Origin of the sequence: Streptosporangium minutum, assembly GCF_002149035.1 — a bacterium.
GTDB classification, from domain to species: Bacteria; Actinomycetota; Actinomycetes; order Streptosporangiales; family Streptosporangiaceae; genus Streptosporangium; species Streptosporangium minutum.
In genome coordinates, this window is sequence record NZ_NGFP01000028.1 from 1 (window position 1) to 52,260 (window position 52,260).

The window sequence follows — 52,260 nt, forward strand, 5'->3', positions numbered from 1 at the left end:
CTGCTGCTCCGGCCCCGCCCCGTCCTCCGGGCGGCGCTCCTGCGGCTCCGCGCCCCGGTCCGCATCCCCCGGAGCGCCGTCGTGCGCCTCCTCCGGCCCGGCGGGCTCCTCCCGCTCGGAGGCGAGGCTGTGGGCGGCGGGCAGGTCGCAGAACCTGACCGGGATGCCCGCCTCCACCGCGTGGCGGATCGCCTGCCACTCCGGTGAGAAGACCGCGAACGGCCAGAAGGCGGCCTTGGACGGCTCCCCCGGCACGTGTGCCAGCAGCGCCACCGGGGGTTCGAGACCGGGGTCCTTGGCCAGCTCGACCAGCCCGTCGGCCTCGGGCGGCCCCTCGATGAGCACGATGTCCGGCTTGAGGCGCTCCAGCTCGTCTCTGAGGGAGCGCGCCGATCCCGGTCCGTGGTGCCGGACCCCCAGCACGGAGACGCTCATGGGCGGCCTCCGGCCACCGGGCGACCTACCCGCGCGTCCGGGGACGGGCCACGACGGGCGTCACGTGGTGCGGTCACTGTGAGACGGGACGGTCCCGCTCCGGCGGCCCGCGCCTCAGCCCGCGTCACGGCAGGCCCGGTAGAAGTCGCGCCAGTCCTGGCGCTCGCGGACGACGGTCTCGAGGTATTCCCGCCAGACGACGCGGTCGGAGACCGGATCCTGGATCACGGCGCCGACGATGCCGGCGGCCACGTCGGAGGGGCGGAGCACGCCGTCGCCGAAATGGGCGGCCAGGGCGATGCCGTTGGTGAGGACCGAGATGGCCTCGGCCGTGCTGAGGGTCCCGCTGGGAGACTTGACCTTGGTCCGGCCGTCCTCGGTGACACCGGTGCGCAGCTCGCGGAAGACCGTGACCACGCGGCGGATCTCCTCCAGGCCGGTCATGGTCTGGGGCAGCTCCAGGGAGCGGCCGAGCTGGTCGACACGGCGGGAGACGATGTCGACCTCCTCCTCGGCGGTGGCGGGGACCGGCAGCACGACGGTGTTGAACCTGCGGCGCAGGGCACTGGACAGGTCGTTGACGCCCCGGTCACGGTCGTTGGCGGTGGCGATGATGTTGAAGCCGCGCGAGGCCTGGACCTCCTCGTTGAGCTCGGGGATCGGCAGCGTCTTCTCCGACAGCACCGTGATCAGCGCGTCCTGGACGTCGGAGGGCATGCGGGTCAGCTCCTCCACCCGGGCGATCCGCCCCTCGGCCATCGCGCGCATCACCGGGCTGGGCGTGAGCGCCTGCCTGGACGGCCCCTCCGACAGCAGCCGGGCGTAGTTCCAGCCGTAGCGGATGGCCTCCTCGGCGGTGCCCGCCGTCCCCTGCACGAGCAGGGTGGAGTCGCCGCTGATCGCGGCGGCCAGGTGCTCCGACAGCCAGGTCTTGGCCGTGCCCGGCACGCCGAGCAGCAGCAGCGCGCGGTCGGTGGCGAGGGTTGCCACGGCCACCTCCACGATGCGGCGGGGCCCGATGTACTTCGGGGTGATCCGGTCGCCGTCGCCCAGGATGTAGGCGGTCACCGCCCAGGGGGAGAGTTTCCAGCCCGGCGGCCGGACCCGGTCGTCGTCCTTGGCCAGGATCGCCAGCTCCTCGGCGTACTGGTCTTCGGCGTGGGCCCGCAGAACCGTTGTCACAGAAGCTCCTTCAACATGTCGTCACGGAAACGCAGGAGGGCGGCGACCTCCTGGATGGGCGGTTCGAGCGAGAGCCGTTCGGCCACGCCGTACAGGGCGGGGTCGATGCGTTCGCCGGCGAGCTTGGTCAGCTCGCCGAGGTTCCAGGGCTGGGTGCCGGAGACCTCGATGATCTTCTGCAGCACGGCCCCGGCCAGGCCCGGCCCCCAGGGCGCGGAGGCGCCGCCGAGGACCATGATGAGCTGGCCGTCCAGGCCGTGCCGCCGGACGAAGTCGGCGGCGACGCTCTCCTGCTCGGCGGGGGGCAGCGCGGCCAGCAGATCGGCGAGCGGATCCCAGGCGAACAGCTCCCTGGCCCACTCGGGGTCGCCCTGGAGCACGGTGGCCCTGACCCATCCCGCCATGACCTCGCGACCCCAGTCGACGATCTTCATCCGGACGAGCTCGCCGGGCGAGTGGCCGAGCAGGCGGGGCCAGAACCCGAGCGGGGTGCGCGCGACGGCCTGCTGCAGCCACCAGCTCCGCTCGCCCGTCCCCCTGGGCGGCTTGGCCCGGACGCCGTCGCGCTCCATCGCGGCGTCGCAGGCGGCGGGCGGGGTGACCTGGATCTCGCCGTTCTCGACGGAGAGACAGCGGGCGACCCGCCCGGCCATCCGCAGGGCCAGTCGCGAGTCCGGCAGGCGGGTCAGCAGGTCGGCGGCCTGGTGGCGGACCTCGCGGCGGCGGTCGTCGAGAGCGGCCTCCAGGAACGGCTCGTCGTCGGAGGAGAGCCGGTCGGCGAGAACCTCCAGGAAGGACGCCCTGTCGTCAGGGGTCTCCTTCTCCCAGGTCGCCGCGAGCAGCCGCCTGGCCTCCGCCGGGGCCACCGCCCGCAGCGCGGCCAGATGGGCACGGCGGTCGCCGGAGGTCCCCAGCTCCCAGACCTCCCGGGTGTCGCCGGCCCCGGCCGGGGCGGCTGCGGTGACCTCCTCCAGCAGGAAGCTCCACGCCGGGTTGAGCCCGGCCAGCCAGCGGCCCCGGTTTCCGGCGAGGACGCCGAGGTGCGGGCGGATCGACCGGTCCCTGGCCCCCTGGTCGAGAAGCTCGGGCAGCAGGTGAGGTGAGATCCGGTAGCCGCGGCCGGCCGCGGTCTCCAGCCATTCGGCGAGCAGCCTCGGCCGCTCGCCGCCGAGGATCCGGGCGAGCCGGTCGGCCGCCGCGCGCGAGACCGCGGGCTGCTCCTCGGGGGGCGCGACGCTCAGCGGCTCGCCGCCGGCCGGCCGGCGACCGGCCCGCATCCGCAGCGTGTGCACGGCGGCGCGTTCGAGAAGCTCGATCTCGCCGGCCGGCTGCCCGGGGAGGGGACGGCGGTCGGTGCCGACGAGCGCGGTGGAGACCAGGTCCTCCCATTCGGTCGAGGCGTTCACAGGACGATCACCCGGCCCTCCTCGTCCCAGGTCGTGAGGGGCCGCAGGCCCCTGGGAGTCCATTCGGCGGCGACGGTCAGCGGATGGCCGCCGGAGGCCGCGATCAACCGCCAGGGAGTGCCGGCGGACGGGTGCAGCGCGAGCCCCCCGGAGGGGCCGGCGAGCTGCCAGGAGGGGCTCCCCGCCGGGGTCACCGAGGCGACCACGACAGGCCAGGAGTCCAGCCAGGGGTCTCCCGCCAGCGCTCCGGCCACCTCCTCCAGCGCCTGTTCCAGGGTCGATCCGGGCGGGGGGCCGGCGGGGACGCCGTCGTGGCGGGTGGCGACCAGGGCCCGCAGCGGCGACGAGCCCGGATAGAACGCCAGGTCGGCGTCGATGGCGGTGCCGGTGACGAGCGAGGCGTCGAGTGCCTGGCCGGGCGGGGCGAAGGAGAGCACCAGCGCAGCCCGGCCCGTGTCCCTGCCGCGCAGCCAGACCCGGCGCGCGGTCAGCCGGTCCTGCTCCTCGTCGCGGAACCCGAGCACGTCCCACACGTCCCTGACCGTCTCCCCGGCGAGCACCTCCTCCCTGGTGACCGGGAAACCGACCCGCTCGCGGACCCGTCGCAGGAGCCCGGCGGCCGGGGGGCGCGGCGGTGCGGCCTCCGGCCGGGCGTCCGCGCCGGCCTCGGCCGCCCGCACGACCTCGGGGAGGCGGCGGTGGGCCACCGCCAGCAGGTGCAGCAGGGCGTATTCGCCCAGAAGGCGGGCGGGCCAGTCGTCGGTCGCCAGGACGGCGTTCAGCCGGGAGACGCTGCTGGCGACGCCCGGGGCCTGCGCGTCGATCAGGCGCCTGGCGAGGTCGTCCCAGTGGTCGTGGCGCCGGGATCCGGCGATGCCCTGCCTGATCTGGTCGGCGAGCCAGCGCTCCAGCTCCGACAGGCCGGCGGCCACGCGCTGCTCGCGCTGCTCGGCCCGGCGGGGGTCGCCGGACGGGCCGGTCTCCGCCGCGCCCGCCGTGCCGGCTGCGGCCGCCGTACGGGTGACCGCCCTGGCGGCGCGGTCGCGCCGCTGGTCGAGCCATTCCGCCACCCAGTCGGCGGGCTCGGCGGCGGCGGGGACACCGTCGGCCGACCACAGCAGCAGCAGGCCGAGCGCGTGTTTGCAGGGAAACTTCCGGCTGGGGCAACTGCACCGGTAGGCGGGCTCGGACAGGTCCACACACGCCCGATAGGGCTTGGAACCACTGCCCTTGCACTCGCCCCACAGCGCATCCGCCGTGACTCCGGTCCCCGACCACTTGCCGGGTGAGGAGACCCCTTGGGCCGCTTTCCGGGACGAGGCGTCGGGCGCGAGCGCGAGCACCTGATCCCGGTTCCACCGTTCGATCACGGTCCGAACCGTAGCCAACCCCGCCGACAAAACCGGCCCCGCCGGGAGGCGTCCGCCGTACCCGGCCGAGACGGCCGCCGCGCCCCACCGATCACGGCCGTCCTGCGACCGTCCCCCCATGGCCGCCGCAGGCCGCAAGCCGGCCACAAGTCGTACGGCGACCGCCGCGAGCCGCCCGCCGGGAGGCGGTCGCGCGGCGGGTGTGTCCGGCGGGCGACTCGGGCGGGCGACTCCCTAAGATCGGTTGGATGACGACTCCTTCCCGCCCCCCGCTCGCCGAGACGCTGGACCTGCTGCCGCACCCCGAGGGCGGCTGGTTCCGGGAGACCTGGAAGAGCGCCGTCGCCCTGACCCCTCCGGGGTACGAGGGGCCCCGCGCCACCGCCACCGGGATCTACTTCCTGCTGGAGCCGGGAGAGGAGTCGCGCCCGCACGTGGTCCGCTCCGACGAGGTGTGGCTCTGGCACCGGGGCGGCCCGCTGACCCTGATCCTCGGCGGGCACGACGGCCAGCCGGTGAGCACCGTGACCCTCGGCCCGCTGGTCGAGGAGGGGCAGGTCCCTCAGGCCCTGGTGCCCGGCGGGATCTGGCAGGCCGCCCGGCCCGCCGGGGACGAGGGCGTGCTGGTGAGCTGCGTCGTCTCCCCGGGGTTCGACTTCGCTGACTTCCGCATGCTCTGACCGCTTGGCGTGACGACCTCCCCGTATGTGGAGAGAATGCGATTACAGGACATACGAGGAGGTCAACGGTGACCCACGAGATCGTCTCCGTCATCGGCGGAAAGCAAGCCCCCAACGGCACGGCCTACGACTCGATCAATCCGGCCCGCGTGGACGAGGTGGTCGCACAGGTCCGGCTGGCCGACGCGGAGACGTTCTCCTCCGCGTGCCGTACGGCGGCCGAGGCGCAGAGGGAATGGGCCCGGGTGCCCGCGCCCGTCCGGGGCCGGGTGATCGCCTCGATCGGGCGGCTGGTCGAGGCCAACGCCGAGTCGCTGGCCCGCCTGGTCACCCGCGAGATCGGCAAACCCTACGCCGAGGCCCTGGGGGAGGTCCGGGAGATCGTCGACACCTGCGACTTCTTCCTCGGCGAGGGCCGGCGGCTCTACGGGCAGACGGTGCCCTCGGAGATGCCGGACAAGAACCTGTTCACCTTCCGGGTCCCGGTCGGGGTGGCCGCGGTGATCACGGCGGGCAACTTCCCGGTCGCGGTGCCGTCCTGGTATCTCGTTCCGGCGCTGCTGTCGGGCAACGCCGTCGTCTGGAAGCCCGCGGAGTACGCCGCGGCCTCGGCGCACGCGCTCTACCGGCTGTTCGCGGCGGCGGGACTGCCCGAGGGCGTGCTGAACCTCGTGCTCGCCGACGGCCCCGCGACGTCCGAAGGCCTGGAGACGGCGCTGGCCGAGGGAACGGTGCACAAGGTCGGGTTCACCGGTTCGACCGAGGTCGGCCGGCGGATCGGCGAGCTGTGCGGGCGGCACCTGCAGTCGCCCTGCCTGGAGCTGGGCGGCAAGAACCCGATGGTGGTCATGCCGGACGCCGACCTGGACCTGGCGGTGGAGGGCGCGCTGTTCGCGGGGTTCGGCACGGCGGGGCAGCGCTGCACCTCGCTCGGCACGGTGATCGTGCACGAGAGCGTCCACGCCGAGTTCCTCGGCCGCTACACGCGCGCCGTGGCGGCCGCGACGATCGGCGACCCGGCGGGGGACGTGCTGTGCGGGCCGCTGCTCGACCACAGGTTCGCCTCCCGCTACGAGGAGTATCTGAGCTGGATCCAGCCGCACCACACCGTCGTCTCCGGCCCGGCCGGCCGGATCACCGGCGACAACCCCCGCGGGGACTTCTCCGGCGACGGGGGGCTCTACTACCACCCGGTGATCGTCGACGGCGTGCGCCCCGGCGACCGGCTGTTCCTGGAGGAGACCTTCGGCCCGATCGTGGGCGTGACCACCTTCTCGACGCTGGAGGAGGCCGTCGAGCTGGCCAACCGGCCCGGTTACGGGCTCTCCTCCTCCATCTACACCACCGATCCCAAGTCGGCCTTCCGGTTCCGCGCGGGCATCGGCGCGGGCATGGTCAGCGTCAACAACTCCACCTCCGGCGCGGAGGCCCACCTGCCCTTCGGCGGGAACGGCAAGTCCGGCAACGGCAGCCGCCAGTCGGGGATGTGGGTGCTCGACCAGTTCACCCGGTGGCAGGCGATGAACTGGGACTACTCCGGCAGGCTGCAGAAGGCCCAGATGGATGTCGCCGAGATCGTCCCGGATCTGGACTTCCGGCTCTGACTTTGCCATAGGGGGAGGTTCTCCCCATCACGATCGCGGCATGCCTCTCCGTGGAGAAGATTCCGTGACGGCCGAGGTGATCCTCACGGACGGAGCGGCCGTCGCGGACGGGGCCGATCTTCTCGCGGCCGGGGCTTCCGGCCGTACGGGACCCCGGCCCCGTCACCCGTCCGCCGGCCCGCGCGCCGTACCCGAGGAGGACCGTAGGGGCCGCGCGAGGCCGCCACCCGCCCTGGAAGGCCGCAAGGCCTGCCAGGACACGTGAGGGGCCGCGTGCTGCGGCGCGGCCCCTCACGGACGAGACCATCTGGGCGCACCCATCTGAGCCCATCCAAATAATGAGATGATTTCTCTTAATATATGAGACTCCTGGTACGGTCGCCCCACCCGGACGAAGGAGCGATGCGCCATGGCGGCGAAGGATGCGGTATACACCCACGGACACCACGAGTCCGTGCTGCGGTCCCACCGGTGGCGCACCGTGGAGAACTCGGCCGCCTACCTGCTGCCGCACCTGCGGCCGGGCATGTCGCTGCTGGACGTCGGCTGCGGCCCCGGCACCATCACCGTCGAACTGGCGGAGCGGATCGCCCCCGGGACGGCCACCGCGGTCGAGGTCACCGCGGAGGCGCTCGCCCTGGCACGCGCGGAGGCGGAGCGGCACGGCCGGTCCACCATCGAGTTCGCCGTCGCCGACGCGCACGCCCTGGAGTTCCCCGACGACACCTTCGACGTCGTCCACGCCCACCAGGTGCTGCAGCACGTCGGCGACCCGGTCCAGGCGCTGAGGGAGATGCGGCGGGTCTGCAGGCCCGGCGGGATCGTCGCGGTCCGCGACAGCGACTACGCCGCGTTCGCCTGGTTCCCCGCGCTGCCCGAGCTGGACGAGTGGATGGACCTCTACCAGCGGGTGGCCCGGGCCAACGGCGGCGAGCCGGACGCCGGGCGGCGACTGCTGTCATGGGCCCGCGAGGCCGGTTTCTCCGACATCACGGCCACTTCCTCGACCTGGTGTTTCGCGACGCCGGAGGATCGCGCCTGGTGGGGCGGCATGTGGGCCGAGCGGATCCTGAAGTCCGACATGGCCCGCCAGGCGCTGGCCTCGGGCGCGGCCACCGGCGACGACCTGCGCCGCATCTCCGACGGCTGGCGGGCCTGGACCGCCGAGCGGGACGGCTGGCTGTCGCTGCTCCACGGCGAGCTGATCTGCCGGGCCTGAGCCCTGCGGCGAGCCGATCCACCCGGCGCTCCACGGACGGGAGCACGGAAGAGACGCCCCGGTGCTCCACGGACGGGAGCACGGAACGGGCGGGAGCCCGGAGGGGGCGCTCCGGGAACGGAGGGAGCGCCCCGGGAGCCCTCAGGGCTGTTGAGTGATCTTGACGTTGTCGACCCCGGCCTCGACCAGCGAGGCGCCGGAGGCGTCGGCGGCCTCGATGAGGATCCGGACGCTCTGCCCGGCGTAGGAGGAGATGTCGACGCTTGAGGCGGCCCAGGCGCCGTTGCGGTTGGTGGCCGCGCCGAGCTGCTGGAAGACCTGGGTGGTGGTGGCGCCGACGACCTTGACGCGCAGGTAGTCGGCGCTGGAGGCGTTGGAGCCGTGTGCCAGGTACCAGGAGAAGTTCAGCTTGAGCGTCCCGCCCGACGGCAGGGCGACGGCCGGTGACTGGATGGTCGTGGTGCCGCCGTCGATGTCGTGATCCCCGGCGGAGGCGCCGGCCAGCGGTCCGGTGACCAGGTCGTTGCTGCCGCTGACGGTGGTGCCGAGCTGCTTGGCGCCGCTGGAGGTGGTGGCCGCGGGGTCACCGCGCTCCCACCGGCCGAGGGTGGCGGTGTCGGTGCCGCCGGGGTTGGCGGTCCAGCCGGTCGCCGTCTCGAACTCGTCGGAGTAGACCGTCACCGGCGGGGTCCCGGTGCCGCAGTACTGCGACTCCTTGCCGGTGATCCGGTAGACGCAGTCGGAGTACTCCAGGAAGCGGAGCACGGCCTCCCGGTTGCGGGTCGTCTGCGGGACGATCTGCTCGTCGGGGGGGTAGAAACCCGGGGACCCGGTCGGATACATCTCGAAGGTGTAGCTGAAGATCTTGTGGACGCCCCACATCCAGTCGTCGATCGAGCCGTCGGTGATGTAGAGGTCGCTGGCCTGCTCGGGGGTGTAGCCGTTGGTGGAGGCCATGTTCCGGCCCAGGGCCTCGAACGCGTCGTGGTCGTCCTGGGTCAGGCCGGGAGCGGTGTCGTTGTTGGTGTAGCCGTAGGGCCACAGGATCAGCTCGCCGTAGGTGTGCCAGTCGATGTGCGACTTGATCTGCTGCACGCCGCCGACCACCCGGCCGCGCACCCAGTCGGCGACCGCCCTGACCTCGGGCGCCGACTCGCCGGCCGCGCCCCGGTAGGTGTCGCTGGAGGTGGAGCCGGAGGAGCCGCCGCAGCAGCCCCACTGGTAGGCCCAGTTGCGGTTGAGGTCGGTGCCCACGGAGGACGAGCCGGAGTTGGGCTGCCGGTTCTTGCGCCAGGAGCGGTAGGAGCCGGAGGCGATGTCGTACTCGCCGCCGTCGGGGTTGAGGTCCGGCATGATCCAGATCTCGCGCGAGTTCACCAGGCCGGTGATCCTGTCGTCGGTGCCGTAGCCGTCGGTGAGCAGGTTGAGGATGTAGAGCGCCATCTCGACGGTCAGGTGCTCCCGGGCGTGCTGGTGGTGGGTGAACAGCACCTCGGGCTCGTTCTCGTCCGTGCCGACGTTGTCGCTGATCTTGATGACGGTCAGGTCGCGCCCCTCGTAGGAGGTGCCGTAGCTGGTCTTGCGGGCGATCGCGGGGTGGTCGGCGACGATCTGGTTGATCGCGGCGGTCATCTCGGCGTAGTTGTGGTAGCCGGAGTCGGCCGGTGGGAAGTCGAAGGTCCGCAGGTCCGAGGGTGAGGGGCGGGGGATCTTCGTGACGGTGTAGCCCAGTTTCTTGATCGCGGCGACCTCGGTCTCACTCGCGGTGACCACGACCGAGGCGGAGTCCACCTGGTCGATGGCCGCGCCGGTGGCCGCGACCGCGCTGCGCTGCCGGGAGTCGCTGGGGCCCTGCACCCTGTACTGGCTGTTCGGCGGCGGCTCGGCCGATGCTCCCGCCCCGGTGATGTCGAGGCATAACAGCGCCAGGACCGCGAGTACCACGATAAGACGGCGTCTCACCTGTGCCCTCCTCAGACGCGCGATCTAGGGGGTTGTCGCGCGTCTGCACTGAGAGTCAGGCAAATATGTCGATCGGCAAAGGCCCAAAATTTCGGGCTCGTACGGCTTTCGCGCGCGGAGCGCCGAAAGTCGCACGGGTCAGAAGCAGATCTCGAACCAGACGGTCCTGGGCCCGCCGCCGTCGTCCCGGATCCCCCACCGGTCGGCGAGCAGGTCCACCAGGAACATCCCGCGCCCGCTCTCCGCGTCCGGCTCGTTGCGCACGTGCGGCGCCGACAGCCCCGACCCGGCGTCGGAGACCTCCACCAGCACGGTGCCGGAGCTCACCGCCACGGTCATCGCCACCCTCCCGCCGCCGCCTGAGCACGAGTGGACCACCGAGTTCGTCACCACCTCGCTCACCAGCAGGACGACGTCATCGGAGGCGGGATGCCCCTCCCCGAGGAGCTCCCTGACCCGGTGGCGGGCCGTCGACACCGACTCCGGCACCCCCCGCAGGGTGACGGTCGACCGAGGCGGGACGGTCCGCTGCTCGAGCGTCATGGCTGGCCTCACTCTCCGACATGCACATTCACATGCACATCGCGCTCCGAGATGGCACACTCACTCACGGTGAACTGTTCTATCAGGGACTTCAATAGCTCATATTGAAATTCCACAGTTTCCTTCCCCCGGATGGAGGTACGTGCATGGCTTCCCGGCGCAGTCCCACGGCCCGCCATCGCCGTCTGATGACGGAACTGAACCGCCTTCGGGAGGCCAGCGGGCTGACGCGGGCGGAGGTGGCCGAGCGGATCGGCTCCACCGACACCACCGTCTGGAGATACGAGACGGGGCTGACCCGTCCCAAACCCTCCGACGTGGCGGCCCTCACCGATGTGTACGGCGTGACCGGCGAGGCCCGGGACTCCCTGATCCAGATGGCCAGGGACGCCCGCAAGCGGGGCTGGTGGCACCGGCACCGGCAGGCTCTCAAACCCGGTTTCGACTCCTACATCGGGCTGGAGGCGGAGGCGTCGGTGGTGCGCTCGTACGAGCCGCTGGTCGTCCCCGGCCTGATGCAGACCGAGCCGTACGCGCGTGCCGTCATCGAGGCGACCGCCCTCACCCACGCCCCTTCAGCGGTCGATGAGAAGGTCGCCGTGCGCGTCTCGCGCCAGCAGTTGCTGCACGGCCCCGGTGACCCGATCCAACTCGTCGCCGTGCTCGACGAGGCAGTGCTCCGGCGTCAGGTCGGCGGCCCGGGAGTGATGCGCGAGCAGCTGGAACACCTGCTCGATCTCGGCAGGCTGCCCAATGTGGAGATCCGGGTGATCCCGTTCTCCGCCGGGGCGCACGCCGCGATGGACGGCAAGTTCTGCCTGCTCAGCTTCCCGGAGGCCGGCGATCCCGACCTCGTCTACCTGGAACAGGCGGCGAGCGGGCTCGTACCGGAGGACCCGGAGGAGGTGCGCCGCTACACCCTCATGTTCGGGAGCCTGTCGGCACTGGCTCTCGGCGCGGAGGCGTCGGCCACCTTCATCGCCCAGATGGCGAAGAGTTGTTCCAACCAACCACAGGAATGAGAGGAAGAGAGAGTGCGGGGGTCCACGATGGATCTGTCCAGCGTCATGTGGCGCAAGAGCAGTCGCAGCACCAACGGAGGTGACTGCGTCGAAGTGGCGATCGTGCCCGGCGACCCGGCCCTGGCCGGACACAAGGCCGACGCCGATGAGCTCTACCTCGTCCGCGACTCCAAGGATCCGGACGGCCCGGCGCTGGCGTTCACCCAACGTGAGTGGGACGCCTTCGTCGGCGGCGTGAAGGACGGCGAGTTCGGCTGAGACGTCCCCGGGGGGACCGGAGCACCGGTCCCCCCGGAGATGTCGGCGACGCCGGCACGCGGCGCGGGCCCCCTCCGGCCGCGGCGGGACACGGAGTCGCGCACGCCGTCCGGGGAGGCCGCGTCCACAGGCGGCGTGGCTAGGTCAGGCTGTCGCAGCTCCTGGCGTCGGCGTCCTTGGCCGCCTTCGGCACCCACCGGACGTTGGCGAACGACGCGGAGAACGCGCCGTCGGTGTAGACGAGGAACGGGGTGTTGACCGCCTCCAGGTCGAGGCCCGCTGCCGCGAAGCAGGCGATCGGGATCTTGACCGTCGACTTCGCTCCGGGCGTGAGCCCCTGGAACAGCGACGTCGCCGCCACCTCCGACATGCACGGATAGCCGCAGTGGACGCCGATCACGGTCCTCGACGCCGGAGCCTGGTGGACGATGGTGTCGAAGACCAGGGCCGCGTCGGCGTTGAGGTAGCCCCGCAGATCGGTCCCCTTGACCGGGTCCTGCATGTAGAACTGCGCCGGTCCGCCGCCGGTCCAGGTCACCTTCAGGCCGTCCTGCTGAACGTTGACGTCGGAGCGCACCACGCTGATCGCGGCGTGGGCCGCCTCACCGTCGACGCCGATCTCGGTACCGCCCCAGTTGTCGGCGGAGCCGATCAGGCCCTTGTACGGCGGGACGTCCGCCCGGTTGTAGATCTCCAGGTCCTCGCTCGCCTCCCCGCCGCCGCCCGGCTGGCCGCAGCCGAAGGGAGGGGCGGTCTCGTCGAGCGTCCCGACCGAGCCGCTCTGCCCGTCGCGCAGGCCGTAGCCCAGCGGGAAGAGCGGGTCGTAGCCCTCGTCGCCCGGGTTGAGCGGCGACTGGCAGGCGCTCTTCGGCCAGGAGTACGACAGCCTGCCGGTGTATCCGCCGCCCCGGTGCGAGCCCCGGACGAGCAGGTCCGCGACCCCGCCGCCCTCGGTGCCCGGCAGCCAGGCCGCGACGAAGGCGTCGGAGCGGTTGAGCTCCTTGTTGACCCAGAGCGGGCGGCCGGTGACGTAGACGGTGACCACGGGAGTGCCCTTGCCGCTGACCTTGTCCAGCACGGCGAGGTCGCCGGGGTAGAGCTTGGCCGCCTCCAACGTGCGCCGTCCGAGGTCGCCGACCCCCTCGGCGTACGGCGTCTCGCCGATCACCGCGATGACCGCGTCGTACGCCGCGGGGTCGGCGCCGTCGGCCGTCTCGCTGAAGGTGACGTTCGCCTCGCCCAGCGCCTGCCGGAGGCCGCCGAGGATCGTCGTGCCGCCCGGGAAGTCAGCGTTGGTGTTGCCGGTGCCCTGCCAGGTGAGGGTCCAGCCACCGGTCTGGTTCTGCATGCTGTCGGCGCTCTTGCCGACCACGAGCACCTTGGAGTTCCTGGCCAGCGGCAGGACCTTGCCGTTGTTCTTGAGCAGGACCTGCGACCTGCGGACGGCCTCGCGGGCGAGCTTCCCGGCCTCCAAGGCGCCGGCCGAACCGGCCAGGGCCCGTTCGGACGGCTTCGGCGCGCTGAGCACTCCGGCGCGCAGCTTCACCCGCAGGATCCGCGTGACCGCGTCGTCGATGCGCGCCATCGGGATCTCACCGGCTTCGACCTGCGCGATCGTGTTGGCGATGAACGCCTTCCAGTCGTTGGGCACCATCACGACGTCCAGGCCGGCGTTGATGGCGCGCGCGCAGCTCGCGTTGGTGCAGCCGGCGACCTGGCCGATGCCGTTCCAGTCGGAGACGACGACGCCGTCGAAGCCCATCTTCCGCTTGAGGATGTCGTCGAGGACGCGCCTGCTGCCGTGCAGCTTGCCCTCGTCGATGCCGAGGTCGGCGTTCGTCCAGCTGTTGAAGGAGGCCATCACGGTCTGGGCCCCGGCCGCGAGCGCGCCGTAGTAGCCCTGGCCGTGGATGTTGATCATCTCGGCCTCGGAGGAGGGGTTCACCCCCTGGTCGACCCCCTTGAGGGTGCCGCCGTCGCCGATGAAGTGCTTGGCGGTGGCGATGACGCCCCTGTCGCCGATGCCGCGCGGGTGCCTGCCCTGCAGGCCGTTGACCGCCTCGTAGCCGTAGGCCCGGGTGATCCGGGGGTCTTCGGAGAAGCCCTCGTAGGTGCGGCCCCACCGGTCGTCCCGGACGACGGCGAGCGTGGGCGCGAAGGCCCAGTCCTGGCCGGTCGCGCGGATCTGCTCGGCCGTGGCCGATCCGATGTCGCGGACGAGGCACGGGTCGTGCGCGGCGCCCAGTCCGATGTTGTGGGGGAAGACCGTCGCGCCGTAGACGTTGTTGTTGCCGTGGACGGCGTCGATGCCCCAGATGACCGGGATCTTCGTCCTGCTGCCGACGGACGCCTCCCAGTAGGCGTCGGCGAGGTCGAGCCAGGCCCGCGGGGCGGCGTGCTTGTCACGGCCGGGCCATGAGCCGCCGCCGTTGAGCACCGAGCCGATGGCGTACTGCCCGACCTCCGCCGGGGTGATCGCGGCGATCTCCGGCTGCGTCATCTGCCCGACCTTCTCGGCGAGGGTCATGCCGGCGAGTATCTTCGCCACCCGCTTCTCGTCGGCCGGGTTCCGCTTGATCCGGCTCTTGACCTTGGGCCAGTCGGAGAGCGTTTGCAGGCTCCTTTCGATGCGGGCGCAGCCGTCGGGACCGATGGGCGGCCGGCCGATCCCGGGCTGCCGGGTGATCTTCGCTGTCCCGGCGGCCTCCGCGGCGGCGGCTCCCCCCGCGGTCTCGGCTCCCGCTCCGGGGGCGCCGACAGTGCCTCCGACCAGGAGAGTCAGGCTCGCCAACGCCGCAAGCGCGCTCCGGCGGGCGCGTGATCGCGCGAGGGGTCCAGTCATCGGCAGTCCGTTCTCGAAAACACGGCAACGGTCACGGCGGCCTCACGGGACCGCGTTGCGCAGATCTTGACCCTGCGGGGACGGCCGGGTCAATAGTTTCGAGAGAGCGCTCTCTCGAAAGTTGAGATGTCGACCGTCCTCACCTCCCGGACCTCGTCCCGCCGCCGCCGACGGCCGGGCCGCCGCCGGATTTGGGTCTAGCCAGGGGCCGGCGGCTGAACTAGCTTCCGGAAAGGTGTCCAGCCGGAGGAGCGTCGATGCCCGGGACCGCGGAGGCGCTCATGCCCTCCCGGTGGCCTGCACCACGGAGGCGCTCTCCGGCGAGCCGAACATCACGGCGGCGCTCTCCGACGAGCCGAACATGCGGTGGAGCCGCGTGCCCGGATCGGGCGGCGCGTGCACGAGCGGACCGCCGGGGCCCGACCGGCCTCGCGGTGAGCGCGAGAACCCGTTGAGCCACCGCCCCTGGAGGTCTCCCCATGCCCACAGCCCTCTCCCATCCCGATCGGCGGCCGGTCCTGGTGACCGGGGCCTCCTCGGGCGTCGGCTCGGCCGTGGCCGTCGGGCTGGCGGCGGCCGGGTATCCGGTCGCGCTGGGGGCACGCCGTACCGCGATCTGCGAGGAGCTGGCGGAGAGGATCCGCGCCGACGGCGGGGAGGCGGTGGCGCTGGCACTGGATGTCACGTCGGACGAGTCCGTCTCTTTTTTTGTCGCCGAGGCTGAACAAGCGTTAGGTGAGGTAGAGGTGGTCGTGACGTGCGCGGGCGAGGTGACGCCGGAGAACGCCTACGAGACCGCCACTCCCGATTTCGAGGCACAGCTCCAGCTCAACCTGGTCGGCACCCAGCGGTTCGTGGCCAGGGTGGCCCCCGCGATGGCCGCGCGGCGGCGCGGCGACATCGTGTTCGTCAGCTCCGACGTCGTACGGCTGCCGCGCCCCCGGATGGGCGCCTACGTCGCCGCCAAGAACGGCGTCGAGGGCCTGGCCAGGGCGATGCAGATGGAGCTGGAGGGCACCGGGGTCCGCGCGTCGATCCTGCGGCCGGGGCCGACGCTGTCGGGGGTGGGGTCCACCTGGCCGGTGGAGGTGCTGCAGGCCGTGCTGGACGACTGGGTCAGGTTCGGGCTGGCCCGGCACGACCGCTTCCTCCAGCCTCACGACGTGGCGGCGGCCGTACTGGCCGTGATCTCCATGCCGCGCGGCGCGCACGTCACCCTGCTGGAGGTCGAGCCGGAGGCGCCCCTGCGGCCTGTAACACCCGACACTCCTTGACACGACATATTGGTACATGTCAGGACCCTTGGCGAGAAGGAGCTATCACTGGCGCTGGAACTGGAACTGGAACTGGCCAAGGATGAAGGGGGCGGACGCCCTCTCCGCACTCGCCCCGGATCGGCCGGCTGACGGACTCGGAGGGCCCCATGAACGACCACGCGGACAACGACACTCCTGACCGCCGGGCCCGTGGATTGGAGATCATGAAGCGGGTTCACGGATGGGACCACACCGGTGACGGTCCCGGCGATTTCTTTGGAATGACCGTCGAGCACCTGTTCGCCGAGGTGTGGTCCAGGGACGGGCTGAGCGTGCGGGACCGGCGGCTGCTCCTGCTCGGCCTCCTCGTCGGCCAGGGCATGGACGACGCGCTCGGGCTCCAGCTCGACGCGGCGCTGCGTACCGGGGAGCTCACCCCGGACGAGCTCCGCGAGATCGTCGTCTTCCTCACCCACTACGCGGGCTGGCCGCGTGGCGCCAGGCTCAACACCCAGGTCGAGGAGCTGATCGACCGCGTCATGAGACCGTGATCCCGCCACGCCGGACCGGTGCGCCCGTGGCCCGGCCGGCCGGTGGCGGTCCCGTCACCGGCCGGCCGGCTCAGAGACGCTCGACGTTGGGACCCCGGCAGCGGTTACGCGTGTCGAAGACGTAGGCGCCCATCTGCTCGACCAGCTCGTAGTCGAAGCAGTCGTGGTCGGTGAGGATCACGACCACGTCCGCCAGAGCCAGCTCCCGGCCCGTCGGCCTGACGATCTCGATTCCCGGCGGCAGCAGGAAGTCCTCCACGTGCGGATCGGCGGCCCGCACGTCGGCGCCCAGCTTCCACAGGGCCCGGGCCACCTCGATCGCAGGCGACTCACGGCAGTCGCCCGCGTTCTTCTTGTAGGACAGGCCCAGCAGGAGCACCCGGCTCCCCTTGATCGGCTTGCACCGCTGGTTCAGCCCCAGGATCAGCCGGTGCACGACATGGTCGGGCATGTGGTCGTTGATGTCGTTGGCCAGCTCCACGAACCGGAAGTTGTGCCCCAGGCTGCGCTTGACCTTCCACGACAGGTAGGACGGGTCGATCGGCAGGCAGTGACCGCCGACGCCGGGCCCCGGGGTGAAGCGCATGTAGCCGAACGGCTTGGTGGAGGCGGCGTCGATCGCCTCCCAGACGTCGATCCCGAGCTGCTGCGCGAAGATCGACAGCTCGTTCACCAGGGCGATGTTGACGTGCCTGAAGGTGTTCTCCAGTAGTTTGCACAGCTCGGCCACCTGCAGCGAGGAGACGGGCACGACCTCCTGCACGATCCGCCCGTAGAACGCCCGGATCTTCTCCAGGGAGACCGCGTCGATCCCGGACACGACCTTCGGCGTGTTCTCCAGGCGCCATCGGGCATTGCCCGGATCGATCCGCTCCGGGCTGTAGCCGAGGGAGAAGTCTTCGGGCGCGTGCAGCCCGGAGCCCTCCTCCAGCAGGGGACGGAGATACTCCTCGGTGGTCCCGGGGTAGGTGGTGGACTCCAGGATCACCGTCGCGCCCCGCCGTAGCAGCGGGGCGAGGGACTGGCCTGCCGAACCGATGTGGCGGAGATCGGGGACACCCTCGCGGAGCGGCGTCGGCACCGTTATCACGCAGACGTCGAACGCCTCCGCGTCGGCATAGTCGGCGCTGGCCTGGTATCGGCCCGAACGGTGAGCCGCGGCCAGCAGGTCGTCGTCGACGTCCTCGACGTAGGACTCTGCGGCGTTGAGCCGCTTGACCCGCCACTCGTCCAGGTCGATCCCCACGACGTCGAACCCCGCGTCGACCGCGCGCATCGCCAGAGGCAGGCCTACATACCCCTGGCCGACGACGACCAGCTTCTCTCCCATATCGGAACCTCCATCACCTCAAGTGGTATATGACCTGACTGTAGGAGGCGAGTGTTCTCACACCGTTGATTTGGCGTCACCCTAGGCGTGTCATCTCCATATTTCTCAAATCCTCCGCATGTCGGTTCAGAAAGACGAGAACGACGACAGTAAAGTCGACTACTCAAGTGCATATTGATTATGCATTATCAGACAATTTTTCATTATCAGACAAAGAGGTAACTTCATGATAAACAGCAGTTGCCCTCGTGCTCTGCGGCGGAACATCCGCGGCCCCTGGCTGAACGCGACTCTCGCGACCATCCTCGCGTTAGGCGCGCCTCTCGTGCTGCCGCCTGCCGCGAACGCGGACATACCGCCAGTGGATTTCGGAAGTGCCGAGGACTGCGCGGTCATGGCCGGAAACGCGGTCAACAGCACGGATCTCACCACGATCACCGGTGAGGTCATCTTGAGCCCGGGCACCGCGCTGACCGGTTTCCCGCCGGGGACGATACGCGGAGAAATACACATGAACGACGAGGAGGCGCAGGAATACAAGGTCGACATGGTCGCCGCCTACAACAACGCGGCCGGGCGGACACCCACCGCCACCATTCCCCCGGACATCGGAGGAGGAGCGACCCTGGCCCCGGGCGTCTACGACACCCCCGGAGGTGTCTTCAGGCTGGCCGGGACACTCACGCTCGACGCCAAGGGCGACCCGGACGCGGTCTTCATCTTCCAGGCCGACTCCGCCCTCAGAACGGCGAGAGTCAGCAACATCGACCTCGAGAACGGCGCACAGGAGAACAACATCGTCTGGCAGGTCGGCGACTCGGCGACCTTGGGGACATACTCCACCTTCCGGGGGAGCGTCCTGGCATTGAACGACGTCACGGTGATGGAGGGCGCGGCGGTGTACGGCCGCGCCATGGCCCTGAACGCCTCGGTCGCACTGGACGGCACGGACACCCTTCCGACCACCCGGATCACGTTGCCGGACAATCCGCCGACCACCACGGACCTGACCTCGACGCCAAACCCGTCCCGGAGAGGGGAGCCGGTCACCTTCAGCGCCAAAGTCAACGGAAACTACCAAGGGGTCAGCCCCACCAACGAGGTGCTCTTCAAGGACGGCTCCACCGTGATCGGCTCCGCCATGATCGGGGACTCTGGCGTCGCGACGTTCACCACCACGGGACTCACCAGAGGCGTGCACCCCATCACGGCCGTCTACGTGAGCGGCGGCACCGCCGTCGGTGAGGCCTGGGTCGAATTCGCGCCAAGCGAGTCATCTGTGGTGAACCAGCAGGTGCTCGATCGCGGGGGGATGTAGGTCGGCGCAATCCTCACGATTCCGGCGTTCTCCCATCAGGCGATCGAGGAATCTGGCGCCTCATCGTCCGAAAACGCCGGAGCCGTGGCACACCTCCTGATCTGATCCGCTTCTTCCATGACAACCGGATAAGAGCGTGATTTCGCACGATCACCGAATATGTCAAGGTCACGAAAGATCACGACTAAACAGACATCTTTATCTCGAGGTGTCATTTGTTTGCGCCAATCGTAACTTCGACCAGGCTTCGCCACTTCATGAGCGGGAATCTCCCGTTCGCACAGCCGTTCAATGCGGCGAATCAAAAAGTCCAGTTTTCGCCACAGGGAGAATCCCGTTGATTCCTCGCAGGAACATGACGGCCGTCGCACTGATGATGGCTTGCGGAACAGCAGGGTCACCGAATACCGGAGTGGCCGCCGCGAGCACGATCGCCCAAACAGCCGGGAGCACCGCTGTAGTCCAGCAGGCAGACGCCCAAAGTGTCCTCCGCATGACCCACGGGTACCATCGCTGGAAATCCTGCAGATGCCGGTGTGGCCGATGCGGCCACTGGCGCGACGGCTGCGTGCGCGGTCGTCGCGGGCCGAGGGGGCTGCCCGGCGAGAAAGGCCCCTGCGGGAAACAAGGACCCTCCGGAGAAAGGGGGCCGCGCGGAGAAAGGGGACTGAACGGACAGGCTGGTCCATCCGGAGCTATTTCCAGCATTGATACGACGCTTGTCTCGCTCACCTTCCCGCCATATGACACGAATTTCACCGTCTACGTCGCAGACGGCACCACCTGGATCCAGGATCCCCGGACCGCCCCGCCGCAGGCATGGCACAGTCTCGCCTCGGTACCGGGCTATCCCGACGGCGCGACCGGCGTCTCTTTGACCGAAGCCGCCGAACCCCTCAGCAGCCTTCTGATCACGGTGCTGACCTCGGACGGCACCCTCACCAAGACCAAGTGCATTCTTACCGCGCCTCCCCCGCCTCCGGGCCTGGACTGGGGAACGACCTACTGCGCCCCGTTCACCGTCATCACCCCACCGGCCGGCTAGAAGTCCGCCGACGACCTCGGTCCGGCCGCCGCAAGCGGGGAACGCCCTGCCGTCAGACGGCGATCGCCACGGGTCGCCGGCCAGGCCGCTTCTCGTCCGGCGGGCGACCCGAGGCGTCGACAGCCGGTCCGCCAGGTCAGGTCGACGGCGACAGGGTCGGACGGCGCACTCCGGCAACGCGATACGGCGACGTCGGCCGGGCAGTGGTCACCCGGCACCGGCGTGATCGCGGGTCGGCGACGAGCTCGCCGGAGCGTGGACCGCGCGGCCGGAACGCCGCCACTCCCAACGCCTCGAAAGAGGCTGATCCAGACCGGTGACGCGCCAGATCTCCAGCAGGGGCAGAGCGCCCGCCCTGGAGAGGAGCCCCCACCGGTGGATGCGGATGCGCCGCAAGAAGCAATGATCTGCACGCGGAAAACGCCCCTCGGCCTGACGTGGGCGGGGCTCTTGACATACCCGGCCTCGAACATCAGAGGCATTTTCCTCACTCAAATGACCAAATTCACCACGAAGTCCAAATTAGCACCGAAATTCCACCTAGAAAACTACTAATGGAGAGCACATATGGATATATCATATTCAATCCGCGTCGACAACGGTCTCAATGCGATTCACCGTAGACATAGATCTAAATCCACTAAAATCTTATTTTTCCATGTATGTCATGGCATCTTCCGTAGGCGCGAGGACACTCGGCCGGCGTTTCCCGCCATCGGCCCCTCCTGGCTCGCAGTGCTGCTGGCAGCCGTCCTGTCGATGGGCGCGGTCGTCGGAACGCCACACAGCGCGTACGCGGACCAGCCACCGGTGAGTCTCGGCGACGCCGCGTCCTTCGGGGTGCTGGCCGGGACCGCGGTGACGAACACGGATCTCACGGCAGTCACCGGAGATCTCGGAGTGAGTCCGGGTACCTCGGTGACCGGTTTCCCGCCCGGCACGGTGAGCGGAACCGTCTACGCGGGTAACGCCGCCGCAGCCTCCGCCAAGGCCGATTTGGTCGCCGCCTACAACGACATCGCCGGACGGACACCTGTCGTCACCGTGCCGACAGAACTCGGCGGCACGACCAGGGCCCCGGGCGTCTACAACTCCGCTAACGGCACCTTCGGTATAACCGGGACGCTGACGCTCGACGCCGAAGGCGAGCCGGACGCGGTCTTCGTCTTCAAGGCGTCCACCCTCTCCACGGCGAACGTCAGCAACATCAACCTCGTGAACGGCGCCCAGACGAAGAATGTCTTCTGGCAGGTCAGCGGCTCCGCGACGCTCGGGACCTACTCCACCTTTCGAGGGAGCGTCCTGGCGCTGACGTCGATAACGGTGAGCACCGGCGCCGCCCTCTACGGCCGCGCCTTCGCTCTCAACAACACGGTCACGCTCCAGGGCACCAACAACCAACCGAAAACCCGTATCACCGTGCCAGACGACCCGCCGACCACGACAACCCTGACCTCGTCGGCCAACCCCTCCCAGAGTGGGCAGTCGGTCACCTTCACCGCCACGGTGAGCGCCGTCACGGGCTCGATCGTCCCCCAGGGTGATGTGCTCTTCAAGGACGGCTCGACCACCATCGGCTCAGCCTGGCACAGCGACCTGGGCCCCGCCGTCTTCACGACCTCCGACCTGGCTGCAGGACAGCATCCGATCACCGCCGTCTATCTGGGCGGCGACACCTCTGCCGGTCAGGGCATCATCCATTTCGCGCCGAGCACGTCATCCGAGCTGGTCCAGACCGTGCGCACCAGCCTGTGGGACAACACGGCGGTTCCGGCCGTCCCGTCCCAGCCCGATGCCCAGGCCAGCACCGCCGGCGTGAAGTTCAAGGCGGCCACCGCCGGAACCGTCACCGGCATCCGGTTCTACAAGGGCCCGCAGAACACCGGCACCCACACCGGGAGCCTGTGGACCAGCAGCGGCCAGCTGCTCGCCAGCGCTCCCTTCACCAACGAGACCGCCTCCGGATGGCAACAGGTGAACTTCCCCACCCCGGTGAACATCGCCGCCGACACCACCTACGTCGCCTCCTACCACACCACCTCCGGCTACTACTCGGTGACACGGCCCTACTTCACCACGCAATACACCAACGGCCCGCTCACCGCACTCGCCAACGGCGCGGAAGGCGGAAACGGCGTATACAAATACGGCCCGACGAGCAGCTTCCCCACCAACAGTTCCCAAGCCAGCAACTACTGGGTGGACGTCGTGTTCACCCCGTCGAACAGCCTGTGGGACAACACCGCTGTCCCGGCCGTCCCGTCTTATCCCGATGCCCAGGCCAGCACCGCCGGCGTGAAGTTCAAGGCGGCCACCGCCGGAACCGTCACCGGTATCCGGTTCTACAAGGGCGCGCAGAACACCGGCACCCACACCGGGAGCCTGTGGACCAGCAGCGGCCAGTTGCTCGCCAGCGCTCCCTTCACCAACGAGACCGCCTCCGGATGGCAACAGGTGATCTTCCCCACCCCGGTGAACATCGCCGCCGACACCACCTACGTCGCCTCCTACCACAACACCTCCGGCTACTACTCGGTGACAAGGCCCTACTTCACCGAGAAATACACGAACGGTCTGCTCACCGCGATTTCAGACAGCGAAGAAGGCGGAAACGGCGTATACAAATACGGCCCGACGAACAGCTTCCCCACGGACCCTTACCAGGCCAGCAACTACTGGGTCGACGTGATGTTCGTTTCGCCCTAGTGTCCTGAGTCTTTGATCCGTCGGCAGTATGAGGCAAGAGATTCGAGGATCTCTTCGGCGTTCCCGGCCCATACATACGGTCGCGGGTCGTCGTTCCAGTCAGCGATCCAGGCGCGGATATCGCGCTCCAGGGCTTGGACAGAGCGGTGGACACCGCGACGGGGTCTCTTGGCGGTCAGCTCGGCGGACCAGCGCTCGACCAGGTTCAGCCACGATGAACCGGTCGGCGTGAGGTGCAGGTGGAACCGAGAATGGGCCGGCTTCCGCTTCCTGATCGTCTCGGTCTTGTGGGTGCCGTGGTTGTCGCAGATCAGATGCACCTGGAGACCGGCGGGAACCTCGCGATCGAGCTTGGCCAGGAACTTGCCGAACTCAATCGTGCGGTGCCGTCGGTGCAGCGAACCGATCGTGCCCACGATGGTGGGTGAGGACGTCGAGAAGGGATCACGGCACGCAAAGGCGRCCCCTGTTCTTGATCGGCTGGCTTCGACAGCCGTCGATCAACAGGGGTCGCCTTTGCTGTCGGTGCGGCCGGGGTCCTCTATCTGTCCCTCATCCGGCTCACGCTGGTCTCGCCGGCCGGGAACGCTCCGGCCCTGGGCGCTGTGGCCGGTCGCCGGCCTCGGTGTCCGACCGGTGTGGCGTCCTGGCCGTCACACCGGATGGGCGGGGTTCCACACGCCCGCAGGCGTCTTTGCACGTTTTCGTTTCTTCCTGCATTTCGAGTGCGCATGGCAACCGGTGATCCCGCCGGTACCGGTTCCGCAGTCGGATGGGCTCTTCCACCAAAGTCGCAGCGAAGAACCTGAATAAAGGTCTGGCAAGGACATCCTCGGACCGGGAGCGTCTCCCGGCCCTCCGCGTCCCACATCGTCAGACTTTCAGTCGTCTATTCATCCACTGTGACGGCTAATCGTCTACTGTGCTGATTCGACCGAGAGGTCCAAATGCCAGACGGCAAACAACAGTTCGGTCCGAGGTCGCGGCGGATCATCCGAAGCACGCTGATCACCTTCGGAGGCGGCGCGGTGGCCATATTCGGTTTGCTGGGGGCGGCCCTGCCGTCGCCCCCAGCGCCGGAGGTCCCGTCGCCGACCGTGATGATGTCGACAGACCCGGTGGAGAGCGAGCCGGCATCCGCCGGTCCGGCCCCAACCGGCTCCGGCCTCCCCTCCATCAAGACGTCCGAGACGTCAACCGCCGAGGGCACGGCCAGCGGTGCCCACGGCAAGAAGGACGGGAGCCGATCCGCTCCCGCCCACAGGCTCAGAGCCGACTGCCCGCCCACATCCGTCATCTGCCTGGAGAACAGCCTGCCCGGCACTCCCCCCAGTCAGTGGGATGTGCCGGCGCAGAGCATCGACATTGAGGGATACGCCGCTCAGATGAGCGTGAACAAGGGCGAGACTCTCCAGTTCAAGGTGAAGACCACCGCGACCGACTATCGTGTGGATATTTATCGCGTTGGATACTACGGCGGCATGGGTGCGCGGCAGATAGCGACGATCGAGCCCTCCGCCGCCCTGCCCCAGACACAACCAACCTGTTTGAACAACAACACCACAACCGGTCTGATCGACTGCGGCAACTGGGGGGTCTCGGCCTCCTGGGCGGTGCCGAGTGACGCCGTCTCCGGCGTCTATCTCGCGAATATGGTGCGGGAGGACGGCACCAGCGGGGTAAGTCAGATCGTATTCGTTGTCCGGGACGACGACCGCAATTCCGACATTCTACTTAAAACCTCTGACAGCACGTGGACGGCGTACAACAAATACGGCGGCAACAGCCTTTACTCGGGCAAGCCGGTGGGGCGCGCCTACAAGGTGAGCTACAACCGTCCGCTTCTCACGCGCAGTAGTTTCTTCCTGGCCGAGTATCCTCTGATCAGGTGGATCGAGGCCAACGGATACGACGTCGGCTACACCAGCAGCATCGATGCGGCCAACCGGCCGGCGGAACTCCTCGAACACAAGATATTCATCTCCTCCGGGCATGACGAGTACTGGTCCAACGAAATGCGAGAGAACATCGACAACGCCCGGAACAGCGGAGTCAATCTCATCTTCTTCTCCGGGAACGAGGTCTTCTGGAAGACCAGATGGGAGGACTCCATCGACCAGACGGGCACTCCTTTCCGGACACTCGTCTGCTACAAGGAAACCCACGCCAACGCCAAGATCGATCCGAGTCCGCAGTGGACAGGGACATGGCGCGACCCTCGCTTCTCCCCTCCGTCAAATGGCGGAAGACCCGAGAACGCCCTTGCGGGACCGTTGTACATGGTGAACACCCCTGCGAACGACGCCATCACCGTTCCCGCCGAATACAGCGACATGCGACTGTGGCGCAACACCTCCATCGCCGATCTGCAACCCGGCCAGAAGGCGACCTTCCCCACGGGGACGCTCGGATATGAGTGGAACGAAGCACCCGACGACGGGTTCACGCCGCCGGGGCTGGTGAAGTTCTCCAGAACGACTGTGAGCAAGTCAAAGACATACCTGCTTGATTTCGGCAGCACATACGGCGCTGGAACCCCGACACACAGCCTGACGCTCTACAGGCACGCGAGTGGCGCGCTGGTCTTCGGCTCGGGAACCGTCCAGTGGTCATGGGGGCTCGACGACCATCATGATATGAATCCCTCCGGCGGCGGCCGCTTGGGCGACGTCCCCCCCACGGATATCCGGATGCAGCAGGCGACGGTCAACCTGCTGGCCGACATGCAAGCCCAGCCGGCCAGCATCCAGCCGGGACTGATTCCGGCGACCCCGTCAACGGACACCGCTCCGCCCACATCAACGATCACCTATCCGACGGTCAGCGACATCGTGCCCGCAGGGGCGGTCGTCCCCATCCAGGGAGCCGCGGCTGACACAGGTGGCGGCGTCGTCGGCGCCGTCGAGATCTCCGTCGACGGTGGAACCAGATGGTTTCACGCAACGGGCCGCACCAGTTGGCAGTACAACTGGACGACGCCCACCACCGCCGGAACGGTGACGATCAAATCCCGAGCGGTCGATGACATCGGAAACATTCAGGGAAGTCCGACGGAGATGACCGTCACCCTTGTCAAGGAATGCTCCTCCTGCACTCTGTGGCCACCGTCGGCCGTCCCGGCCGTCCCGTCCCAGCCCGACCCCAAGGCCAGCACCGCCGGCGTGAAGTTCAAGGCGGCCAGGGCCGGGATCATCACCGGCATCCGGTTCTACAAGGGCCCGCAGAACACCGGGACCCACACCGGGAGCCTGTGGACCAGCGGCGGCCAGTTGCTGGCCAGCGCGCCCTTCACCAACGAGACCGCCTCCGGATGGCAGCAGGTGGACTTCCCCACCCCGGTGAACATCGCCGCCAACACCACCTACGTCGCCTCCTACCACASCACCTCCGGCTACTACTCGGTGACACGGCCGTACTTCACCACGCAATACACGAACGGCCCGCTCACCGCACTCGCCAACGGCGCGGAAGGTGGAAACGGCGTATACAAGTACGGCGCGACGAACAGCTTCCCCACCAACAGTTCCCAAGCCAGCAACTACTGGGTGGACGTCGTGTTCACCCCGTCCAACAGCATCTGGGACAACACCGCCGTCCCGGCCGTCCCGTCCCAGCCCGACTCCAAGGCCAGCACCGCCGGCGTGAAGTTCAAGGCGGCCACCGCCGGAGCCATCACCGGCATCCGGTTCTACAAGGGCCCGCAGAACACCGGCACCCACACCGGGAGCCTGTGGACCAGCAGCGGCCAGCTGCTCGCCAGCGCTCCCTTCACCAACGAGACCGCCTCCGGATGGCAACAGGTGAACTTCCCCACCCCGGTGAACATCGCCGCCAACACCACCTACATCGCCTCCTACCACACCACCTCCGGCTACTACTCGGTGACACGGCCCTACTTCACCACGCAATACACCAACGGCCCGCTCACCGCACTCGCGAACGGCGCGGAAGGCGGAAACGGCGTATACAAGTACGGCCCGACGAACAGCTTCCCCACCGACAACTACAAAGCCAGCAACTACTGGGTGGACGTCGTGTTCACCCCGTCCAACAGCATCTGGGACAACACCGCCGTGCCGGCCGTCCAGTCCTATCCCGACCCCAAGGCCGTTACCCTTGGCGTGAAGTTCAAGGCGGCCACCACCGGAACCATCACCGGCATCCGGTTCTACAAGAGCCCGCAGGACACCGGGACGCACATCGGAAGCCTGTGGAGCGTCGACGGTCAGTTGCTCACGAGCGCGACCTTCACCAACGAGACCGAATCCGGATGGCAGCAGGTGAACTTCTCCACGCCGGTGAACATCACCGCCAACACCACCTACGTCGCCTCCTACCACACCACCTCCGGCTACTGGTCGGTGACACGGCCGTACTTCACCACGCAATACACGAACGGCCCGCTCACCGCACTCGCGAACGGCGCGGAAGGCGGAAACGGCGTGTACAACTACAGCGCGACGAACGGCTTCCCGATCCTCACCTACCAATCCAGCAACTACTGGGTCGACGTGGTGTTCGGCACACCCCAGTAATCGGCCGCGCATCCCGGCCCCGCCGGGCCCGTCATCCCCCTCTCGGCAGGCCTGGCTCCTGTCCGGCTCCACCGTGCCGGACAGGAGCCGGGCGATGCCGAGCCGAGGAACGGCCGCCCGGACGGCCTGCCGATCATCGTCAGGTCGCCCTGACGGCGGGACCGGCCGTCAGGGAACCCCACCACCGGGGATGAGATCACCGCCGTCATGGAGAGGCCGGAACCACCCCGGCGCGGAACGGCCGTCTGTGACCGGCTGCCTCAGGGCGGAGAAGGCTCATCGCCCCTGGTCGGATGTTGTGGGCTTACCGGCCGTCATAGCGGCCAGGACAGGATGGCACGCGCTCTGTGCGGATGCTCGCGGGTCTTCCACAACCGATCGGGCGGAGGTCCGCTTCCGCTCCACCCTGCGCGGGGGATCCCGGAGACGGGCCGACTGATGACCGAGGGGTGCCGCCGGGGGGACGCTGCGCGTCACGGCCTGTCAGGTGAGACAGCGGCCGGCTCCGCTCAGGACCGGGCCGGCGCTCGCCGTGACGCCCGCCCGGAAGCGGCGATCTTCAGGTGTTCGACGGCGTTCGGTCCCGTGTTGAAGATGAGATCGAGGACGCTCACCCGGTGGTCGAACGGCGGATGGAGCTGGGGGTATTCGGGGTAGTCCGAGTAGTCGAACCATCGGGGCTCGACGCCCGCTCTCCGGAAGAGGCTCTCATCGAGGTAGGCTCGCGCGGCCGGACCGGTGAGGTATTCGCGGGCGCCCGCCTTCCGGCACAGGTCGACGAGGCGCTCCGTCTTGGACCCCGTCGTGTCATAGTCGGTGGACCAGCGCAGCTCGGTCCGAATGCCGAGGATCGAGCAGATCCCTTCGAGGAGGTGTCTGTTGATCTCCGACAGCTTCTCGCTCCCGCATTCGCGGTAGAGCTTCTCCAGGACCGGCGCGAACTCGCCGAAATACGCGGCCTTCCGATAGGCCTGCGTGAGGGCTCGCCAGTGCGCGACGTTCCAGTCCGGGTCGGCGATGGTCGCCTCGTTGATCGGCTGGCTCCGAGGACCGCGTCTGAGCGGAACCGAGAGCCATCTGGCGCCCGCCGCCGTCTTTATGAGGTTACGGTTACGCCAGTCTCTGTCAGTGTATTGCACCTCGTCGAGGAGGATGAACTCGTCGACGTGGGCGATCAGGTCGAAATATCCTTTCCATGGGATGTAGTTTGATTGCACTATCGCAACCCGTTTCATGCGCCCTACGCTTTCGATTTGTCCGTACCTCGTACGATCTCCCGGGAAAGCCGTTGATCCAGGCTACCGTTCGTGAACGCCGACCCCCGGGCGGATGAGAGTATCCGCATTCACCTCAGGCGCCGTCGACAGGCGGGGGCCGTGGCTCTCGGACCGTTCTCGGACGATGTAGGTGGGGCGGCCCATCCGTTCCACATGAATCCTGCCGAGATATTCTCCGATGATCCCGAGGGCTACCATCTGGGCGGAGGCGAACAACGAGATCATGGATGCTATGGATGTGAACCCTTTGAGCGTGCTGTCCCCCCACCAGTAATTCCAGAGAAAGACCGTGAGAAGGACCGCGCCGAGAGCACCCACCAGCAGTCCGGCGTAGGTGACCAGACGGAGCGGGATGGTGCTGTATCCCACCATGACATGGACCGCGTGGCGGATGAGCATCGGCACGGTGTAGTTGGACTGCCCGACCGGCCGGCGCTCCATGTTCACCCGGACGGTTCCGACGCGCATGGTGGCCCATGAGAACGAGATGTCGATCAGGGTGTGCGGGCCCGCGACTCCATCCAGTGATTCGCGTAGAAAACTCCGGAAGGCGCGGAAAGCGCAAATATCCTGACCCGTTGCCTCGCCAAATCGTCCAGAGAGTCCGATTTTAAGCGACCTGGAGGCGAGATTGCGTATGAATCCGTGTGTTCCGGCGTACGGGACCGCGTAGACGATGTCAAGGTCGGGCCGGAGGCCTGCCAGGAGCTTGGGGATCTCCTCCGGCGGATGCTGGAGGTCGTCATCCATGGTCACCACGGTGTCGTAGCGAGCACAGCGGATGCCGGCGACAAGAGCGTTGTGCTGCCCGTAGTTCCGGGCCAGCAGCAGCGCACGGACCGTCTCATGCCGATCGGCGAGCTCTTGCGCGACTTCCCAGGTGTCGTCCGGTGAACCGTCGACGACGAGTACGACCTCGAACATGGAGGCGACGGTCGGCAGAACGACGAGAAGACGCTCAACCAATGCCGGAAGTGTCTGCACGGATCGGTAACATGGAATTACGACGGATACGTGAGTCATGACGCCAGTCTCACGAATGTCGCGCCGACCCACCGGGCCCGCAGGCCGGATTTACACTATGCTGATAAAATAAATGACGAATCCAAACTTATCGGCACCGCCTCCTGAATCCTCCAGGATCTTGGAGTGATCCGCCCGCGTCAAGTCAATCTTCTGCGGGCGGAGTTCTTTGGTCCGGGCATACCTGCGATCGGGCCACCGCCGCGCACGGGCGGCTCCGCGAGGTCGGCGGAAAGTTCTTTCTTCTCATTTGCCCATGTTTTCGCTCTTCATGCCGGGCGTCCGCACACCGTCGACATTCCTGCCCGTTCTCCATGCGGGTCGATATCGGCTCGCCTTTCCGTGATACAGCCCAGGACACGCATCCCACATGTTTGTCTTCGAGAGGTCACGGTCCATAGCATCGCTTCACGCCGCCCTGCCCGCGTCGTCGTGATCCTCCCCGCCCGGGGAGCGAGCTCTCCTACGACGCGGTCCCATCTCAACGATGGAATTTCACGGTCCGTTCTCGGGACGGCGCCGCTAGAACCGCTCTGCCACGAGACTTACTCAGGCCACAGGGAAGGAAGGTCATGGAGGTCACGTTGAGGCCGGTCCGCGAGGAGGACCTGGACGTCTTCGAGGCGGAGCGGGCCACACCCGAGCTCAGAGGCGAGCTCCAGTGGTACGGACACCGCTCTTCTCACGGACTCCGCCAGGAGTTCGCCGAGAACGGGTTCCTCGGCCCCGCCTCCGGCCGCCTCACCATCGACGTCGACGGGGACGCGGCCGGATGGGTGGTGTGGTGGACGACCTCCTGGGGACCCGACTCCACGTGCTGGTGCTGGGCGATGGGCATCTGCGTCTTCTCCGGCTTCCGGTGCAAGGGTGTCGGAACGCTGGCCCAGCTCCAGCTCGTGGACTACCTGTTCGCCCACACCCGGGCCGAGCGCATCCAGTCCTTCACCGACGTCGCCAACTACGGCGAGCAGCGCGCCCTGGAGAAGGTCGGGTTCGAACGCGAGGGGATCCTGCGCCGCGCCCAATGGCGGGACGGCCGCTGGCACGACCAGATCCTCTACTCGATGCTGCGTCCCTGAAGTTCACGAGGCTCCGCGTCGGCAGACGCGGGGCTGTCCACCGAACCGGCTGACCGACCGCGGAGGCCATCGAGACCTCCGCCGGAGCCGGGGCGGTCCGGACCTCGGTGACGCCGGCGTTCACCGATCGGCCCTCTTCAGTGGGCGCCACCAGTCCTGGTGATCGCGGTACCACCGCACGACCTGGTCGAGCCCCTCGTCGAAGTCGATACGGGGTTCGTAGCCGATCGCCGCGATCTTGTTGCTGTCCACGGAGTAGCGCCGGTCGTGTCCGAGCCTGTCCGGCGCCCGCTCGACCATCTCCCAGCCCACGCCGAACGCCGCGAGCAGCCGTTCCGTGAGCTCCCTGTTGGTCAGCTCGACCCCACCGCCGATGTTGTAGACCTCACCGCCTGAACCCTTGTCCAGCACCAAGTGGATGCCCTGGCAGTGATCGTCGACGTGCAGCCACTCGCGGACGTGACGGCCGTCGCCGTACAGGGGCACCGGGTGTCCGTCGATGAGGTTGGTGACGAAGAGCGGGATGACCTTCTCCGGATACTGATACTGGCCGTAGTTGTTGGAACAGCGGGTCACCCGTACGTCGAGCCCGTGGGTCCGGTGGTAGGCGCGGCAGAGAAGATCGGCCCCCGCCTTCGCAGCCGAGTAGGGCGAGTTGGGCAGCAGTGGCTCCGACTCGGTCCAGGAGCCCACGTCGATGGATCCGTACACTTCGTCTGTGGAGACCTGGACGACCGTGCGCACGCCGGTGTCGAGCGCCGCCTGCAGGAGACACTGCGTGCCGTGGACGTTGGTGACCACGAACTCCCCGGGACCGCTTATCGACCGGTCGACATGTGTCTCGGCGGCGAAGTTCACGATCACGTCGTGTCCAGGCACCACTTCGGCCAGCAGCCGAGCGTCGGTGATGTCCCCTCTGACGAACGTGAGGCGTGGATGCCCGGCCACCGGGCGCAGATTCGCCAGGTTGCCCGCGTAGGTGAGCTTGTCCAGCACCGTCACGTGGACGTCCTCGTAGCCGGGGTATCTTCCGGACAGCAGCGACCGCGCGTAGTGGGAGCCGATGAATCCGGCGCCGCCCGGGACGAGGACTCTCATGCCCGCACCTGGATCCTGCTGTGGTCGCCGACCATGAGCTGGTGCGTGTTGGGCACTCCCCTGGCCTTGCTGACCTCGACGTTCCGGCCGATCAGGGAGTACGTGAGCCCAGAGACGCCCCTGATGGCGGACTCCCCCAGAACGATGCTGTACTGCACTTCGGAATCCTCCAGCACGCAGCCCTCGGCGATCGAGGTGTAGGGACCGATGTACGAGCCACTGATCTTGCTGTGGGCGCCGACGACCGCGGGCCCCCGGATCACCGAGTTCTCTATCACCGCGCCGGGTTCGATGACCACGCGCCCCGTTATCTCCGAGAATCCGTCCACGGTTCCCCGGACGTCCGGTTCGATCGCCTCCAGGACGATGCGATTGCACTCCAGCATGTCCTGCAGCCGCCCGGTGTCCCTCCAGTAGCCGCTGACGAAGTGCGAACGGACGCGGCCACCATTGTCGATGAGCCATTTGACGGCGTCCGTGATCTCCAGCTCGCCGCGGGCGGAGGGTGTGATCGCCCTGACCGCCTCGTGAATGGCCGGTGAGAAGGTGTAGACCCCCACGATCGCGAGATCGCTACGCGGATGCTCCGGCTTCTCCTCCAGCCCGATGATCTCGCCGTCCGGCCCGAGTTCGGCGACTCCGTAGAACTGCGGCTCGGCGACTCTCGTGAGCAGGATCTGGGCGTCGTTGTCGGCCGCGCGGAAGGCATCCACCAGGTCGGTGATGCCACCCACCAGGAAGTTGTCGCCCAGGTACATCACGAACGGCTCATCGGCGAGGAACTCTCGGGCGATCAGGACGCAGTGCGCGAGCCCCAGAGGAGCCGCCTGGTGGATGTAGGTCACGTCGAGATCGAACTTCGAGCCGTCCCCGACCACTTCCCGGACCTCGTGAGCGGTGTCGCCGACGATGATCCCGACACTCCTGATGCCCGCGTCCCGTATCGCTTCGAGCCCGTAGTAGAGCACCGGTTTGTTGGCGACGGGGACCAGTTGCTTCGCCGAGGTATGCGTCAGCGGGCGCAGCCTCGTCCCTTTGCCACCCGCCAGAACGAGTGCCTTCATGGTTGTCAGGTCCTTCCGCCAAGAATGCTCGGCCATGGCGACCGTCTGTACGCTCAATTTACGCGCAGCTCCAATGAGCGACTCACCGCCATCCTTCGCCTTTGTCAAAGAGCACGTGGTATCTCGACAAGGTCAGATTTTTCCGCGATCGCGAAACGTCCATATCCGGTGGGCGACGTAGCTTAGCGGCGGATTCACGACTATTATCAGCCCCTGCGCCACCATAATCGGAATTCCAGCGAATTCCACCAGGACCGGGACGCCGACGACGGATGCCACCAGGAAGCCCAGCCCGACCGCGTAGAACCGTAGATAACCCGCGAGCCATGACTTCCCGCAAGCGCGGAAAACCATCAGCCTGTACCCCGGATAGACGATCACCGAGGTGACGAACTGGCAGGCCACCAGCAGGGGGACATAAGGAATCCGCTCTCCGGCGGCGAGCAGTCCCAGGCCCAGGAGGGCGTAGTAGACCACAGCCGTCACGGCTCCGGCCATCAGGTAGACGACGCGCTGGTCCCCCAGTGCCCGGAGCAAGGTCCGCCACCCGGACCGGGCGGGCTCCGGCGACGACCCCCGCGCCCGTACGACTCGCGTCTGGAGCACGCCGCGCGCCATCAGCTCACCACGTAGGCCCGGACAGCGTCGATCACGCGGTCGACGTCGGCCTCGGCCAGGTCAGCGAACAACGGCAGCCGTATGAGGCGGTCGGCGACCTCCTCGGTAACCGGACACCCCCCCGGGGCCACTCGCCCGTATCGCACTCCCGCGGGCGCGGCGTGCAGCGACTGGTAGTGGAACGCCGCCTGCACACCCCTCGTCGACAGGTGGGCGATCAACGCCTGCCGGTTCGCCAGGTCCGGAAGCAGGAGGTAGTACAGATGCGCCGGATGGGCGCAGCCTTCCGGAATCGTCGGCCGGGCCACCCCGTTCGCCGCGCTCCAGCTCGCCAGTTCATCGTGGTACCTGCGCCATACGGCATGACGCCGGGCCTGGATCGTGCCGAACGACTCCAATTGGGCGGTCAACTGGGCGGCGAGAACGTCGGACGGGAGATAACTCGATCCGATGTCGACCCATCTGTACTTGTCCACCAGGCCGCGGAAGAACTGGCTGCGGTCAGTGCCCTTCTCCCGGATGATCTCGGCGCGCGCGACCAGGCCGGCGTCGTTCAGAAGCAGCGCACCGCCCTCCCCGCACTGCACGTTCTTCGTCGCGTGGAAACTCTGCGTCGCCAGGCTTCCGAACGACCCGAGGGGCAGATCCCGGTAGAAGCCGCCAAGACCGTGGGCGTTGTCCTCGACCAGGGCGAGGTCGTACCGCTCGCAGAGCTTGCCGATGGCCTCCATCTCGCAGGCGACACCCGCGTAGTGGACGACCACGACGGCCCGCGTGCGATCGGTGACGGCGGCTTCCAGGAGGCGCTCATCCAGATTCAGGGTGTCCGGGCGGCAATCGACGAATACGGGGACCGCACCTCTCAGGGCAAAGGCGTTGGCCGCCGACATGAAGGTGAACGAGGGCATGATCACCTCGTCACCGGGCTCGATGCCGAGCAGAATCGCCGACATCTCCAGCGCGTGCGTGCAGGAGGTGGTCAACAGGACATGACCTGCACCGGTCATCTCACGCAGAAGCCCGCCGGCCTCCCGGGTGAACGGCCCGTCTCCGCAGGTGAATCCCCCGCGCACGGCCTCCGTCAGGTAGTCGAGCTCGTTCTCCGAGATATGTGTCCGGTTGAAAGGAATCATGTCGTACCGCCTGGCACCTGGTAAACGGCGTAGTCGCCGGAGCGGAATCGAAGGGTCGCGGCATCGCCGATCCCGTGATGCGGGCTCATCCGCCGCTCGTCGACGAACAGCCAGCGCACGCCGTAGCGCGCCCGCAGCCGTTGAATCGAAGCAGTCGAGGGGGATTGGAAGGCCGCGTCATTGAGCTGGATCCGTTCGTGGTCCCAGAACGGCAGATACTCGGTCGTGAGGCCTCTGCGCCACTGCTGGTGATTCGTCGGAGTGAACGCCCAGCCCTCCACCAGCACGCGTCGTTCGGTCAGAGCTGCCCCCCAGAACTCACGGCTGTCGCAGGGGTTTTCGAACCCCCAGCGGCAATGGGTGTTCGTGGCGACCAGATCGTCCGGGTCCGAGTGGGCACGCAACCACCGTCCGGCGGTCAGGGCGTTTCGCGGGATCATCTGCGCCTCAGCGACGGGGGCTGTGACGGTGCCGCCGCCTGCCGGGGCGGGGATACCCGCCGGAAGAACGCGGAGGGCGAAGGCGGCGGGCAGGCCCGCGGCCGCGATCATCGAGATCGTGAGAGCCCCGGCGACGACGAGGCGCCGTCTGCTGACGGAGAAGAGCACGCCGGTCGCGAGCAGGGCGAGGACCGTCAGGACGATGTACGGCCGATACAGGAGGAACTCGTCCTGCCCCGGGCTCAGGGGAACCCGGACGCCGAAGACCGTACGGGTCAGACAGGTCACCACGATCGCCGCGCCGGCCACGCACGCTGTCGCGCGCACCGGCACCCGGGCCCGCCGCAGGATGACGGAGAGCCCGTAGACTGCGACGATTCCCAGATAGGGATAGGACGCCACGGAGAAGTAGCGTTCAGCGTGTTGGGGGTGCCCGAAAAAGAGCGTGGCGCCGATCCCCGCGGCACCGATACCGAGCATCAGCACCACCGCCGGTCGCATGAGCAGCCGGGGCCGGCTCAGCAGGCCGCCGATCCCGCACCACCCTATGACCCAGCTCATCAGGTACAGCAGCGTGACAGCGAGAGCCGAGGCGAGCGGCGGCTCGGCCTCTTCGCCCAGGCCGGTCAGTTCTCCCCAGACGCTGCGCATCATGGCGAGCGGATCGGCTGACATCCCCAGACGCGCCTGGCCGAACAGTACGAACTGGGCGTAGCCGAAGCACGCCGCGGTGATCGCCAGCGAAGCGAGCGCGTGCCGGGGGATCCGGCGACGTCGCACCACCTCGATCACGCCGATCGCGACCAGGCCTGCGGCGACCAGGGGCAGATAAGTGGCCTTGGCCCCCATCACCGCCACGAGGAAGACCCCCAGGAGCAGCCACCTGCCGGGGGTGCTCCGCCGGCGATCGAGAATATCGACCAGGAGGAGGACCACCGGTGCGAAGAGCAGAGCCCCGAAGGCCTGGGTGGGGCTCTGCCACGTCTGCGTGGGTCTCCACGTGAACACTCCGACCTCCATGCCGGAGTACAGGTTCGGCCCCTCCAGGAAGAGGGCGCCCGCCATGGCCAGCAGCGCGGCCGCCCATGAGCCCACCACGCGCCGCCCGATCATCCCTATCAGAACGGTGAACGCGACCATCATGGGCAGCATGACCAGCCTGAACAGCAGTACCAGCGGCTCGACGCCGGTGATCCAGCTCGCCGACGCGAAGTGGGCGTAGACGAACCAGTGGTAGAAGAGGGGCTCCCCCGCGACCATCGGCACCGTGGGCGGCATGTGGTGCTTCAACTCACCGATCAGCGCCAGGTGGAACGGCATGTCGAGACTGACGGATCCGAGCGCCGGCCAGGTCAGGGCGTGCAGTTTGAAGAACCTGGCGGCGCTCCAGACGACCAGGTAGGCCGTGACCAGGGCGAGGGACCAGGACCACCAGATCGGCGCGGTGGGGCGAGGCCCGCCCTTCCAGTGCCGTCTCAGACGGGGGACGGCGGCGAAGACCGCATAGGTGACGATCGGCCAAGCGATGACAAGCAGTGGCATCCCAGCCGCGCGGGCGGCGATGTAGGTGAGCACCTCGATCGCGTAGCCCAGCACCAGCCCGAGGGCGAGCTCCTCCGTCAGCGTCCACCTGCCGCCGTACAGGGCGCGGATCAGCAGCAGCCCCGGAAGCATAAGCCCCAGCGCGACATAAATTCCAAAACACACCATGTCCCGGACAGAAACCCCGAAGTGACTCAGCACCATCATCGCGAAGACGGCTGCAAACACCGCCGGAAACCACCTGAGCGCGTAGAAGCACCAGAATCTCCGCCACCGGATGGCCCATCCCCGTCCGTGCGGAGTTTCATTCGCCTGCACTTCTCCCGTAAGCGTGACGGGGTCCGGCGAGGAGCGTTCAAGGTGCGGAGTCTTGGCCATGCACGCAAGTCTCACGATACGAGCGTCCTGGCCGGATTTGGACTGCCGCGTTTTTCGATGTCTTTGCCAGCCGTTCATACAGGCCCACCGGTACGGCGGGGACGGCGAGATTCCCCGCGCTTTCCGGAGGGTGGGGAATGTCCGAAAAATTTATGAACGGGCGGACGGGCCGCACAGCGGGCGTGCCGGAGCGCGGAGTCGGCCGATGACCGGGAGGCGCGCCACCGGTCCGGCAGACGTGCGTGACGCCCGGCGGGAGATCCATACCCGGCTGATCCCGAATGCCTGCCCGACCTGCGGGCAATGGCGGCCGAGAAACCAATTAAATATGGACACATCCCGAAAAGACGATAGTAAGCGGCACCGTCGAGACACACCGCCTCTTGCAGCGCAGACGCATTCGCGGCCTGTAATGCTACGACCATGATGAGCAGCCTCAAGAGGCGACGCCGCAGGCGGAGCCGTCATCTGGCGGGTACACGCGAACTGCGTGTCTTCTACATGATCGGCACTATGGGAATAGGCGGCGCGGAAAGCCAGGTCGTACTGCGCGCCGCGGAAATGCGCGCCCGCGGCATTGACAGCCGCGTGCTGCTGCTGTTCGACGGAGGCCCCTTCGAAGCGCGCCTCCGGGACGCGGGCGTCCCCGTCACGCACCTGCGCTTCCGGACCATCAGCGCCGCGGGCCGGTGGCGAGCGCTCTTGTACGGCATCGCGGCGTTCTGCCGTCTCGTGCGCCTCCTGCGCCGCACCCGGCCGCATGTGCTCCACGCCCACCTGTTCCACGCCTATGCCATCGGCGTGCCGGCGGGCAGGTTGGCGGGGGTCCCCCTGGTGGTGGCGGGACGCCACACACCACTGACGATCATCGGCTGGAGCCGTCTGACCTCTCTCGTGGACAGGACCGCCAACCGTCTGGCCGATCACATCGTTCCGGTCAGCCAGAGCATCGCGGACGAGCTCGTGAGCCGCTTCCGCGTCCGCCACAAGGTCAGCGTGATCCACAACGGCCTCCCACCCGCGGCGTTCCTCCCGCAGAACCCGGCTCCCCTGGAGACGGAACTCCCCGTCATCGTCTGTGTGAGCAGACTTCACCCTCTCAAGGGTCACCGCTACCTGCTCGACGCCACGGCACTCCTCGAACGCCGGGGGCTGAAGTGCACCGTCGTCCTGATCGGAGACGGGCCGGAGCGCGGCAGGCTGGAGAGGCAGGTGGAAGAGCTCGGAATCGACGTCCGTTTCCTTGGTTTCCGGACCGACGTGGGCGCGTGGCTGGCCCGTGCCGAGATCATGGTCCATCCGACGCTGGCGGAGGCCCTGGGAAACTGCGTCATGGAGGCGATGGCCGCCGGGCTCCCCACGGTGTCGACGACCGTCGGCGGTGTCCCCGAGCTGCTCGGAGAGGGCCGCGGGCTACTCGTGCCTCCAGCCGACGTCACCGCGCTGGCGGACGCGATCCAGCGGCTGCTCACCGACGACGCGCTCGCGGAGCGGCTGCGCGCCTCGGCGCGGGCGTGGGTGGCGGACAACCTCACGAGCGAGAAACTCGTCGATCGGTATCTGAGCACCTACTCACGCGTCATGCGCCAGAAGTTCACGACGGGGCCGGACGTGCCGATCGGCCCCCGTGACCATGGCCGGCGCGGTGACCGGACGGGTTCACCGGCCGGTGACCGCGTGTCCGGTCACGGCCGGTGAGGATACCCCCGCCCCTCCCGCGACGCCGTCCGGCCCCTGGCGTCTCCGGTCCGGAGGGACCGGACCCCGAGCGGAACCCGGCGTCTTTCCCGCGATCCGCCGCAGGACACACCCTTCCGCATGTTCGTGTCCATGCAGTCACGTTACGTAACATGTCTCGGGACCAGGGCGGCCGACCTGGCCACCCTTGTTGTCTCGCTGGATAGGCAATCGAATGACTCTTTCCAAACGTGTGGACGGTGGCACGGACACCGAGAACGCCTGGTGCTCCGCGCTGTGCTGCCTTCGCTGCCGTGGCCCACTCCGTACCGGAACCGAGCTTCGGTGCGATGCGTGTTCGACCGTGTATCCCGTCGACGACGGAATCCCACGATTCGTTCCCCGGGACAACTACGCGGCGGGGTTCGGATACCAGTGGAACCGGCACCGGCTGACTCAGCTCGACTCCCATTCCGGCATGCCGATCACGCGCGACCGGCTGATGAACGCGAGCGGCTGGACAGTCTCCGACCTGAAAGAGAAGACCGTTCTCGAATGCGGCAGCGGCGCGGGGCGGTTCACTGAGGTGCTGTGTGAGACCGGCGCCAAGGTGACGTCGGTCGACATCTCAAGCGCCGTGCACGCCAACGCCGCTTCGAACGGCCGATTCCCCAATCTGAGAATCGTCCAGGCCAGCATCTACGAACTGCCGTTCCCTGAGGAGTCGTTCGACTTCTTGTTCTGCTGTGGAGTGATCCAGCACACCCCGGACGTCGAGAAGACGTTCAAGACCCTGTTCCGTTACCTCCGGCCCGGAGGCCGGTTCTGCATCGACGTGTACGCGGCGATCATCGCCTACACGCATCCTCGGCAGTTGCTGCGCCCGATCGCCAAACGCGTGCCTCCCGCCAAGCTCTACGCCCTCGTGGAGAGGACCGTGCCGAGGCTGCTGCCCCTGTCCATGAAGCTCAGCGCCGTTCCACGGGTGGGGCAGTGTCTGACGCGGCTGGTCCCGGTGGCGAATCACAGCCATCTGGGCCAGATGGACGCGGAGACCGCTCGGAACTGGTCGGTGCTGGACACCTTCGACTGGCTCTCACCACGGTACGAAAGGCCGCAGCCCCGGCGGCGCCTCGAGCGATGGACGCGGGAACTGGGCCTACGTGAGGTCTCCATCGAGCGTCACCGCGGGCTGTACGTGATCAGCGGCGTCAAATAACCGGCGGCCCCCGGCCCGGCGACCGGATTCCCGCACCCTCCTCAGAGCCATGTCCGCCGAAGCACCGGCTCGACCAGGCCGTCACGCCTTCACTCCGTACGACACACCCACCGGCCACGCTGACCAGGAACCGCGGACGCGGACCGTTTCAATCAGTTTTCGACGCTAAAAGTCGCCTTCGGAAGGGATAACGTCGTGGCGGTCAGCGAGGTCAGCGATAGGTCCGGCCTTCGGCGCGTCGTGCTTGTCATCCCGCAGTTGACGCCGCTGGGAGGCACCGAGACGCAGCTCTCCTTGCTGGCCCGGGAACTCCGCGCAAGAAATATCGACGTAAAGGTGCTCGTCCTCCGGAGAGACGGACGGCACGCGGAGACCCCGCACCCCGCCGGGGTCGAGGTACACCACCTCGGCTTCGTCCCCCTCTCGCCGGGGCCGTCGGCACTGGCTCGCAACCTGCGCGCCTGCGTCTCCCTGCTCCGCCTGCTGCGGCGCCTGAGGCCTCAGGTGCTCCACGCGTTCCTCTACTTCGGCTACGTCGTCGGCGCGCCCGCCGCCCGGTTGGCACGGGTGCCGGTCGTGGTCGCCAGCCGGCGCAGCCAGAGTTTCTTCAAGAGGAGACGCAGGTGGGTGCTGGCCGCGGAGAGGGCCGCGACCCGCATCACCGACCACGTCGTCGCGAACGCCGTCGCCGTCGCGGAGGACACCCGCGCGGTCGAGCGCATGCCGGCGCACAAACTGAGCGTGGTCTACAACGGCCTTCCGGAGTCGGCGTTCGACGCGGTCACGCCGGAGGACGTCGACACCTCTCTGCCGGTGGTTCTCTGCGTGGCCAATCTTCTGAAGGTGAAGGGCCACCGTTTCCTGATCGACGCCGCCGCCGTGCTCTCCCGGCAGGGGCGCGCATGCACGGTGGTGCTCATCGGCGAAGGTCCTGAACGTGGTCACCTGGAGACGCAGGCGGCGGTGCTCGGCGTCGACGTCCGCTTCCTGGGATTCCGCACGGACACGGCGGGCTTCCTGGCCCGCGCCGACGTGGTGGTCCTCCCCTCGCTGTCCGAGGGTCTGAGCAACGCGGTCATGGAGGCGATGGCGGCGGGCCGGCCGATCGTCGCCACCTCGGTAGGTGGTACGCCCGAACTCCTCGAGGGCCGCGGCGTCCTCGTCCCCGCCTCCAGCCCTTCGGCGCTGGCCGAGGGGGTGGGCCGTCTCCTCGACGATCCGGAGCTCGCCGCCGCGCTGGGAGCCGCGGCACGTGCCTGGGCGCGGAAGAACCTCGACGTGGCCGTCATGGCCGAGCAGCACATCAACCTTTATCACCGACTTCTGGAGGCCCGATGTGCGGGATAGCCGGAATGGCTTCGATGTCGCATCCGGACCCCGGACTGGTCCGCCGCATGTGCGACGTGCTGGTGCACCGGGGACCCGACGGCGCGGGCTTCCACAGTGACGAACACGCGGCACTCGGCATGCGCCGGCTGGCGATCATCGATGTGGCGACCGGCGACCAGCCCGTCTACAGCGAGGACAACCGGGTCGTGGCCGTGTTCAACGGCGAGATCTACAACTTCCCCGAACTCCGCGAGATGCTGATCGCCAGGGGGCACCGGCTGCGCACCGCGGGAGACTCCGAGTGCCTCGTGCATCTCTATGAGGAGTTCGGTGTGGATCTGGTGCACCGGCTCCGGGGGATGTTCGCCTTCGCCATCTGGGACCGGGATCGCCGACGCCTGGTCCTGGCCAGGGACAGGGTGGGCAAGAAGCCTCTCTACTGGCGATCCGACCACTCCTCGATCCGGTTCGCGTCCGAGTTGAAGTCCCTCGCGCGGGACCCCGGCATGGACCGGGAGATCGACCCTGTCGCCCTGCATCACTACCTGACCTACCTTTACGTCCCCGCACCGTGGTCCATCTACCAGGGCGTTCACAAACTCCCGCCCGGCCATGTGCTCGTCTGGGAGGACGGCGGGATCACGGTCGACCGCTACTGGCGGCTGAACCGTGTTCCCCGGCCCGTGGTGGACCAACGGGCGGAGGAGGAGCGGCTACGTGAGCTCCTCCTGGAGGCGACGCGGATCCGCATGGTCAGCGAGCGCCCGCTCGGAGCGTTCCTGTCCGGCGGCGTGGACTCCTCCGCCATCGTCGCCGCCATGGCGATGCAGAGCAACGAGCCGGTCAAGACGTTCAGCATCGGTTTCGAGGACAGCCGGTACGACGAACGTCACAAAGCGCGGATGGTCGCCGACCGGTATTCCACCGATCACCACGAGCTCGTCGTCACGTCGGACCTTCTCGACGTCCTGCCTCGCCTCGCGTGGCACTTCGACGAACCGTTCGCCGACTCCTCGGCGATTCCCAGTTTCTACGTAGCCCAGCTCAGCCGGCAGCATGTCACCGTCGCGCTCAACGGAGACGGCGGAGACGAGTGCTTCGGCGGTTACCAGCGCTACGCGCTGATGGACCAGACCCGCAGAATCCCGTGCATCCCTCAGCCCTTCGCGGCGATGCTCGCGCGCACCGGCGCCCTCATCAGCGAGCGGAGCGCCCCTAAATCCCGGTCCCAGCGACTGGGCCGGCTGATGGGGTTCACCGCGGCGCATCCGTCGCAGCGCTATGCCCGTCTGATCTCCTACTTCACGCCGGAGCAGAAGTCCGCGATCTACAGCGACCCGCTCCGGGATCTGCTGGCGGAGGTGGACAGCTACCGTCTGCTCGAGGAGGTCTTCCAAGACTCGTCGGCGGAGACCGACGTCGGCCGTGTCCTGGACGTCGACACACTCACCTACCTTCCGGGCGACCTGCTGGTCAAGGTCGACATCACAACGATGGCCAATTCGTTGGAGGGCCGCTCGCCGTTCCTGGACCACCACCTGATGGAGTGGGCGGCGGCTCTTCCCAGCGCGTTCCATGTCCGCCGCGGCCAGACCAAGCTGCTGCTCAAACGAGCGGTGGCGCCCTGGCTCCCTCAGCAACTGCTGCGCTATCCCAAGCAGGGCTTCGGTGTGCCGCTCGCCGCCTGGCTCCGCGGCGAACTGCGGGAGCTGGCCCACGACCTGCTCACCGACGACACCGCCCGCGGCAGGGGCCTGTTCCGGCCGGCGGCGGTCCAGGAGTTGCTTCGGCAGCACATCGACGGCGTCGACCACAGCGTCCGGCTGTGGGCGCTGCTCCAGTTCGAGCTCTGGCACCGGACGCACGCCGTACCCGGCACGTGGAGCCGAGACGAGGTTCAATGCCCCGTACCGCAGATCTGAGCTCGCCCCTCGGCAGGGTGGCCCAGACCATCGGGAGCCAGACGGTACGGGTGCTGCTGGGCGCGGTGACGGGCGTGCTCATCGCACGCGCCATCCAGCCCGAAGGGCGGGGGATCTACTCGGTCATCGCGACCACGGCACTCACCGCCATCGTGCTGGGCCACCTGTCCGTCGAGAAGTCACAGATCTATCTGTGGACGGACCAGACACGGCAGCGTGCTCTCCTCGCCAACGGCCTCGTCCTCGGCTTGACCCTGGGAACGGCCACCGCACTGGCCGGGCTGGCGCTGATGACGGCCGGCGCGATGCCGACGACGTCTCCGCTGCTCGCCCTGGCACTGCTCACCGTGCCCTTCGGCGTGGCGGCCACGAACCTCAGAGGCATCGCGTCCCTGCAGTCGCGGATGGACATCGTCAACCGCGGGACCATCGCCACCGCGTTGTCCCAGTGCCTGCCGCTGCTGGTCTTCACGGCTCTCGGCCACGTCACGGTGACCACCGTCATCGTGTGCTGGGTGACGTCCATCATCCTCCCCTTCGTTCTCCTCGTCCGGTCGCTCCGCCCGCGTCCCCGACGGATGGAGGGCAGGCTCGCCTGCCGTCAACTCGCCCTCGGAGGCCGCTATCACCTCGGGCTGGTGGCTTTCTACCTCCTGATGACCGTTGACATCCTGCTCCTGAACGCCCTGAGCTCCGCCGCCGCCGTCGGGATCTACACGGTCGCGGTCACCATGCTCTCCCTCGCCGGCATCCCGGCGGAGGCGATCACCAAGGTCGTGCTTCCCCGGCAGGCCCACGGCGACATCCATCACGCCGAGCAGATCACCGCTCGCGCCCTCCGGATCAACCTGGTCCTCTCCTCGGCTTTCATCGGGGCGTTGGCCGCCGTCTCCCCCGTGCTGATCCCGCTGGTCTACGGCCGGTCTTTCGCGGGCAGCGTCGCCCCGCTGCTGGCGCTGGCCCCCGGAACGATCGCGCTCTCCCTGATCCGGCTGGTCGAACAGTATCTCGTACGGCTCGGCCGGCCGATCTCCATGACTCTCATCTCCGTCGGCGCTCTGACGGCGAACGTCCTGCTCAACGTGGCGTTGATTCCTCGATGGGGCGCGCTGGGCGCCGCCCTCGCGTCCACCGCCGCCTACATCCTCATGGCCTCGATCGAAGTGTCATGGTTCGCGCGGTCGGCGCGCCTCCCCCTCCACGCCCTGCTGCCGCGCCCGTCCGATGTACGCGCGGTGCTGACGCCTGTGGGTTCGGCGCTGGCACCGCTGACGCCTTCCAAGGTGATCGCCCGGCGCCGCCGCCGGTCCGGGCAGCGGGTCGGCTGAGGACTCATCCGTCGACGCGGGTCACGGTGGAGGGCCCTGCCTGCGCGTTCGAAGCCCCACCTGTGCGGTCAAACCCTGGAGACACGACATCACCTGCAGGCTGCTCTCCGTCCCGCGCTTCCTTCGTCCACGCCACTGCGGCGAGCACGCTCGTCACCATGATGATCGGTATGCGCTGGCGGAAGATGAGGCCCATGTTGGCCATGGTCGTCGCGTAGGCGATCGTGCCCGGGATGACGAACGACAGGAGAATGAGGAGTGTCACTCGGTCCTGGCGCCACAGTCGGCGCGCTCCGCGCACCGCGTTGTAAAGCAGGAAGTACCAGATGAGCACGTCTATCTTTCCGAATTGCAACACCGGGCCGCCCTGGGTCCAGGGGAACGGAGACAGGAGCGTGTAGAGAAGTTTGGGGCCGATCGCGTTCCACGGGTTGCCGCCGTCTTCGAAATCGACACCCGACCCTCCGTCTCCGTTGGCACGACGGATGACCTCCGACTGGCCGAGCTCGAGCTGCTCCTGGATCACCCCCGTCGGGGCTCCGTCGTAAACACCTCCGAAAGTCAGGAGAGCGAACGCCAGCAACACCGCGAAGGCGAACACGCGCCGCATGGAGAACGCCTTCCCCAGGCCCGCCAGACCAAGGATCAGCGGCACCGCGCACATGAAAACCATGTACGGCCGCACGTACCACAGCGCCCACAGCAGCAGCGCGAGCGTCAGCAGCCTGCGCATGTCGAAACGGCGCGCGATCGCAGCGCCCAGACCAATGCTGGTGACCACGAGGAAAGCGTTGAAACCGTCTTTGTAGGTGTCCGAGGTGTGCAGCAGGAATGCGGGCATGAATGCCGACACGACAAGCAGCATGAATGCTGCGCGATCATCGGCGCCGATCAGCCGTGCGAATTTGTACACGACGACGCAGAGCGCGCAGGCGAGGAGCGCGACGACGGCGGTGCAGGCGAGTGGGGCAGGCCCGTCGCACAGGTAGACGACGATCGCGAAGACCTGACACGGCACGGCGACGGAGGCCAGGTAGCTCATGTCCTCGGCCGTGACGAACTGGAAACCCTCGCGCTTCCAGTATTCGACGATTCCCAGGGCCCTGCTCTCGTACCCCATGTTGTCGCCGCCGTAGTCGAAGACACCGCTCCGCATCACCAGGACATGGACGGCCAGCCGGGCGGCGAACGCGGCCAGCAGAACCGGCAGCACCCGGCGCGCCACTCCCGCGTCCAGGTTCACGTGAACGATAAAGGCGAGCGCCACCGCGGCGGCGACGACGATGAAGTATTCCATGGAAAGCGACCTTCAGTCCGCGTCAGGACGACGCCACAGGAACCGACGGTCGATTTGAACCACCGGCGAGCGACTCCGCGACGGCGACGCTAGCGCCAGGGCCGGACAACAGCACGCCCGGAGGTCGCCCATGATCCGGTGATTACCTTTCCCTGCCGATTCTTTCCGCCAGAGCATTCCATCGGGTGGTCCCCGTGGCCATAAGACGGCGCGGACAGCCACAGTGCCTGGCAACGTGACTCGATCACGTGCAGGTAGGGAGCGAGAAAACATTTCACCACCGTCGCGACGGCGCGGGCGGAACGGGCCGAATCCCTAGTTAGCTTTTCGAGGTGAGCCACGCCTGTCATCGAGGAGCCCATGTGAAGCCGGACCGTCGGATCCGTGTCATGGAAATAATCGCCCGGATGAATGTGGGCGGCCCCGCCACTCAGGTACTGGGACTGTCCGAAGGACTGAACCCCGATGAGTTCGACCACCGCCTCTACACCGGTTACGTCGACGGCGGCGAGGGCGAGCATCTCCGGCTCCGCGACTCGGCAGTGCGGGTTCACCGGGTTCCCGGCCTCGGCCGGTCGGTCAGGCCCGCCGACGACGTCCGAACCCTGATCCGCCTGATCTCCCACATGCGGGAGTTCCGCCCGCACATCGTCCACACCCGGACGGCGAAGGCGGGCGCGCTCGGCCGTACGGCGGCCCGCCTGTCCGGTACCGGTTCGGCCCGGATACACGTCTTCCACGGCCACCTCCTGCACGGGTACTTCTCACCGCCCAAGCGCCACCTCTACATACAGTCCGAACGGTTCCTCGCGAGGATGTCCGACCGGTTGGTGACGGTGGGCTCCCGGGTGCGCGAGGACCTGCTGGCGGCCGGGATCGGCCGTCCGGAGCAGTACGTCGTGATCCCCCCCGGCGTCCGGCTGGGCCGGGTTCCCGACCGCAGGACTGCCCGTATCTCTCTGGGCCTTCCGATGGACGCGCCCGTCGTGGCGTATGTGGGCCGCCTCACCCAGGTCAAGCGCCCCGACCGGTTCCTCGATGTGGCCCACACGGTGCTCCGGAGCGTCCCCGGGTGCCGCTTCGTCGTCTGCGGAGACGGCGAGCTGGGCCCAGAGATGGGACGGGACGTCGGGCCCCTTCACGACTCCTTCCACCTGCTGGGGTGGAGGAGAGACGTGGAGACGGTCTACGCCGCGGCCGACGTGGTCCTGCTGACCTCTGACAACGAGGGCATGCCGCTGAGCCTCATCGAGGCCGGGATGGCCGGGACTCCGGTCGTCTCCACGCGTGTGGGAAGTGTCGCCGAGGTGGTCAGGGACGGTCACACCGGGCTGCTGGCCGCGCCCGACGCCGGCGAGCTGGCGGCGCACACCGTGCGGCTGCTGTGCGACCCGTCGCTCGCGCGCCGGATGGGCGACTCCGCCCACCGCTGGACGACGGCCTCGTTCGGCGTGGAGCGACTGGTCGCGGACACCGAAACCCTTTACCGGTCGCTGTGCGAGGCGTACCGGTCTCGCTCGGTCCTGGAGGGAACGCCCAGATGAGAATCCTTGTGACAGGGGGCGCCGGGTTCATCGGGGCGAACGTCTGCCGCGCGCTCACCACCCGTTCCGAGGTCGAGAGCGTCACGGTCCTGGACGACCTGAGCAGCGGAGACCTCCGGAACCTCGACGGCGTCGGAGTGGACGTCGTGACGGGGAGCATCCTGGACGAGGGTCTCCTGGCAGAGCTCGTCGGCGGCTCCACACACGTGATCCACCTCGCCGCCCGGCCCTCGGTGCCCCGGTCCCTGAAGGACCCCCTGGCCACGCACACTGTCAACGTCACGGGCACTCTCCGCGTGCTGGAGGCGTGCCGGGGGAGCCGGCCGCACCTGATCCTCGCGTCCTCGTCGTCGGTCTACGGCGATCGCCGGGAGCCGCGCAAGCACGAGGACCTTCCCACCCGGCCGCTCAGCCCGTACGGCGCGAGCAAGCTCGCCATGGAGGCCTACGCCCTGGCGTACGCGGAAAGCTACGGCCTGCCGGTTCTGCCGTTCCGCTTCTTCAACGTCTACGGCCCCCTGCAGGCCGCCGACCACGCCTACGCGGCCGTCATCCCGACGTTCGTGTCGGCGGCTCTGCACGGCCGTCCGGTGCCGATTCATGGGGACGGCAACCAGGCGCGCGACTTCACCTACGTGGGGTCGGTGATCGCCGTCCTCGTCGACGCGGCCGTCCACCAGGTGACGAGCCGAAAACCGGTGAACCTCGCGTTCGGGACGCGCGCCTCCCTGCTCTCTCTCAAGGACGCCCTCGCCTCGGTTCTGGGCCGGCCGATCGAGGCGACGTTCCTTCCCCCACGCACGGGCGACATCCGGGAGTCTCAGGCCTCTCCCCGGCTGCTCGTCGATCTGTTCCCCGGCGTGCGGCCCGTGTCTCTGGACGACGGGCTCCGCATGACCGTGGCCTGGTTCGAGAAGGCCATGACTCATCTCCCAACCGCCGGAACGAGCCGGGTCTGCGTACCTGATGTCGCCTCTTCGCCATCCACAGGAAACCAAACAGCCTTTCATCACATGAAATCGGGAGAAGTCGGTGAGTAACTCAACAGGGACCACGTACCTGATAACCGGGGGAAGCGGTTTCGTCGGATCCCATCTGACCGACGCCCTGCTCGCGCGGGGGGACTCCGTCGTGATCTTGGACAATCTGTCGACCGGACGTTCGGCCAACCTCGCCCACGCCGTCGGGAACCCCCGTCTGCGCGTCGTCCACGGCTCGGTTCTCGACGAGCTCATGGTGGACGAACTGGTGCACCGGTGCGACGTGGTCGTCCATCTCGCCGCCGCGGTCGGCGTCAAGCTGATCGTCGAGCAGCCGCTGCGGTCCTTGACAACCAACATCCGCGGCTCGGAGATCGTGATCGAGGCGGCGCACCGCTACCGACGGAAGATCCTCGTCACCAGCACGAGCGAGATCTACGGAAAGAACTCCGGCGGCCCTCTCACCGAACTCTCCGACCGCATCCTCGGCAGCCCGGCGGTGGTCAGGTGGGCCTACAGCACGGCCAAGGCCGTCGACGAGATCCTGGCCAACGCCTACCACAAGGAGCGCGGCCTGCCGACGATCATCGTCAGGCTGTTCAACACGGTGGGACCACGTCAGAGCCCGGCCTACGGCATGGTCATCCCCCGCCTCATCCGGCAGGCGGTCAGCAACACGCCGCTCACCGTCTTCGGCGACGGCACGCAGACCAGGTGCTTCGCCCATGTCGGGGACGTGGTCGACGCGCTGGTCAAGCTTCTCGACCATGACGGCGCGGTCGGGCAGACCTTCAATGTGGGCTCCAACGATGAGGTGAGCATCCTGGAGCTCGCCAAACTGATCATCGGGTTCACCGGGACCACGGCCGGGGTCGACCTCATCTCCTACGCCGAGGCGTATGAGGAGGGCTTCGAGGACATGACCCGCAGGGTGCCCGACACCACGAAGCTCCGCGAACTCACCGGGTGGGTGCCGAAGCGGTCGCTGGACGACATCCTGGCCGAGACCATCGCCGAGACCCGCGCCGATCTGGCGGCGTCGCAGCGGTGAACGGCGCCGGCGTGATCATCGCGGGCGCGACCGGCTGTCTGCTGACCGCCGGAACCACCCCACTGCTGGGGCGTCTCGCGCTGCGCTGGGGGCTCACCGATCAACCGGGGGGCCACAAGGTACACGAGCGGTCCATCCCCTATCTCGGCGGCATGGCGGTCATGCTCGGCACGATCGTCCCGTCGGCCGCCCTCCTCGGCATGACCGACAAACGGGCCGCCACGATCATGATCGCCGCCCTGGCGATCGCCTTACTGGGGCTGATCGACGACCTGTCGTCGCTGTCCCCGCTCACCCGGCTGGCGGTCGAGGCGGTGGCGGCCCTCGGGGTCGTCCTGGGCGGAGTGCAGGCGACGGTGACCGGAGGATGGCTGGACGGCCCGATCACCGGGCTCTGGATCGTCGTGATCACCAATTCGTTCAACCTGCTCGACAACATGGACGGCGCCCTGGGAACCATCACGGCGGTCAGCGCCGCCTTCCTCGCGGGCATGGCCTTCGTCTACGCGCAACCGGCGATCGGGCTGCTGCTGGTGGCCCTGGCCCACGCCAGCCTGGGATTCCTACTGCACAACTGGGCGCCGGCGAAGGTTTTCATGGGGGACGCCGGGTCGTTGTTCATCGGATTCGTCATCGCCTGCTCCGCCGCCCTGCTGGTCACCGGGAGGAGCACGGACACGGTGATCGCCGGCTTGCTGCTGCCCACCTTCGTCGCGACCGTCGACACCGGTGTCGTGATCCTGTCGAGGAGGAGGGCCGGACGGCCGCTGCTGCAGGGAGGAACCGACCACGTCTCCCACCGGCTATGCCGGCTCGGCCTCAGCATAAGGATGACGGCCGCCGTTCTCGCCGCCGTGGCGGCCGCCACCGGCGCTCTTGCCCTGGCGATGGCCCTGGGCTGGATCTCACCGCTCATCGCGACGGTCGCCGCGATCGGGGCAGCTCTCATCCTCATCAATCTGCCGCAGCGCGTGCGGGTCTACTCACCGAGCGGGCCCCAGAAGCACCCGACCATCATTCATGAAAGGCGGCGATAGTCCGGTGGGACTCCTCCACTACGTACGGCTCGCACGCAGAAACTGGCCGCTCATCCTGCTGGCGTTGATCATTTCAGTGGCCGCGGCGCTGGTCGTCACCATGAACACGCCGCCCAAGTACGTCGCGTCGACCTCCATGCTGGTCTCCGGTCACGACAGGGAAGGCAGCCTCTCCACCGCCTACCAGGCGGGGGTGCTGTCGGCGCAGCGGGTGAAGTCCTACGCCAACCTGCTGACCAGCCGCCGAGTGGTCAGCCAGATCACCGGGGAGGAGGACGTCGAGCGTCTTCAGTCGAACATCACCGCCGAGGCGATCCCCGATACCGTGCTGCTGCGGGCCACGGTCACCGACACCGACGCCGCACGCGCCGCGCGGCTGGCCAACGCCCTGGGCGCCACGTTCACCCGGTTGATCAGCCAGTTGGAGCGGCCCACTCCCAAGAGCCGCGCCACCATCAAGGTCACGGTGGTGGACCAGGCGGATGTGCCGAAGAAACCGGTCAGCCCCAGGCCGCTGGTCAACCTGGCGCTGGCCCTGGTGATCGGGCTGTCCGTCGGCGTCGGCTCGCTCGTCCTCCGCGACTATCTGGACACGACCATCAAGACGAGTGAGGTACTCCAGGACGCGACGAAGAGCTCGATTCTCGGGATCATCGGCTACGAGCGGGCCGCTCGCCGCCATCCCCTGATCATCCGTAACGACGGCCGATCCTCCAGGTCCGAGGCGTTCCGGGCGCTCCGCACCAACCTGCAGTTCATCGGCGTCGACCGGCAGCCGAAATCCCTCGTGGTCACCAGTTGCCTGCCCGGTGAGGGGAAATCATCGATCTCCGCCAACCTGGCGATCACGCTCGCGCAGGCCGGGTGGCGGGTGATTCTGGTGGACGGGGACCTCCGCCGCCCGCGCATCCCGAGCTATCTCGGGATCGAGGGGGCAACGGGCCTCACGGACGTGCTGATCGACAAGACACGGCTGAAGGATGTGATCCAGACTTGGGGCCAACCGGGTCTCTCTGTCCTGCCCAGTGGGCAGATTCCACCGAACCCGAGCGAGTTGCTTGGCTCGGAGGGGATGCGTGCGGTGCTCGGCGAGCTCGTGGACAGCTACGACATGGTGATCATCGATGCGCCGCCGCTGCTGCCGGTCACCGACGCCGTGGCGCTCGCGGCGCTCTGCGACGGCGCACTGCTCGTCGCACGATACGGCAAGACCCGGCGGGAGCACATCGCCCGCGCCGCGGGAATGCTGTCGTCGATCAATGCCCGTGTGGTGGGCACCGTCCTGAACTTCGTGCCGGCCAAGACCAACCGGCACTACGGCTACGACTATGACTACGACACCGAGGCCAAGGCCAAGGTCAAGACGCCGGTGAATGCGTGAGCAGCCGGAGCGGGACGGCGAGTGATTTCGCGATCCTCCGTCCCGCCGCCCGGTGGGCGAGCCAGGAGCGGCCGTAGGGGTCGGGGATGTCGGGCCGGTCCACATGGACCAGCCCGCGCAGCGCGCGCACCTCGGCGACCAGTGCGCGGGCCCGCCGTACGGGATCCTCGTGCCGGCCGACCGCGTCGGCCGGCACGGCCCGGGCCAGTGCGCCGAACTCGGCGATGGTGAAGGCCCGGGTGACCGCCGGGAGATGTCCGGCCACCGACGTGGCGCGGTGCTCGGTGGTGGCCGTCAGCACGAGGTCGGCGGTGGCCAGCAGGCCGGAGGTCAACCGGCGGGAGACGAACCCGCCGGGATCGCCGCCGAGCCGGACCAGCACGCGCCGCGACCGCTCGGCCATCCGCCTGCCGGGCTCGGCCCGGGTGCCGGCGCTGATCACCTGAAGCGCCGGGCACGGCCCCAGAACCGACCGGGTCAGCCGTTCCGCCAGCGGAGAGCGGCAGAGATTGCCCGTGCAGACATACAGGATGCAGAACCGGATCCCGTCCCCCGGACCGTCCGGCTCCTCCCCCGGAA

At 68.1% G+C, this 52,260-nt stretch carries 40 protein-coding genes and 2 pseudogenes; 23 read left to right on the forward strand and 19 right to left on the reverse strand.

Annotation, left to right across the window (positions count from 1 at the left end):
• The 4 genes from CA984_RS08890 to CA984_RS08905 form a co-directional block, all read right to left on the reverse strand.
• On the reverse strand, positions 1-435 hold a 435-nt coding region (locus tag CA984_RS08890; protein ID WP_242675823.1), incomplete at its 3' end, for a DUF5682 family protein.
• A gap of 114 nt (positions 436-549) precedes the next feature.
• The gene (locus CA984_RS08895; RefSeq protein WP_031171235.1) at positions 550-1,617 is read right to left on the reverse strand and encodes an ATP-binding protein; all 1,068 of its coding nucleotides are present in this window, start codon (positions 1,615-1,617) and stop codon (positions 550-552) included.
• Positions 1,614-3,023, reverse strand: a complete 1,410-nt coding sequence (locus CA984_RS08900) for a DUF5691 domain-containing protein (protein WP_086570143.1) — start codon at positions 3,021-3,023, stop codon at positions 1,614-1,616. Before CA984_RS08900 ends, CA984_RS08895 begins: the two co-directional genes overlap by 4 nt.
• On the reverse strand, positions 3,020-4,393 hold the full coding sequence (locus CA984_RS08905) for an SWIM zinc finger family protein (RefSeq protein ID WP_086570145.1): 1,374 nt from the start codon (positions 4,391-4,393) through the stop codon (positions 3,020-3,022). Before CA984_RS08905 ends, CA984_RS08900 begins: the two co-directional genes overlap by 4 nt.
• 248 nt (positions 4,394-4,641) lie before the next feature.
• Between CA984_RS08905 and CA984_RS08910 the strand changes: the two genes are divergently transcribed.
• From CA984_RS08910 to CA984_RS08920, 3 genes are all read left to right on the forward strand, one after another.
• Positions 4,642-5,073 carry a cupin domain-containing protein gene (locus CA984_RS08910; protein WP_086570147.1) on the forward strand — a complete coding sequence of 144 codons (432 nt, stop codon included), beginning with the start codon at positions 4,642-4,644 and terminating at the stop codon, positions 5,071-5,073.
• 68 nt (positions 5,074-5,141) lie between these two features.
• Complete coding sequence (locus CA984_RS08915) at positions 5,142-6,677, forward strand: aldehyde dehydrogenase family protein (protein WP_086570149.1); 1,536 nt, start codon at positions 5,142-5,144, stop codon at positions 6,675-6,677.
• Positions 6,678-7,086: 409 nt separating this feature from the next.
• Positions 7,087-7,896 carry a class I SAM-dependent methyltransferase gene (locus tag CA984_RS08920; protein ID WP_086570151.1) on the forward strand — a complete coding sequence of 270 codons (810 nt, stop codon included), beginning with the start codon at positions 7,087-7,089 and terminating at the stop codon, positions 7,894-7,896.
• Positions 7,897-8,037: 141 nt separating this feature from the next.
• Here the strand turns inward: CA984_RS08920 and CA984_RS08925 are convergent, their stop codons facing one another.
• Both CA984_RS08925 and CA984_RS08930 read right to left on the reverse strand, forming a co-directional pair.
• Positions 8,038-9,858, reverse strand: a complete 1,821-nt coding sequence (locus tag CA984_RS08925) for a M14 family metallopeptidase (protein WP_086570153.1) — start codon at positions 9,856-9,858, stop codon at positions 8,038-8,040.
• 138 nt (positions 9,859-9,996) lie between these two features.
• Entirely contained in the window at positions 9,997-10,401 is a 405-nt protein-coding gene (locus CA984_RS08930; RefSeq protein ID WP_086570155.1) for an ATP-binding protein, read from the reverse strand.
• A gap of 188 nt (positions 10,402-10,589) precedes the next feature.
• Between CA984_RS08930 and CA984_RS08935 the strand changes: the two genes are divergently transcribed.
• Together CA984_RS08935 and CA984_RS08940 are read left to right on the forward strand one after the other, a co-directional pair.
• Entirely contained in the window at positions 10,590-11,423 is an 834-nt protein-coding gene (locus CA984_RS08935; RefSeq protein WP_242675824.1) for a helix-turn-helix domain-containing protein, read from the forward strand.
• 27 nt (positions 11,424-11,450) lie between these two features.
• Positions 11,451-11,681 carry a DUF397 domain-containing protein gene (locus CA984_RS08940; RefSeq protein WP_012892930.1) on the forward strand — a complete coding sequence of 77 codons (231 nt, stop codon included), beginning with the start codon at positions 11,451-11,453 and terminating at the stop codon, positions 11,679-11,681.
• Between the two features lie 139 nt (positions 11,682-11,820).
• Here CA984_RS08940 and CA984_RS08945 read toward each other — a convergent pair whose 3' ends face one another.
• The gene (locus CA984_RS08945) at positions 11,821-14,472 is read right to left on the reverse strand and encodes a glycoside hydrolase family 3 protein (protein WP_242675825.1); all 2,652 of its coding nucleotides are present in this window, start codon (positions 14,470-14,472) and stop codon (positions 11,821-11,823) included.
• A gap of 530 nt (positions 14,473-15,002) precedes the next feature.
• Here CA984_RS08945 and CA984_RS08950 point away from each other — a divergent pair.
• Both CA984_RS08950 and CA984_RS08955 read left to right on the forward strand, forming a co-directional pair.
• On the forward strand, positions 15,003-15,797 hold the full coding sequence (locus CA984_RS08950; RefSeq protein WP_086570161.1) for an SDR family oxidoreductase: 795 nt from the start codon (positions 15,003-15,005) through the stop codon (positions 15,795-15,797).
• Between the two features lie 149 nt (positions 15,798-15,946).
• The gene (locus tag CA984_RS08955; RefSeq protein WP_086570163.1) at positions 15,947-16,330 is read left to right on the forward strand and encodes a carboxymuconolactone decarboxylase family protein; all 384 of its coding nucleotides are present in this window, start codon (positions 15,947-15,949) and stop codon (positions 16,328-16,330) included.
• 70 nt (positions 16,331-16,400) lie between these two features.
• Here CA984_RS08955 and CA984_RS08960 read toward each other — a convergent pair whose 3' ends face one another.
• Positions 16,401-17,660: a nucleotide sugar dehydrogenase gene (locus CA984_RS08960; RefSeq protein ID WP_086570165.1), complete on the reverse strand. Its 1,260-nt coding sequence runs from the start codon at positions 17,658-17,660 to the stop codon at positions 16,401-16,403.
• Between the two features lie 361 nt (positions 17,661-18,021).
• On the opposite strand from CA984_RS08960, the gene CA984_RS08965 reads away from it, so the two are divergent.
• Positions 18,022-18,978 (forward strand): ice-binding family protein, encoded by a 957-nt coding sequence (locus tag CA984_RS08965; protein ID WP_165781165.1) that lies wholly within the window; start codon positions 18,022-18,024, stop codon positions 18,976-18,978.
• Between the two features lie 35 nt (positions 18,979-19,013).
• On the opposite strand, the gene CA984_RS45335 is transcribed toward CA984_RS08965, so the two are convergent.
• Positions 19,014-19,379, reverse strand: a complete 366-nt coding sequence (locus tag CA984_RS45335; protein ID WP_133061581.1) for a hypothetical protein — start codon at positions 19,377-19,379, stop codon at positions 19,014-19,016.
• A gap of 473 nt (positions 19,380-19,852) precedes the next feature.
• Here CA984_RS45335 and CA984_RS47770 point away from each other — a divergent pair, with 473 nt between their 5' ends.
• Entirely contained in the window at positions 19,853-20,023 is a 171-nt protein-coding gene (locus tag CA984_RS47770) for a hypothetical protein (RefSeq protein ID WP_242675826.1), read from the forward strand.
• A gap of 567 nt (positions 20,024-20,590) precedes the next feature.
• Positions 20,591-22,729: a DUF4082 domain-containing protein gene (locus CA984_RS08975; protein WP_086570171.1), complete on the forward strand. Its 2,139-nt coding sequence runs from the start codon at positions 20,591-20,593 to the stop codon at positions 22,727-22,729.
• Here the strand turns inward: CA984_RS08975 and CA984_RS08980 are convergent.
• Positions 22,726-23,136, reverse strand: a pseudogene (locus CA984_RS08980) (transposase); the annotation flags it as partial. The gene CA984_RS08975 and the pseudogene CA984_RS08980 sit on opposite strands and share 4 nt — an antisense overlap.
• Positions 23,137-23,676: 540 nt before the next feature.
• Between CA984_RS08980 and CA984_RS48610 the strand changes: the two are divergent.
• Positions 23,677-27,264, forward strand: a complete 3,588-nt coding sequence (locus tag CA984_RS48610; RefSeq protein ID WP_086570173.1) for a DUF4082 domain-containing protein — start codon at positions 23,677-23,679, stop codon at positions 27,262-27,264.
• A 509-nt stretch (positions 27,265-27,773) separates the two neighbouring features.
• Here the strand turns inward: CA984_RS48610 and CA984_RS08990 are convergent.
• Together CA984_RS08990 and CA984_RS08995 are read right to left on the reverse strand one after the other, a co-directional pair.
• Positions 27,774-28,499, reverse strand: coding sequence for a WbqC family protein (locus tag CA984_RS08990; RefSeq protein WP_086570175.1), 726 nt, complete (start codon positions 28,497-28,499; stop codon positions 27,774-27,776).
• Between the two features lie 63 nt (positions 28,500-28,562).
• Entirely contained in the window at positions 28,563-29,564 is a 1,002-nt protein-coding gene (locus tag CA984_RS08995) for a glycosyltransferase family 2 protein (protein ID WP_086570177.1), read from the reverse strand.
• Positions 29,565-30,136: 572 nt separating this feature from the next.
• On the opposite strand from CA984_RS08995, the gene CA984_RS09000 reads away from it, so the two are divergent.
• Positions 30,137-30,643 (forward strand): GNAT family N-acetyltransferase, encoded by a 507-nt coding sequence (locus CA984_RS09000; protein ID WP_086570179.1) that lies wholly within the window; start codon positions 30,137-30,139, stop codon positions 30,641-30,643.
• A 120-nt stretch (positions 30,644-30,763) separates the two neighbouring features.
• Here CA984_RS09000 and rfbB read toward each other — a convergent pair whose 3' ends face one another.
• The 5 genes from rfbB to CA984_RS09025 form a co-directional block, all read right to left on the reverse strand.
• Positions 30,764-31,741, reverse strand: coding sequence for a dTDP-glucose 4,6-dehydratase (rfbB, locus tag CA984_RS09005; RefSeq protein ID WP_086570181.1), 978 nt, complete (start codon positions 31,739-31,741; stop codon positions 30,764-30,766).
• Complete coding sequence (locus CA984_RS09010; RefSeq protein WP_086570183.1) at positions 31,738-32,805, reverse strand: glucose-1-phosphate thymidylyltransferase; 1,068 nt, start codon at positions 32,803-32,805, stop codon at positions 31,738-31,740. Before CA984_RS09010 ends, rfbB begins: the two co-directional genes overlap by 4 nt.
• 132 nt (positions 32,806-32,937) lie before the next feature.
• Positions 32,938-33,342, reverse strand: coding sequence for a GtrA family protein (locus tag CA984_RS09015; RefSeq protein WP_165781166.1), 405 nt, complete (start codon positions 33,340-33,342; stop codon positions 32,938-32,940).
• An 80-nt stretch (positions 33,343-33,422) separates the two neighbouring features.
• On the reverse strand, positions 33,423-34,556 hold the full coding sequence (rffA, locus tag CA984_RS09020; RefSeq protein WP_086570187.1) for a dTDP-4-amino-4,6-dideoxygalactose transaminase: 1,134 nt from the start codon (positions 34,554-34,556) through the stop codon (positions 33,423-33,425).
• Positions 34,553-36,670, reverse strand: a complete 2,118-nt coding sequence (locus CA984_RS09025; RefSeq protein WP_086570190.1) for a hypothetical protein — start codon at positions 36,668-36,670, stop codon at positions 34,553-34,555. Before CA984_RS09025 ends, rffA begins: the two co-directional genes overlap by 4 nt.
• Positions 36,671-37,429: 759 nt before the next feature.
• Here CA984_RS09025 and CA984_RS09030 point away from each other — a divergent pair.
• The 6 genes and pseudogenes from CA984_RS09030 to CA984_RS09050 all read left to right on the forward strand — a co-directional run bounded on the left by CA984_RS09030 (position 37,430) and on the right by CA984_RS09050 (position 44,391).
• On the forward strand, positions 37,430-38,614 hold the full coding sequence (locus CA984_RS09030; RefSeq protein ID WP_165781167.1) for a glycosyltransferase: 1,185 nt from the start codon (positions 37,430-37,432) through the stop codon (positions 38,612-38,614).
• A 214-nt stretch (positions 38,615-38,828) separates the two neighbouring features.
• Positions 38,829-38,966: pseudogene (locus CA984_RS49225) on the forward strand (hypothetical protein); the annotation flags it as partial.
• 105 nt (positions 38,967-39,071) lie between these two features.
• Positions 39,072-39,812, forward strand: a complete 741-nt coding sequence (locus tag CA984_RS09035) for a class I SAM-dependent methyltransferase (RefSeq protein ID WP_165781168.1) — start codon at positions 39,072-39,074, stop codon at positions 39,810-39,812.
• 258 nt (positions 39,813-40,070) lie between these two features.
• Positions 40,071-41,159, forward strand: a complete 1,089-nt coding sequence (locus tag CA984_RS09040) for a glycosyltransferase (protein WP_165781169.1) — start codon at positions 40,071-40,073, stop codon at positions 41,157-41,159.
• A 14-nt stretch (positions 41,160-41,173) separates the two neighbouring features.
• Positions 41,174-43,063, forward strand: coding sequence for an asparagine synthase (glutamine-hydrolyzing) (gene asnB, locus CA984_RS09045; protein WP_165781170.1), 1,890 nt, complete (start codon positions 41,174-41,176; stop codon positions 43,061-43,063).
• Positions 43,042-44,391: an oligosaccharide flippase family protein gene (locus tag CA984_RS09050; protein ID WP_086570202.1), complete on the forward strand. Its 1,350-nt coding sequence runs from the start codon at positions 43,042-43,044 to the stop codon at positions 44,389-44,391. The genes asnB and CA984_RS09050 overlap by 22 nt, the downstream gene beginning before the upstream one ends.
• A gap of 4 nt (positions 44,392-44,395) precedes the next feature.
• Here CA984_RS09050 and CA984_RS09055 read toward each other — a convergent pair whose 3' ends face one another.
• Complete coding sequence (locus CA984_RS09055) at positions 44,396-45,688, reverse strand: hypothetical protein (protein ID WP_086570204.1); 1,293 nt, start codon at positions 45,686-45,688, stop codon at positions 44,396-44,398.
• A 389-nt stretch (positions 45,689-46,077) separates the two neighbouring features.
• On the opposite strand from CA984_RS09055, the gene CA984_RS09060 reads away from it, so the two are divergent.
• From CA984_RS09060 to CA984_RS09080, 5 genes are read left to right on the forward strand one after another with little or no spacing between them, the layout of a single operon-like run.
• Positions 46,078-47,232, forward strand: a complete 1,155-nt coding sequence (locus tag CA984_RS09060) for a glycosyltransferase (RefSeq protein WP_242675828.1) — start codon at positions 46,078-46,080, stop codon at positions 47,230-47,232.
• Positions 47,229-48,272, forward strand: a complete 1,044-nt coding sequence (locus tag CA984_RS09065) for an NAD-dependent epimerase/dehydratase family protein (protein ID WP_086570208.1) — start codon at positions 47,229-47,231, stop codon at positions 48,270-48,272. The genes CA984_RS09060 and CA984_RS09065 overlap by 4 nt, the downstream gene beginning before the upstream one ends.
• On the forward strand, positions 48,265-49,263 hold the full coding sequence (locus CA984_RS09070; protein ID WP_086570209.1) for an NAD-dependent epimerase/dehydratase family protein: 999 nt from the start codon (positions 48,265-48,267) through the stop codon (positions 49,261-49,263). The genes CA984_RS09065 and CA984_RS09070 overlap by 8 nt, the downstream gene beginning before the upstream one ends.
• Positions 49,260-50,300 (forward strand): glycosyltransferase family 4 protein, encoded by a 1,041-nt coding sequence (locus CA984_RS09075; protein ID WP_086570210.1) that lies wholly within the window; start codon positions 49,260-49,262, stop codon positions 50,298-50,300. The genes CA984_RS09070 and CA984_RS09075 overlap by 4 nt, the downstream gene beginning before the upstream one ends.
• A complete protein-coding gene (locus tag CA984_RS09080; protein ID WP_086570211.1) occupies positions 50,284-51,681 on the forward strand; it encodes a tyrosine-protein kinase domain-containing protein in 1,398 nt (465 codons plus the stop codon). The genes CA984_RS09075 and CA984_RS09080 overlap by 17 nt, the downstream gene beginning before the upstream one ends.
• Here CA984_RS09080 and CA984_RS09085 read toward each other — a convergent pair.
• A partial coding sequence (locus CA984_RS09085; protein WP_086570212.1) for an arsenate reductase/protein-tyrosine-phosphatase family protein occupies positions 51,659-52,260 on the reverse strand: 602 nt, incomplete at its 5' end. The genes CA984_RS09080 and CA984_RS09085 overlap by 23 nt on opposite strands.

Excerpts from the sequence above, each read along its gene's own strand:
- CA984_RS08910 (WP_086570147.1), top strand. The coding sequence starts at position 4,642 with ATGACGACTCCTTCCCGCCCCCCGCTCGCCGAGACGCTGGACCTGCTG.
- CA984_RS08920 (WP_086570151.1), top strand. The coding sequence starts at position 7,087 with ATGGCGGCGAAGGATGCGGTATACACCCACGGACACCACGAGTCCGTG.
- CA984_RS08930 (WP_086570155.1), bottom strand. The coding sequence starts at position 10,401 with ATGACGCTCGAGCAGCGGACCGTCCCGCCTCGGTCGACCGTCACCCTG.
- CA984_RS08935 (WP_242675824.1), top strand. The coding sequence starts at position 10,590 with ATGACGGAACTGAACCGCCTTCGGGAGGCCAGCGGGCTGACGCGGGCG.
- CA984_RS08940 (WP_012892930.1), top strand. The coding sequence starts at position 11,451 with ATGGATCTGTCCAGCGTCATGTGGCGCAAGAGCAGTCGCAGCACCAAC.
- CA984_RS08950 (WP_086570161.1), top strand. The coding sequence starts at position 15,003 with ATGCCCACAGCCCTCTCCCATCCCGATCGGCGGCCGGTCCTGGTGACC.
- CA984_RS08955 (WP_086570163.1), top strand. The coding sequence starts at position 15,947 with ATGAACGACCACGCGGACAACGACACTCCTGACCGCCGGGCCCGTGGA.
- CA984_RS08960 (WP_086570165.1), bottom strand. The coding sequence starts at position 17,660 with ATGGGAGAGAAGCTGGTCGTCGTCGGCCAGGGGTATGTAGGCCTGCCT.
- CA984_RS08975 (WP_086570171.1), top strand. The coding sequence starts at position 20,591 with ATGGATATATCATATTCAATCCGCGTCGACAACGGTCTCAATGCGATT.
- CA984_RS08990 (WP_086570175.1), bottom strand. The coding sequence starts at position 28,499 with ATGAAACGGGTTGCGATAGTGCAATCAAACTACATCCCATGGAAAGGA.
- CA984_RS08995 (WP_086570177.1), bottom strand. The coding sequence starts at position 29,564 with ATGACTCACGTATCCGTCGTAATTCCATGTTACCGATCCGTGCAGACA.
- CA984_RS09000 (WP_086570179.1), top strand. The coding sequence starts at position 30,137 with ATGGAGGTCACGTTGAGGCCGGTCCGCGAGGAGGACCTGGACGTCTTC.
- rfbB (WP_086570181.1), bottom strand. The coding sequence starts at position 31,741 with ATGAGAGTCCTCGTCCCGGGCGGCGCCGGATTCATCGGCTCCCACTAC.
- CA984_RS09010 (WP_086570183.1), bottom strand. The coding sequence starts at position 32,805 with ATGAAGGCACTCGTTCTGGCGGGTGGCAAAGGGACGAGGCTGCGCCCG.
- rffA (WP_086570187.1), bottom strand. The coding sequence starts at position 34,556 with ATGATTCCTTTCAACCGGACACATATCTCGGAGAACGAGCTCGACTAC.
- CA984_RS09025 (WP_086570190.1), bottom strand. The coding sequence starts at position 36,670 with ATGCTTCCGGGGCTGCTGCTGATCCGCGCCCTGTACGGCGGCAGGTGG.
- CA984_RS09030 (WP_165781167.1), top strand. The coding sequence starts at position 37,430 with ATGGGAATAGGCGGCGCGGAAAGCCAGGTCGTACTGCGCGCCGCGGAA.
- CA984_RS09035 (WP_165781168.1), top strand. The coding sequence starts at position 39,072 with ATGCCGATCACGCGCGACCGGCTGATGAACGCGAGCGGCTGGACAGTC.
- asnB (WP_165781170.1), top strand. The coding sequence starts at position 41,174 with ATGTCGCATCCGGACCCCGGACTGGTCCGCCGCATGTGCGACGTGCTG.
- CA984_RS09050 (WP_086570202.1), top strand. The coding sequence starts at position 43,042 with ATGCCCCGTACCGCAGATCTGAGCTCGCCCCTCGGCAGGGTGGCCCAG.
- CA984_RS09055 (WP_086570204.1), bottom strand. The coding sequence starts at position 45,688 with ATGGAATACTTCATCGTCGTCGCCGCCGCGGTGGCGCTCGCCTTTATC.
- CA984_RS09060 (WP_242675828.1), top strand. The coding sequence starts at position 46,078 with ATGGAAATAATCGCCCGGATGAATGTGGGCGGCCCCGCCACTCAGGTA.
- CA984_RS09065 (WP_086570208.1), top strand. The coding sequence starts at position 47,229 with ATGAGAATCCTTGTGACAGGGGGCGCCGGGTTCATCGGGGCGAACGTC.
- CA984_RS09080 (WP_086570211.1), top strand. The coding sequence starts at position 50,284 with ATGAAAGGCGGCGATAGTCCGGTGGGACTCCTCCACTACGTACGGCTC.